At 67.7% G+C, this 56,931-nt stretch carries 43 protein-coding genes and 6 pseudogenes (1 of these 49 only partly in view); 28 read left to right on the forward strand and 21 right to left on the reverse strand.

Translation table 11 applies throughout. The annotated features are described in order from the left end of the window. The 3 genes and pseudogenes from ABEB03_RS33375 to ABEB03_RS33385 all read left to right on the forward strand — a co-directional run. Nucleotides 1–206, forward strand: a pseudogene (locus ABEB03_RS33375) (transposase) (its annotated part extends 67 nt beyond the left edge of the window); the annotation flags it as partial. A gap of 54 nt (nt 207–260) precedes the next feature. Further along, on the forward strand, nt 261–698 hold the full coding sequence (locus ABEB03_RS33380; protein ID WP_345656570.1) for a DUF4259 domain-containing protein: 438 nt from the start codon (nt 261–263) through the stop codon (nt 696–698). 684 nt (nt 699–1,382) lie between these two features. Beyond that, nucleotides 1,383–2,282, forward strand: coding sequence for an NADP-dependent oxidoreductase (locus ABEB03_RS33385; RefSeq protein WP_345656571.1), 900 nt, complete (start codon nt 1,383–1,385; stop codon nt 2,280–2,282). Between the two features lie 113 nt (nt 2,283–2,395). On the opposite strand, the gene ABEB03_RS33390 is transcribed toward ABEB03_RS33385, so the two are convergent. Next, a complete protein-coding gene (locus ABEB03_RS33390) occupies nt 2,396–3,241 on the reverse strand; it encodes an alpha/beta fold hydrolase (RefSeq protein ID WP_345656572.1) in 846 nt (281 codons plus the stop codon). A gap of 379 nt (nt 3,242–3,620) precedes the next feature. On the opposite strand from ABEB03_RS33390, the gene ABEB03_RS45480 reads away from it, so the two are divergent. Then, nucleotides 3,621–3,869 (forward strand): aldehyde dehydrogenase family protein, encoded by a 249-nt coding sequence (locus tag ABEB03_RS45480; protein ID WP_425589341.1) that lies wholly within the window; start codon nt 3,621–3,623, stop codon nt 3,867–3,869. On the opposite strand, the gene ABEB03_RS33395 is transcribed toward ABEB03_RS45480, so the two are convergent. After that, on the reverse strand, nt 3,826–4,230 hold the full coding sequence (locus ABEB03_RS33395) for a type II toxin-antitoxin system PemK/MazF family toxin (protein ID WP_345656573.1): 405 nt from the start codon (nt 4,228–4,230) through the stop codon (nt 3,826–3,828). The genes ABEB03_RS45480 and ABEB03_RS33395 overlap by 44 nt on opposite strands. Before the next feature lie 166 nt (nt 4,231–4,396). On the opposite strand from ABEB03_RS33395, the pseudogene ABEB03_RS33400 reads away from it, so the two are divergent. Then, nucleotides 4,397–5,635, forward strand: a pseudogene (locus ABEB03_RS33400) (IS701 family transposase). A 202-nt stretch (nt 5,636–5,837) separates the two neighbouring features. On the opposite strand, the pseudogene ABEB03_RS33405 reads toward ABEB03_RS33400, so the two are convergent. Continuing rightward, nucleotides 5,838–7,066 (reverse strand): annotated as a pseudogene (locus tag ABEB03_RS33405) (IS701 family transposase). Between the two features lie 598 nt (nt 7,067–7,664). Here ABEB03_RS33405 and ABEB03_RS33410 point away from each other — a divergent pair. Both ABEB03_RS33410 and ABEB03_RS33415 read left to right on the forward strand, forming a co-directional pair. Further along, entirely contained in the window at nt 7,665–11,057 is a 3,393-nt protein-coding gene (locus ABEB03_RS33410; protein ID WP_345656574.1) for a tetratricopeptide repeat protein, read from the forward strand. Nucleotides 11,058–11,275: 218 nt separating this feature from the next. Next, nucleotides 11,276–11,431: a hypothetical protein gene (locus ABEB03_RS33415; RefSeq protein ID WP_345656575.1), complete on the forward strand. Its 156-nt coding sequence runs from the start codon at nt 11,276–11,278 to the stop codon at nt 11,429–11,431. A gap of 678 nt (nt 11,432–12,109) precedes the next feature. Here ABEB03_RS33415 and ABEB03_RS33420 read toward each other — a convergent pair. Both ABEB03_RS33420 and ABEB03_RS33425 read right to left on the reverse strand, forming a co-directional pair. Continuing rightward, nucleotides 12,110–12,778 carry a Rossmann-fold NAD(P)-binding domain-containing protein gene (locus ABEB03_RS33420; protein WP_345656576.1) on the reverse strand — a complete coding sequence of 223 codons (669 nt, stop codon included), beginning with the start codon at nt 12,776–12,778 and terminating at the stop codon, nt 12,110–12,112. Between the two features lie 319 nt (nt 12,779–13,097). Continuing rightward, complete coding sequence (locus tag ABEB03_RS33425) at nt 13,098–14,126, reverse strand: NAD-dependent epimerase/dehydratase family protein (protein ID WP_345656577.1); 1,029 nt, start codon at nt 14,124–14,126, stop codon at nt 13,098–13,100. A 189-nt stretch (nt 14,127–14,315) separates the two neighbouring features. On the opposite strand from ABEB03_RS33425, the gene ABEB03_RS33430 reads away from it, so the two are divergent. Further along, nucleotides 14,316–14,885 (forward strand): TetR/AcrR family transcriptional regulator, encoded by a 570-nt coding sequence (locus ABEB03_RS33430; protein WP_345656578.1) that lies wholly within the window; start codon nt 14,316–14,318, stop codon nt 14,883–14,885. Between the two features lie 555 nt (nt 14,886–15,440). Further along, nucleotides 15,441–15,929, forward strand: a complete 489-nt coding sequence (locus ABEB03_RS33435; protein ID WP_345656579.1) for a GNAT family N-acetyltransferase — start codon at nt 15,441–15,443, stop codon at nt 15,927–15,929. A 213-nt stretch (nt 15,930–16,142) separates the two neighbouring features. On the opposite strand, the gene ABEB03_RS33440 is transcribed toward ABEB03_RS33435, so the two are convergent. Both ABEB03_RS33440 and ABEB03_RS33445 read right to left on the reverse strand, forming a co-directional pair. Next, a complete protein-coding gene (locus tag ABEB03_RS33440) occupies nt 16,143–17,828 on the reverse strand; it encodes a ribonuclease J (RefSeq protein WP_345656580.1) in 1,686 nt (561 codons plus the stop codon). 1,281 nt (nt 17,829–19,109) lie between these two features. Further along, nucleotides 19,110–19,532 (reverse strand): hypothetical protein, encoded by a 423-nt coding sequence (locus ABEB03_RS33445; protein ID WP_345656581.1) that lies wholly within the window; start codon nt 19,530–19,532, stop codon nt 19,110–19,112. 727 nt (nt 19,533–20,259) lie between these two features. Here ABEB03_RS33445 and ABEB03_RS33450 point away from each other — a divergent pair. Together ABEB03_RS33450 and ABEB03_RS33455 are read left to right on the forward strand one after the other, a co-directional pair. Continuing rightward, a complete protein-coding gene (locus tag ABEB03_RS33450) occupies nt 20,260–20,742 on the forward strand; it encodes a MarR family winged helix-turn-helix transcriptional regulator (RefSeq protein ID WP_345656582.1) in 483 nt (160 codons plus the stop codon). A gap of 389 nt (nt 20,743–21,131) precedes the next feature. Beyond that, the gene (locus ABEB03_RS33455; RefSeq protein ID WP_345656583.1) at nt 21,132–21,839 is read left to right on the forward strand and encodes a histidine phosphatase family protein; all 708 of its coding nucleotides are present in this window, start codon (nt 21,132–21,134) and stop codon (nt 21,837–21,839) included. 920 nt (nt 21,840–22,759) lie between these two features. Here the strand turns inward: ABEB03_RS33455 and ABEB03_RS33460 are convergent. Further along, the gene (locus ABEB03_RS33460; RefSeq protein ID WP_345656616.1) at nt 22,760–23,326 is read right to left on the reverse strand and encodes a CGNR zinc finger domain-containing protein; all 567 of its coding nucleotides are present in this window, start codon (nt 23,324–23,326) and stop codon (nt 22,760–22,762) included. Between the two features lie 89 nt (nt 23,327–23,415). Here ABEB03_RS33460 and ABEB03_RS33465 point away from each other — a divergent pair, with 89 nt between their 5' ends. After that, nucleotides 23,416–24,630, forward strand: a complete 1,215-nt coding sequence (locus ABEB03_RS33465; protein ID WP_345656584.1) for an MFS transporter — start codon at nt 23,416–23,418, stop codon at nt 24,628–24,630. Further along, a pseudogene (locus ABEB03_RS33470) lies at nt 24,609–24,833 on the forward strand (ATP-binding protein); the annotation flags it as partial. The gene ABEB03_RS33465 and the pseudogene ABEB03_RS33470, both read left to right, overlap by 22 nt. Nucleotides 24,834–25,858: 1,025 nt before the next feature. Here ABEB03_RS33470 and ABEB03_RS33475 read toward each other — a convergent pair. Further along, on the reverse strand, nt 25,859–26,290 hold the full coding sequence (locus tag ABEB03_RS33475; protein WP_345656585.1) for a GNAT family N-acetyltransferase: 432 nt from the start codon (nt 26,288–26,290) through the stop codon (nt 25,859–25,861). A 461-nt stretch (nt 26,291–26,751) separates the two neighbouring features. Further along, nucleotides 26,752–27,345, reverse strand: a complete 594-nt coding sequence (locus ABEB03_RS33480; protein ID WP_345656586.1) for a GrpB family protein — start codon at nt 27,343–27,345, stop codon at nt 26,752–26,754. A 151-nt stretch (nt 27,346–27,496) separates the two neighbouring features. On the opposite strand from ABEB03_RS33480, the gene ABEB03_RS33485 reads away from it, so the two are divergent. The 4 genes from ABEB03_RS33485 (at nt 27,497) to ABEB03_RS33500 (ending at nt 31,360) form a co-directional block, all read left to right on the forward strand. Further along, nucleotides 27,497–27,700, forward strand: a complete 204-nt coding sequence (locus ABEB03_RS33485) for a hypothetical protein (protein ID WP_345656587.1) — start codon at nt 27,497–27,499, stop codon at nt 27,698–27,700. 466 nt (nt 27,701–28,166) lie between these two features. Continuing rightward, nucleotides 28,167–29,315: a pentapeptide repeat-containing protein gene (locus ABEB03_RS33490; protein WP_345656588.1), complete on the forward strand. Its 1,149-nt coding sequence runs from the start codon at nt 28,167–28,169 to the stop codon at nt 29,313–29,315. A gap of 251 nt (nt 29,316–29,566) precedes the next feature. Beyond that, nucleotides 29,567–30,271 carry an HAD family hydrolase gene (locus ABEB03_RS33495; RefSeq protein ID WP_345656589.1) on the forward strand — a complete coding sequence of 235 codons (705 nt, stop codon included), beginning with the start codon at nt 29,567–29,569 and terminating at the stop codon, nt 30,269–30,271. Nucleotides 30,272–30,694: 423 nt separating this feature from the next. Further along, complete coding sequence (locus ABEB03_RS33500; protein ID WP_345656590.1) at nt 30,695–31,360, forward strand: DUF4097 family beta strand repeat-containing protein; 666 nt, start codon at nt 30,695–30,697, stop codon at nt 31,358–31,360. A gap of 276 nt (nt 31,361–31,636) precedes the next feature. On the opposite strand, the gene ABEB03_RS33505 is transcribed toward ABEB03_RS33500, so the two are convergent. Together ABEB03_RS33505 and ABEB03_RS33510 are read right to left on the reverse strand one after the other, a co-directional pair. Continuing rightward, complete coding sequence (locus ABEB03_RS33505; protein ID WP_345656591.1) at nt 31,637–32,440, reverse strand: SAM-dependent methyltransferase; 804 nt, start codon at nt 32,438–32,440, stop codon at nt 31,637–31,639. Between the two features lie 193 nt (nt 32,441–32,633). Continuing rightward, nucleotides 32,634–33,065 (reverse strand): DUF6188 family protein, encoded by a 432-nt coding sequence (locus tag ABEB03_RS33510; protein WP_345656592.1) that lies wholly within the window; start codon nt 33,063–33,065, stop codon nt 32,634–32,636. Nucleotides 33,066–35,180: 2,115 nt separating this feature from the next. On the opposite strand from ABEB03_RS33510, the gene ABEB03_RS33515 reads away from it, so the two are divergent. Further along, on the forward strand, nt 35,181–35,654 hold the full coding sequence (locus ABEB03_RS33515; protein ID WP_345656593.1) for a hypothetical protein: 474 nt from the start codon (nt 35,181–35,183) through the stop codon (nt 35,652–35,654). A 324-nt stretch (nt 35,655–35,978) separates the two neighbouring features. Here the strand turns inward: ABEB03_RS33515 and ABEB03_RS33520 are convergent, their stop codons facing one another. Further along, nucleotides 35,979–36,212, reverse strand: a complete 234-nt coding sequence (locus ABEB03_RS33520) for a hypothetical protein (protein WP_345656594.1) — start codon at nt 36,210–36,212, stop codon at nt 35,979–35,981. Nucleotides 36,213–36,243: 31 nt separating this feature from the next. Here ABEB03_RS33520 and ABEB03_RS33525 point away from each other — a divergent pair, with 31 nt between their 5' ends. Continuing rightward, on the forward strand, nt 36,244–36,564 hold the full coding sequence (locus ABEB03_RS33525; RefSeq protein ID WP_345656595.1) for a hypothetical protein: 321 nt from the start codon (nt 36,244–36,246) through the stop codon (nt 36,562–36,564). Beyond that, complete coding sequence (locus ABEB03_RS33530; protein ID WP_345656596.1) at nt 36,561–36,980, forward strand: Scr1 family TA system antitoxin-like transcriptional regulator; 420 nt, start codon at nt 36,561–36,563, stop codon at nt 36,978–36,980. Before ABEB03_RS33525 ends, ABEB03_RS33530 begins: the two co-directional genes overlap by 4 nt. A gap of 1,092 nt (nt 36,981–38,072) precedes the next feature. On the opposite strand, the gene ABEB03_RS33535 is transcribed toward ABEB03_RS33530, so the two are convergent. Next, a complete protein-coding gene (locus tag ABEB03_RS33535; RefSeq protein ID WP_345656597.1) occupies nt 38,073–41,063 on the reverse strand; it encodes a tetratricopeptide repeat protein in 2,991 nt (996 codons plus the stop codon). Nucleotides 41,064–41,807: 744 nt separating this feature from the next. Here ABEB03_RS33535 and ABEB03_RS33540 point away from each other — a divergent pair. From ABEB03_RS33540 to ABEB03_RS33550, 3 genes are all read left to right on the forward strand, one after another. Beyond that, entirely contained in the window at nt 41,808–42,119 is a 312-nt protein-coding gene (locus ABEB03_RS33540; protein WP_345656598.1) for a hypothetical protein, read from the forward strand. A 403-nt stretch (nt 42,120–42,522) separates the two neighbouring features. Beyond that, complete coding sequence (locus ABEB03_RS33545) at nt 42,523–42,915, forward strand: effector-associated constant component EACC1 (protein ID WP_345656599.1); 393 nt, start codon at nt 42,523–42,525, stop codon at nt 42,913–42,915. Continuing rightward, entirely contained in the window at nt 42,912–44,063 is a 1,152-nt protein-coding gene (locus ABEB03_RS33550) for a caspase family protein (RefSeq protein ID WP_345656600.1), read from the forward strand. Before ABEB03_RS33545 ends, ABEB03_RS33550 begins: the two co-directional genes overlap by 4 nt. Before the next feature lie 46 nt (nt 44,064–44,109). On the opposite strand, the gene ABEB03_RS33555 is transcribed toward ABEB03_RS33550, so the two are convergent. The 6 genes and pseudogenes from ABEB03_RS33555 to ABEB03_RS33580 all read right to left on the reverse strand — a co-directional run bounded on the left by ABEB03_RS33555 (nt 44,110) and on the right by ABEB03_RS33580 (nt 49,765). Then, nucleotides 44,110–44,319, reverse strand: coding sequence for a hypothetical protein (locus ABEB03_RS33555; RefSeq protein ID WP_345656601.1), 210 nt, complete (start codon nt 44,317–44,319; stop codon nt 44,110–44,112). A 212-nt stretch (nt 44,320–44,531) separates the two neighbouring features. Further along, nucleotides 44,532–44,714, reverse strand: a complete 183-nt coding sequence (locus ABEB03_RS33560) for a hypothetical protein (RefSeq protein WP_345656602.1) — start codon at nt 44,712–44,714, stop codon at nt 44,532–44,534. A 418-nt stretch (nt 44,715–45,132) separates the two neighbouring features. Beyond that, the gene (locus tag ABEB03_RS33565) at nt 45,133–46,302 is read right to left on the reverse strand and encodes an alpha/beta hydrolase family protein (RefSeq protein ID WP_345656603.1); all 1,170 of its coding nucleotides are present in this window, start codon (nt 46,300–46,302) and stop codon (nt 45,133–45,135) included. Nucleotides 46,303–46,336: 34 nt separating this feature from the next. After that, nucleotides 46,337–47,629 (reverse strand): CHAT domain-containing protein, encoded by a 1,293-nt coding sequence (locus ABEB03_RS33570; RefSeq protein ID WP_345656618.1) that lies wholly within the window; start codon nt 47,627–47,629, stop codon nt 46,337–46,339. 150 nt (nt 47,630–47,779) lie between these two features. After that, nucleotides 47,780–48,820 (reverse strand): annotated as a pseudogene (locus ABEB03_RS33575) (serine/threonine-protein kinase); the annotation flags it as partial. Between the two features lie 177 nt (nt 48,821–48,997). Next, nucleotides 48,998–49,765 carry a hypothetical protein gene (locus ABEB03_RS33580; protein WP_345656604.1) on the reverse strand — a complete coding sequence of 256 codons (768 nt, stop codon included), beginning with the start codon at nt 49,763–49,765 and terminating at the stop codon, nt 48,998–49,000. Between the two features lie 408 nt (nt 49,766–50,173). Between ABEB03_RS33580 and ABEB03_RS33585 the strand changes: the two genes are divergently transcribed. The 3 genes from ABEB03_RS33585 (at nt 50,174) to ABEB03_RS33595 (ending at nt 52,798) form a co-directional block, all read left to right on the forward strand. Continuing rightward, entirely contained in the window at nt 50,174–50,392 is a 219-nt protein-coding gene (locus tag ABEB03_RS33585; protein WP_345656605.1) for a hypothetical protein, read from the forward strand. A 767-nt stretch (nt 50,393–51,159) separates the two neighbouring features. Beyond that, a complete protein-coding gene (locus tag ABEB03_RS33590) occupies nt 51,160–51,894 on the forward strand; it encodes a hypothetical protein (protein ID WP_345656606.1) in 735 nt (244 codons plus the stop codon). 640 nt (nt 51,895–52,534) lie between these two features. Then, on the forward strand, nt 52,535–52,798 hold the full coding sequence (locus ABEB03_RS33595; RefSeq protein ID WP_345656607.1) for a hypothetical protein: 264 nt from the start codon (nt 52,535–52,537) through the stop codon (nt 52,796–52,798). Between the two features lie 299 nt (nt 52,799–53,097). Here ABEB03_RS33595 and ABEB03_RS33600 read toward each other — a convergent pair whose 3' ends face one another. Then, a complete protein-coding gene (locus ABEB03_RS33600) occupies nt 53,098–54,396 on the reverse strand; it encodes an MFS transporter (protein WP_345656608.1) in 1,299 nt (432 codons plus the stop codon). Nucleotides 54,397–54,576: 180 nt separating this feature from the next. Here ABEB03_RS33600 and ABEB03_RS33605 point away from each other — a divergent pair, with 180 nt between their 5' ends. Then, a complete protein-coding gene (locus ABEB03_RS33605; RefSeq protein ID WP_345656609.1) occupies nt 54,577–55,869 on the forward strand; it encodes an IS256 family transposase in 1,293 nt (430 codons plus the stop codon). A 95-nt stretch (nt 55,870–55,964) separates the two neighbouring features. Beyond that, nucleotides 55,965–56,302, forward strand: a pseudogene (locus ABEB03_RS33610) (transposase family protein); the annotation flags it as partial. Nucleotides 56,303–56,931: the final 629 nt, after the last annotated feature.

A 56,931-nucleotide genomic window follows, 5' to 3' on the forward strand; every position in this document is an offset into this window, starting at 1 on the left:
CGGTCCGAGCCGACGACCTACCCAGCCGGCACACCTTCATCAACGGCCTCGAACGCGACCTCGCAGCCGTCACCGCCGGCCTGACCCTGCCTTGTAGCTCAGGCATCGTGGAAGGCCACGTCAACCGCACCAAAACGATCAAGCGGCAGATGTACGGACGCGCTGGCTTCAAGCTCCTGCGCAAACGGGTACTGCTTGCCTCCTGACCTCGCTGTCGGTGGGGAGTGCGACGATCCCCAGACGGCCACGCAAGGAGAGATATGGGCACCTGGGACATCGGCCCCTTCGACAACGACACCGCCGCCGACTTGGCCGGTGACCTGGACGAGGCAGCACTGGAAGAACGCGAAGCCATGATCCGGGGCGTGCTCAAGCGTGCCGCCGGGTCTGCGGACTTCCTGGGTATCTACGACGGCGAGCGGGCAGTGGCCGCGGCGGCCCTGGTCGTCGACCAGCATCCTGACGGCGAGCCAGCGTGTTTGAACGATGGCCCATCAGCGCCGCTACCGGAGTTGCCTGCAGACCTTCGAATGCTCGCCGTCGACGCCCTGGACCAAGTGGTCTCCGACCGGTCTGAACTCGCCGAGCTGTGGGCTGAAGCTGCGAACTGGTCGAAGTGGCGCCAGGACATCACCCGCCTCCGCGACGTCCTTGACCCTCCGATCCCGCCACAAGAGGAAGCCCTCTTCGAGATCTAATCGGTGACCTATAGTCACGGATCACAGAACTTGAGTCAGAACCAAAACTCGTGAGTATTACCCGACCGTGGATCTGGGTGCCTCCCAAACCCGTGAACAACTGACGACGCAACTCGTGAACAAAGCCAGTGTGCCTGTCTGTCTCGTTGACCTGAGCGACCTCTTGCAACGGCTGACACATTGAAGTGGATGGGCGCTGGTCGCCGTGTCTGAGGCGGCAGTTGAGTGCTCGGATCGATGTGGGGATGCCGTCGTGGATCGTGTCGGACGGGCTGTGGGACCGCGGGCTTTCGCCCTCGTCGCAGCCGCGGCGGACCGGACCCGGTCGGCCTCGGCGGGCCGCGCGGCCGTGGCCAAGGCCCGCCTCCTCGTCCAGCAGAGCCGCTGCTGTCGGAGCGCGAGCGGCTCTTTTGCTACTCAAGGACGATGTCGTAAGCCTCTTCCCGTCCCAGGGTCCAGGTGCAGATCTGTTCCACGATTGGCCCAGTCGGTCACTCTTCAAGTGGACCACTTGCCAGGGTTGTTGGCTGCACAGGGTCGACACCAATAGCGGCTGAGACCGTGAGCGACCACTGTAGGGGATCTTGAGGTCGACACTGGTGGCTGCTGTGGGTGTCCGGCCCCTGCCTCCCGGTCGGGCCGGATGGAGTGAGAGGACAAGGATCTGCTGTGAAGGCGTGCGGAGTGTCCGGGGCCGACAAGGAAGTCGCCCTGCTGGAGTTGCCCGAACCGTCGTCTCCGGGGCCCGGTCAGATCCTGGTGGGGGTTGAGGCGGCCGGGGTCGGCCCGTGGGACGGACTGCCCATCGATGCCAGTTGGGACGTGGGGCTGCGCCCCCCGGCGGCGCTGGGAGTGGAGGGCGCGGGCAAGGTGCTGGCCGTCGGTGCGGGTGTCACCGGGTTTGCCGTGGGCGACCGGGTGCTCGCGCACGAGGCCCCGCTGCCCGGGGGAAGCGGCTTCTGGGCCGAACGCGTTCTGATCAACGCGGATCACACGGCAGCCTGCCCACCCGGGCTGGACGCCGTGCACGCGGCGGCGCTGCCGGTCAACGGACTCACCGCGCTGCAGGCCTTGGAGAAGCTGGGTCTCAGCCCAGGACAGCGGCTCCTGATCACCAACGGAGCCGGAGCCACCGGAGCCCTGGCCATCCAACTCGCCGCGGCCCAGGGCATCGAGGTGACCGCGACCGCGTCTGCTGCCGCCGCGGAGCGCCTGCTCGGTCTGGGGGCGACGGAGGTCGTCGACTACCACGACCCGAACTGGCCGGCCAAGGTACGCGGCGGGTTCGACGCCGCCCTCATCATCGCCGCCGGCACGGCGGCCCCGGCGCTGCCCTTGGTGCGGGACGGCGGCCGACTGTGCTCCCTGACCTCGGACGCGCCTGAGGAGGAACGAGGCATCACGAGTGGGGACCTCTACATCGAGCCCAACGCCGCGCAGCTTGCCCAGTTGGCGGAGCAGGCCGCGGCTGGAACCTTGAAACTCGCACCGGAACCCCTGCCGCTGAGCGAAGGCCCGGCTGCGTTCGCCCGGGTGGTCACCGGAGGGGCCGGCGGGAAGAAGATCGTGCTCACCCCAGCGTGACCCGAGCGGGCACTGCCCGATCCCGTGTTTGGGGCGCGGTGCCCGCCAGGCGCGACCGAGAAATCGTCAGGCTGAGGGGGCGACCGAGGAGGTGCTGGCCAGGAGCGCGAGGTCTAGTGATGCCCGGAGTCGCGGGCGGCGGTCACGATGAGGTCGGTGACCGCCTGGGGGTGAGAGACCAAGGAGACGTGCGAGGAATTGATCTCCACTGTCTTGCGTGCGTGGGCGCGCTTTGCCTCGTATCGCTCCAGGCTCGGATCGATACCCCGATCTTGTCTGCCGACGAGTACGTAGACGGGCTTGTCGTGCCAGGCCGCCTGATTCACCTTGTCGGTGAACGCCGACTGTGCGATGGGGCGTTGTGTCGATGCCATGACGGATGCCTGCTGCTGAGACAGGTCTTGCGCGAAGGTGGCGTGGAGCGTGTTGGGCTGGATGTACACGTCCGTGCCGGTGGTACCGTCCCCGTTGCGGAACGGCACGGTCAAGAAGGCCTTGGACAGCGGGGCGGGCGGGAACTTGCTGGACAGGCTCGCGAACGACTCGCCCTTGTCCGGCATGATCGCGTCGATGTAGACAAGTGACTTGACGTTGTCGACGCCAGCCGCCGCCTGGGAGATCACCTCGCCGCCGTAGGAGTGCCCGACCAGGACGATCGGACCTTTGACCGACTTGAGGAAGCTGTTCAGATAGGTCGAGTCCTGAGGTATTCCACGCAGTGTGTTGGGTGGGGCGTAGACCTTGTAGCCGTCCTGTTGCAGGCGCTGGACCACTCCGTTCCAGCTCGAAGCGTCGGCAAATGCCCCGTGTACGAGCACAATGCTCGGTTTCTCGTTCTGCGGGGCCGCCTTTCCGAGGCCGTGTGAGGCGGGGGCAGCGGAAACTCCCACAGCGGTGAGCACCACCACCACGAGAACCGTCATTCCTTTGCCCGATTTCAAGATTCCGTGAGCTGGCATGTGCTTCACCTTCTCGGCGTGCAGGTGAACCCGGTCCTTCTCGGCGACGGACGACGCTGACAGCCGAGCACGTGCGAGGCACCGGTGAGAACTGCCGCGGTCGCCGTGTCCGCCGGGGCGGAGCAAATCAGGCCGTGTCCGCCGCAAGGGAGGCACGGAGCGACGTGCGGCGCCATATCAGCCTAGCCCCGTCCGAGCGGGGGGCAATCGGATCGCGAGGCGGGCTGCCGGGGCACGTGGCAGGCGTCGCGCGAGCGGGTTTCGGAGGAATGGAACAAGGTGCCACCCCAGTGCAAGGTCGCGTACCGGTTCCCGACTGCCACTGTTGCCAAACACTCATAGAAAAATCAAAAAAGACTATCTCGGTGGTGTCGGACACGTGCACAGGGCGGGCCGGCTGAAGGCCGCGGCCGTCCGTCTGGAGGCGGATACGGACAAGGCCACCGCAATGATCGTCGCGGAGATGGGCAAGACGTACCGGGCGGCCCAGGAGGAAGTGGGAAAGTGTGTGCGGGGGCTACGCTTCTACGCCGACCACGGGCCCGGCTTCATGCCTGACGTCGCGGGCTCGGCTCCTTCTCCCTCTACCCGAGTTCGCCGAGACAGAGGGCGTCCCTTATCTCGCTGAGCTTCGCGGTCGTCGCCGGGGTCTGCTCCTGCGCTTGTTTTGCGAGTCGGAGGGCGTCGTCAATCTCGCTGAGCTTCGCGGAGGACAGGACGGCCGCCCGCTCTATCAGGTCGTCCCGTGACACAGTGGTCAGCCACGTGCAAGGAGTGAAGCCTGGACGCGGGAACGCGAGTCGTAGCACGCCTTCGAACGGCACTCCTTCACCGGCGCCCACCATCACTTCGATGCCCAGACCGCTGATGTCGACGCCCGACGGAGCGACGACCTGCATCACCCGGATCCCGGACGCGTCGTCTCCCGACAGCAGTACGACCAACCTCCGCTCGTCGAACTGGACCCACCAGACTTCGCCACGTTGCACAAGTCCTCCAGACATAGGACGGCAAACAGACGCTGCGCGCCTCTGACGCACTGTGGAGACGGGTGCGACCACCGTTGATCATCGGTGTGTGAAGACTGAAGATCATGCGGCGGCCGCAGGTCACAGCCTAAACCCTGCCCGCTGGCAGGAGGCGTTCGAGGGCCTGATGAGCCGGATAGAGGGACGGTTCACGCGGGTCGAATCCCGGTGCCCGGCACGGAAGTTGGTACTCGGCCTGCTGTCGGACCTGCCGCGCAAGAACTGCTGGACCATTGCCGAGTGGGCCGGGGACAGGACCCCGGACGGTATGCAGCACCTGCTCGGGCGGGCCAAGTGGGATGCCGACCAGGTCCGCGACGACGTGCAGGCCTACGTGTTGGAGCACCTGCACGACGACGAGGCGGTGCTGGTGGTCGACGAGACCGGCGACGGGAAGAAGGGCACCGACACCGTCGGTGCCCAGCGCCAGTACACAGACACCGCAGGCAGGATCGAGAACGCCCAGGTCGCCGTCTACCTGGTCTACGCCGGCCAACGCGGGCCCGCCGCGGTAGACCGGGAACTCTATGTTCCGCGTTCCTGGACCTTTGACCCCGGCCGCTGCCGGGCCGCCGGAATCGGTGACAACACGGAGTTCGCGACCAAGCCAGAGCTCGCCGCTCGCATGGTCACCCGATTCCTGGACGTCGGCCATCGGGCCGCCTGGGTCGCGGGAGACGAGGTCTACGGCGGCGACCCGAGGCTGCGCACCGCGCTGGAGGAACGCGGCACCGGCTACGTCCTCGCGGTGGCCTGCTCGCACGAAGTCACCACAAGCGCCGGGAAGTTCCGTGCGCACGTGCTGGCCAGGAAGGTGGTGCCCAAGAAAGCCTCGCAGAAGCTGTCCGCAAGGGTCGGAGCCAAGGGCCACCGCTTCTACGACTGGGCCGTCATCGACCTCACCGACCCCCAGCCCGGGAGCTGACAGTTGCTGATCCGCCGCAACCGCAGCACCGGCGAACTCGCGTACTACCGCCGCTACTCGCCGACCGCAGTGCCGCTGACCACCCTGGTGCGCGTCGCTGGATCAAGATGGCGGGTCGAGGAGTCTTTCCAGTCCGGCAAAGGTTTGGCGGCCTTGGACCAGCACCAGGTCCGCCGCTACCCGTCCTGGTCCCGCTGGGTCACCCTGGCCATGCTGGCGCACGCCTTCCTCGCCGTCGTCCGCGCCAACGAAGACGACCGTCATCCCTCACCCGACGAGCTGGTACCGCTCACCTGCAACGCGATCCAACGACTGTTCATCACGCTTGTCATCCAACGCGCCTTCGGCCTTGTCAACCGGCTTGGCTGGTCCGTTTGGCGACGCCGCCACCAGGCCCGCTCCCAGACCAGCCACTACTGGCGACAAGCCGCTCAAGCATGAAGATCACGATCTACGGCTGGAGTACTAGTACTCCAGCCGTACTTCTCCATTACTGCTGGTCAACGGCCTGGGTCTGGGGAGTGTAGCGGGGTGGGGTTGGGTGCGGGGCGGTCCTGGCGGACCGTCCCGCGAACGTGTGACCGCGCCGCATGTAGTGACAGTGCCGGGCGCGCTTGGTGGCGGCGTCTCCAGCGCGACCAGCTCACTGCGTTCTCGCGCCGTGGAGGGCGACGGTGGGGTTCAACTGCCAGCAGACGGCGGATTTCTGCCGGGGTGAGATCCACGAGCTCGGGTGTGTCGGCCGTGTCACCCCTTTTTCGCGCTCCTGGACGGTCATCGCGGCGAGGAAGACGTGCGCGAGCGTGACGAGTGTGATGTGCCGGTACCAACCGACGTAGCGGCGGACCTCGTACTGGTCCAGGCCGCATTCGTTCTTCGCGCTCTGGAAGCACTCCTCGATCTTCCAGCGGCAGCCCGCGATGCGGGCCAGGTCGGCAACGGTGATGTCCAGCGGCGCACTGGCCAGGTAGTAGGCGATCTCGTCGGGTCTGGTGGTGCTGCGGCGGGCGAGCATCCGGCGTTGCCGGGTGGGTTCGTCGCCGTCGAACTCCCAGACGGCGGGCAGCCGGGCGGCAGCCCAGTCGTAGAGCCGCGGCCCTGTGGCGCCATCGCCGCAGGACAGGCGTTGCCATGCCTCGGGTGGGGCCTGGTCGATGAGGTGGTCGATGCGTGGGCCGTGGACCTGCTGTGACTTGGGGACCGCGACGACGTAGGACAGGCCGGCGTCTTCCAGGAAGCGGCGCGCGAGCCGGAGGGAGACACTGCGGCCGTAGCCGGCATCGGCCACGACCACTGGCACCGTCAGCCCCTGCGCGGCCAGCCGGTCCAGCAAGCCCAGAGCCAGGTGCGCCTTGGACACATGACCGGCCTGCTCGGGTATGCCGGCCCGCTGGTGCCGCCTGTCGTCATGGGCCCATTCCTCGGGCGGGAACAACTCCCACTCCAATGGGCAGGACGCGGCGTCGGTGGCCGCGTGCACGCTGACCGCGACCTGGCAGTTCGCCCGCTTGCCCAACGCCCCGCAGTACTGCCGGGCCACCCCCAAGGACGTGGTGCCGCACTTGGGAAACGACACGTCGTCGACCACCCACACCTCGGGCTGGACCACCTCGCACAAACGCTGGGCGATCCGCCGCCTCAGCGGCAGCGGATCCCACACGACTGGTTCACGAACTGCTGCAGAGCCTGCATGTTGCCGTCCGGCAGCCGCTCCGCCATCGGCTGGATCGACTTGCGGCGGCCATCGAGCATCAGACCCCGCAGACAACACTCGCCCCACTGCCGCAGATCTCGCCGCGGCACCGACCCGAACACATCCGCAACGAACTCTGCCAACTCACCCCGGAGCCGTTCCACCTCCCCCAACCTCACACAACGAAGAGGCCCGCCACCAGGCGAGATCACCCGATGTAACGAAGCACTACGAGCGGGGGACCGGCTGACGGCCAGGTGTAGCCCGTCCTTCGAACGGTCGGCCTGAGAGGGGCCTGAGGCGACACGTGAGCAGAAGCGCACTGGCCGACAGTTCACGTCCCATCGGTCCTGCGCCTTTCCCGGCCCTTGGGAGGCGACGATCGCGGCCGTCCGTTGGGCGGCGCTCGAGCGCAGATGCCCGCCCGGCCGGCCATGGAGGGAGCGAAGGGCCGTAGGTTGGCGAAGCAGGGGTTCTCGGGGTCGGCTGCTATCGGTCATACGTGATGCCAGCGAAACCGAGATGTCTGACACCAGCTGAATTGCTCCCCAAAAGTTTCAGGCGCAGGCTGGAATGAGGAGGGGCGCAGGCGAAGAGCAGACGCCGGAAGAGGGGCACGTGGCCATGCCCTCGCTTAAGCATCTCGTGATGGAGACCGAGCGCATCGCGGACTCCAGGCCTTCGAGGGGCACGCATCGGGTGCGGCGGATCCTGAGACTTTGGTGGACTGCGTGGCGCAGCATCAACCCCGTCTTGTGGTGGACCCCCGTAGCCATCGTGGGGTTCATCGTGCTGACGGTGATGCGAGGGGGCGCCCCCTTCCGGGGGATGCCCTATGCCGTCTGGATCATCATCGGCCTCGTTGCAATTCTGCTGGTCGCTGCGCGGCGAGGCTCCCGGCCAGTCCGGATCTTGCCCTTCAAATGCCTGGCCGGCGGAGACAACCCCGGTGAGGCGGACGGCCTCGCAGGGGGCTTCACCGAGCTCTTGGGCGGCGAGATCGAACGGATCGCGGAACTGGTACGGCAGGAGCCGTTCATGACGTCCGCCGACGTACTCAACCCGGCTGCGCAGCGGGGTGAGATGGTGCGGCGGTCGTCAGCTCGGGTGCCGTTCAAGTCGGGGGTGGCGACCAGTGGGCTGTCAGGCGACATCAAGCCGACCGAGGTCGGCACGGTCACGCTGGGTCCCCTGAAACTTCAGGTCGGAACCGTGCTCACATGGTTGGAGCGGGCCTTCAGTGGAACACTGGAGGGGGTGTTGGTGCAGGCGGACGGGGTATGGCGGGTCGTCGCCACCCAGTCCGGGATGCGTGGCCGTACCTGGTCAGCTGAGGTGGGCACCCACGACCAAACCGGACAGGCCGAGGGTCTCCTGGCTCGGGAGTTGGCTCACCGCATCGAACTTGAACGGCCCGGGGCCTCAGAGTCGGGTGCCGATGTCGAAAGCTTCCAGCGGCTGGTCGATGGCCTGGACAGATACCGGCGCTTTCAGCAAGAAGGCATTCTCCAGTATCTCGATGAGGCCGAGGATCACTTCCGCGCGGCCCTTGCCCACAGTCCGGGATATTCCGCGGCTTACCACAACCTCGGTCTGGTCTACCGCGAGCAGCGGCGCGTCCGTCAGGACATCGGTCTACGGGTGTCGAGGGCAGTGGGGGACGGCCCGACCCTCATGTGGCAGAAGGCGCTGACCCTTGACCCGGCGATGGCTCCCGCGCGCATCCAATTGGCGAGGGCTTTCCTGGAGCAGGCCGACCATCCTGCCGTCGATGTGAAACGGCGGTCCGACCTCCTGGAGCAGGCGGTCCAGCAGGCTCGTAGCGCGCTCATGCAGCCTGCCCGCACGCATCCCATGGAGGGTGCGCTTGCCTCGTACTGGCTGGGCGTGGCGCTGCTGAAGCAAGGTGAGCACCAGCAGCAGTACACGGAACAGGGTCCGTCCCCGATCGGCAAGGTGGGGGAGGCACTCGACTGCTTTTGCAACACAGAACAGGCGCTGGTCGACGAACGGGCCGTACGGCTGGTCCGTGATGGGGACACGGTTGCGGTGCGGCCCCTCACCGCGCGGATCGCCCACGTCGTCAGTCTGGAGTCGGAGTGCTGGTCCCAAATGGCGCGATGTATGCCTGACGCCCCGGTCCGGTCACGTCTCGTAGAAGCGGCGGACAGCCGCATCTGCCACGCGATCCGCTGGGCACCTGATGTCACGGAACTGCATGCGCTCAGGGGACGCATGCTTGAGGAGCACGGCGTTGAGGGCGGCGCACTGATCGCGTACTTGGAGGCCCTCCAACGAGACCCCCAGAACCATCACGTAACTGCCAAGGACATCGGCGCCTTCGCAGCCGGCACGGCGATCAACAGCGAGACCGTTGAACTGGCCACCGACCTGTTCACCCTGGCGGTGCACCGGGACCCCGACGACGCCGTGGCCTGGCTCCTGCTGGCGTTGGTCATACCCGACGAACGCGCCGCCCGGTCGCTCGCAGGCAAGGCCCTGGCCCTGGAACCGGGCAGGGAAGAAGCTCGACGCATTGTCGACGAGCAGTGGCCACCAACGGATGGCTGTGTCCCTGATACCCCCGGCTGGGAGAATCGCTTTACCCTGCGCTGGGCGCGAGCGTGGTCCGACGCCCGTGAGGCGCAGCAGACAGCCGACGAGGCACGTTTGCGCAGTTCACTGGGCAGAATCGAGAAGTTGCGCCTCGAGCTCGGCGGGTCTCGGCCAGAAGTTTCCTTCGCTCACCGGGAGATTGGCCTGCTCCACGCATCGCTGGCGTCGATGATCCAGCGTTCCGACGAACAACGGCGCCAGTGGCAGGCAGCGGTTCGTCATCTCAAGAAAGCCGTCAGGCGAAGGCCGCTGTCGAAGCTGGAAAAGCCGCCGATGTGGTACGTGGAACTGGCCGACGCCTACGCTGCTCTCGCTGACTCCCAGCTCGATGCGGGGCACCGGCACGAGGCCTCAGACAACTACCAACGGGCTGTCAGACACTACGACGAGGCCATCAACAGATCACCAAAGACCGTCCGTCCTCGTTACCGCACCGGACGTCAGGGGCAGGAGCGGCTGGCGGAGCTGTCTGCAGAACAGCCGGACCTGTCTCCGCGTGCGCGTGCGATGGCAGGGCGGGCGGCGGTGTACGCATGTCAGGGCAGCGTCGGCGATGCCGCACGTGACTGCCGCGACGCCCTGAAACTGGCCCCCCTGTACGCCTACCCACGTTTCACACTGGCCCGTCTGTATCGTGACCAGCGGGCCCAGTACGACCTCGCCGAGCAGACGCTGGTCAGGCTGGTCGAGCTCCTGCCGGCGGGAGAGCAACGTGACAGAGCCCGGCTCGAACTGGCGGTCACCTACCGCAAGCAGGCGGAGACCTCGCACAATGCTCAGCGCGAAAGACTCCTTGAACACGCCCGAGAGGAGTTGTGCAAAGCCACACGGGAGGCTTCGCTGAGCACGGATCTGGACGCACGGATGCACGAGGAACTGGCCACCGTGCTGGATCTTTTGGGCCGTTCTGACGACGCCATCGTCGCCCTGCGCGCTATCAGCGGCACCACCGAGCAGCCACACGCAGCACAGCACCACGAGCGCATCGCGCATCTTATGGCCCAAAGTGAACAGCCCTCGGAGGTGGAACGGGAGCTGCTCGAGGCTCAGAAGGCCTGCTACGCCCGAATGGCCAGGTCGCGCGGCAAGGACGAGGAGAAGGAGCTGTGCGTCGTACAGGTCACTCTCACAGCACGCCTTGCGATGTTCTACGCCGAGCAGGGCATCAAGCTCGATGAGGCACGCCTGATGGCGGATGGTGCTCTGCAGAGTGCTTCACACATCCTGGACCCTGGCGGGCTTGCCAAGTGCGAGGACGCCCGCGGGTGGGTCGCCTACCGCGAGGGCCGGCCCCGTGAGGCCGTCCGCTTCTTGGAGAGCGCCGTAGAGCATTCCGGCGGCAACGCTCAAGAATGGGCCCACCTCGCGTCCGCCCTCGAGGCACGGTCGATGTCCCGGCGCGGGCACCAGGACCTCGACCGAGCCAGGGACGTCTGGCAGCAGATCCTCGAGCGCTTCCCTCACAGCCCGGCCGCCGAGCAAGCCAGACATCACCTCGACCTGTTGCCCGAGCGCCTGCACCCGCCGCGTCCGCTGGCGTCACACGGTCTTTGACTGCTCCCCTCTTTGAAGGTTCGCAAGCGGCCGTGCGACGCGTCGTCCTGTGCGACCCGTCGGTCGGCTGTGTCATGGGGCCGAGGTCGCCTGCAAGGACGAATCAGGAACGGGAGTGGAGGGCTGCCCTGGCGACCGATCCGCAGTGGCGTGCCGGGCGGGCCAGCCGTCGTGTTGCTGCCGATCTCCGGGCTGCGTGGCGTCAGAAGCCGGCTGTCATGCGGGCTGACGGCGGCGGCTATCCCGAGAAGCCGGCTTTCCGGCTGCCGGCCCGTCCGGAACGCCAGGTTCGTGCGGCGTGCTGGCACACCTCAGCAGTTGCGATGTCCGAACTTCAGGACTGGCAGGACCTCGTGCTCGCCACCACGCACTGAACGTGCAGTCATCACGAACTGCCCCGGGTGGCCGCGCGGCGATGCCGGAGGCGGACCACTGCCCGGACGCCTGTAGAGCCGAGGACCACGAGGAGGATGGCCGGCCCGACTGCGGCAAGGAAGTTGATCCATCCCTCGGCAGCCCCCCCCAGGATCCACACCGCGATGATCGTGGCAGCGGCCCACACGGTGGCGCCGACGGCGGTCACGGCGAGGAAGGGAAGCCGTCATGTCCCGACGGTGCCGCATATGGGGGCGATGGTGCTGCGCAGCGCGGCGGAGAAGGGGGCCGCGGCCACCACCCACAGGCCGGCCCGTGCGGCGGCGTCCTCCAACGAGTCGATCCGGTTCTGTGTGAGCGGGCCGCGTTGCCGCTCGGCCGGTCCACGCAGGAAGGTACGCCCGTGCGGTTGCCGATCCGGTGACCTGCCGCCCCGCCCGCGGCGGCGCCGACTGCCGCCGCCAGGACGGCGCCTGCGGGGTGCACCTGGCCGTCGACCGTCAAGAGCGCTGCGGTGGTCATGGCGATGCCCCTGGGAGCAGGAAGGCACACATACTGGAGCGCGACGGTCAGAGCGAGACTCACACAGACGAGAGTCTGGGGAAGGCTCCGCAGCCATTGATCCATCGAGACATCCTGAAGTGTCCGGCGGCCGTGCGCACGCGCGGGGGAGGGGGTCACATGCCGGCGAGCCTGTTGATGTCGCGGCTGGTGAGAGTGCTGGGGGAGGGGATGCCGGGTCGGCTGAGGGCGATGGCCGCGCGGCCGACAGCCTCGGTCGACGTGGTCCAGTCGGGACACATCCGGCGCAGCACCGGGTAGAGCGGGCCGGTCGCCGTGTAGAACGCCCGGGCGGCAAAGGAAGACGGGCGGGCGCCATGGAGGGGCCGGATGTAGCCCGGGCGCAGGATGTGTGTGCGCAGCGGGAGCGCCCGGAGCGCGTTCTCCGCCGAACCTTTGACCCGGGCCCACATCACGGGGCCGTTCTCGCTGCCGTCGGCGCTGCGGCCGGAGACGTAGATGAAGGCGGGCCGATTGCCCAGTTCCACCAGAATGCTCGCCGCACCGAGCGCGTAGTCGCGTGTCACGCGGGTGTAGTCCGCTTCGGTGACGCCCGTGGACGAGGTGCCGATCGCGTAATGGCATGCGTCGATCGCCGCGAGTTCACTGCGCAGCGGAGTGAGATCGGTGAAGTCCTGATGAGTCAGCACGCGCACCTTGGGGTGGGTCAGGGCCGGCGTGCGGCGGGTGACGACGGTGACGGAGCGGACGGACACGTCGGTGATGCATGCGTGGAGAATGCCGTGGCCGACCATGCCGGTGGCGCCGAGGAGGAGAACGTTCACTGGGTGCTTTCCAAGTCCGTTGGTGAGGCTGACGCCGAGCAATTGCGGTCCGGGACGCCCTGCACGGAGTGCAAGTCGCGGATTTCGTATGCCGGTTCGCCGTGGAGTGCCGGGGGATCGGATCGCCGAGTCCGGGGCGGGCCTTGCGGGGCGCGGGCCGAGGCGATGGCTCGAACCATGGGCACACTCCGACCGCCGGGGCCCGCGGCGCCGCTCACGCCTGGGCAGGGTCGCCCTCGGTGCGCACGGCCACGGTGCAACGGGCGGGGCCGGTCCGCCCGTTGCACGGGGCCGGGGCCTGCGTTTCCGCCGGCCGGGGTCACACGGTGACAGCTCCGTGGGCGAGAAGGCTCTCGGCGCAGTCGAGGACGGTCTCGCGGGGTGAGCGGGGCTGCCAGCCGAGCAGGGTCCTCGCCTTTTCGGTGCTGTGCCGGTTGCGGCGGCCCAGAGCGGGAGTGATCTCTCGCAGCGTGGGGTCCCGGAACCGGGCGAGGAGGCGAACGACGGTGTCGGGGATCTGCCGGGTCGACACGTGCCGGCCCTCGTTCCCGAGGTCGTCACGCAGGATCTGGGTCATCTCCCGCATCCACATGAACTCGCCCGTGGCGAGGAACCGCTGCCCGGCCGCGGCCGGCGACTGCATCGCGCGCAGATGGACATCGACGAGATCCCGTACGTCGACGACCTCCAGGCCGATACGGGGCACGCCGGGCATCTTCCCGCAGAGCATGCGGGCGATGATGCCGACGGAGCCGATGTTGTCCTTGGTGAGGATCGGCCCGAACACCGCGCCGGGGAGCACGGTGGTGAGTTCGGTGCCACTGGCCTGCTCCGCCATGAAGTCCCAGGCGGCGCGCTCGGCGAGGGTCTTGGATCGGCGGTAGGGGATCAGCGTGGGGTCCTCGGGGTCGGTCCACAGCGTCTCGTCGGTGATGCCCTCGCTGGCATACGAGGACGGGCTCGCGGCGTTGGCTGCTGAGGTCATGACGATCCGCTTGACGCCGGCGGACGTTGCGGCACGAAGGACGCGCAGGGTGCCGTCGCGGGCCGCGCGGATCATGGTGTCCGGGTCTTTGCCGGAGTTGACGCCGAGCGGAGAAGCGACGTGCAGAACGTGGTCGACGCCCTTGAGGGCGCAATCCCAGCCGGCGTCGGAGGTGAGATCTGCGACTGCGAAGTCCAGCCTGCCCGCGGGGTCTTCCTCACCGGACAGGGCATCGAGGACGGACTTCTCGCGGTCGGCGGACCGTACGGTGGTCCGCACGTGGTAGCCGCGGTGGAGCAGTTCGGCGATGCACCAGCCGCCGATGTAGCCGGTTCCGCCAGTGACCAGGACGAGCTCGGACATGATGACCCTCCGGGGTTGCGCGGGGTGTGGAAGAATGAAACGGAGTCCCCTCCGGAACTCTTCCAACGTAACGGAGGGGCCTCCGTTTAGCAATTGCGGACCCGTCCGCCGACCGGTCCCAGAGCCGCAGCAGGTCCCGTATCGACAAAAACAGGTCCCGTATCGACAAAAAGAGGAGGTCGCACACCCGTGGAACCCGCATCGCCCGCGAAGCCGACGCGGAAGGACGCGCGCACCAACCGGGAGCGCATCCTGACCGTCGCCCGCGAAGCACTCGCCGCGTCCAGAACGGCCTCGCTCACCGGGATCGCCAAGCAGGCCGGCGTCGGCATCGGCACCCTGTACCGGCACTTCCCGACCCGCGAGGCGCTCATCCTGGAGCTGTACCGCAACGACCTGCAGCGGATCATCGACCGCGCGCCGGTCCTGCTCGACGCCCACCCTCCGGTCGACGCGCTCCGCCTCTGGTTCACGGAGATCGCGCACTACGGGCGGCTGAAGTTCGAGTTCGCCGAGATCATCCACGCGGCAACGAACAACGGCCAGGACGACGAGAGCTACGGGCCTTTCCTGCTCTCCCTCGCCCTGCTGCTCGAAGCCGGCGCCGCCGACGGTTCCCTGAAGGCGGGCCTGGACCCCGAGGACGTCCTGCTCCAGCTGAGCGTGCTCTGGCGCATCGACCCGGCTCGCGGCGGCGAAAAACAGGCGACCCGGATTCTCGACCTGATCATCGACGGCCTGCGTCAGCCGGCGCCCTGATTGCTCAGAGACGGGGCAGCGTCGCCAGCCGCACTGCGGCAGGCCTGTCGTCCCCTTCTCCCGCCAGGGCCGCCACGTGCGGTCGGCTTCGGCGACGTTGACCGCCGCGTTGATGTCCTCCCGTGGGAGGTCGCCCCGGAGGGGGACCTCCCGGATGAAAGGGCACTCGGCCACGCGTACAGCCGTACGCTGCGCTGCAGCAGACGTTCGAAGTCATGGTGAGTGCGGTCACCGGTGTCCTCGAAGGGGGCCAGCGGTCTCACGGGTAAGGTCCCAGGCGAGAAGACGCGGGTAGAAGCTGAGGGCTTCCAGATCGCGCTCTGCCTCCAGGAGGTCGGCCGGACGGGAGCAGTCGGCGAGGGCACGGACGGACTGGCGCCGCTCGCGCAACGCCTTGATGAGCGCTCCGGCTCCCTGTCCGAGCGCGCTGCCGCGGTACCGGACAGGAGCAGGGCGGGCCTGGACGAGTGGTTCCCGGGAGCGGTGCAGGAACGCCTGCCCGAGCAGCCGACCCCTCCGAACGAAGGCACACTCCGGGTGCGAAATACTCTCCCGATGAGTTCACTCACTTCCCCGATCAGTCAGCCGATCACCATACGCAGGGCCGTCGCGCGGGATGCCAAAAGACTCACACGGCTCGTGCGTGGCTCAGGCGCCTACAAGGGGAAGTACGCGTCCGCAGTCGCGGGCTACCGGGTCGGTCCTGATTACATCGAGGCCCACCGCGCCTACGTAGCCGTCGGCTCCGACGAGTACGGAGGCCGGGTCCTCGGGTTCTACTCGCTCGTCCTCGCACCACCGGAGCTCGACCTGCTGTTCGTCGCCGACGAAGCGCAAGGACGGGGTATAGGACGACTGCTCGTCGCGCACATGCACTCCGAGGCCCGTGCCGCCGGGCTCGAGCGTGTCATGGTCGTGTCGCACCTTCCCGCTGCGGACTTCTACCATCGCGTCGGTGCCGTACGGATCGGGACCGCCCTCGCGAACCCGCCCGCGGTCCCGTGGGACCGTCCCGAATTCGAGTTTCGCATTCCTCCGGAATGACGCGGTAGGCCGGTTCGCAGGGCACCGGCTTCGCCTGCATGACGCGCTCCGTTTCTGCTGTCGCCTCTGCCCTGGCGAGAGGATCGCCTGCGTCGGCGGCCTCTCCTTCACCCGAGGCCGACGATCTGGAAGAGGCGTGCGGCGGCACCGCCCGAAGAGTCCGTCGCGGGCGGCGCCGCAGCCGGAAGGGGGACCGTACTGCCGGGCTATGGCTCAGGCGTCGATGATGACGGGGATGATGAGGGGCTTGCGGCGATAGGTGCGGAACGCCCAGTTCGCCACGGCGCGGGCCAGGAGCTGTTCGAGTTGACGCGCGTCCCCGACGCCTTCCTCGGCTGCGGTGGCCAGGGTCTTCTCGATGACGGGGATGACCGGCTCGAAGGTGGCGTCGTCGTGGACGAAGCCCCGGGCCAGGAAGTCGGGGGCCTCGGCGAGAGCACCGGTGTCCGCGTCGACGATCGCCACCACCGTGACCACGCCTTCGGCGGCGAGGGTGAGGCGGTCCTTGAGGGACGCTTCGGTGGCGCCGCCGACTTCCATGCCGTCCACGTAGACGTTGCCGGCCGCGACCTTGCCGGTGATGGATGCGCGTCCGTCGACCAGGTCGACGACGACGCCGTCCTCGGCGATGACGACCCGGTCGCGGTCGACACCGGTACGGATGGCGAGGTCGGCGTTGGCCCGCAGGTGGCGCCATTCGCCGTGCACGGGCATGACGTTGAGGGGTTTGACGATGTTGTAGCAGTAGACGAGTTCGCCGGCGCTGGCATGCCCGGAGACGTGCACCTTGGAGTTGCCCTTGTGGACCACGTGGGCGCCCCACCGGGTGAGCCCGTTGATCACCCGGTAGATGGCGTTCTCGTTGCCAGGGATGAGAGAGCTGGCGAGCAGGACGGTGTCGCCCTTGCCGATGCGGATCACGTGGTCGCGGTTGGCCATCCGCGACAGCGCGGCCATCGGCTCGCCCTGGGAGCCGGTGCACACCAGCGTGATCTTGTGGTCCGGGAGCTTCTCCAGCTCCTTCGTGCTCACGACCAGACCGGAAGGCACCTTCAGATAGCCCAGGTCACGGGCGATGCCCATGTTGCGGACCATCGATCGGCCGACGAAGGCGACCTTGCGGCCGTGCTGGTGGGCGGCGTCCAGGACCTGCTGGATGCGGTGCACATGGCTGGCGAAGCTGGAGACGATGACCCGGCGCGGCGCGGTGCGCATCACCTGTTCGATCGCCGGGTTCAGCTCCCGCTCGGAGGTGGTGAAGCCGGGCACTTCGGCGTTGGTGGAGTCGGTGAGGAACAGGTCCACGCCCTCCTCGCCGAGGCGGGCGAAGGCGCGCAGATCGGTGATGCGGTCGTCGAGAGGGAACTGGTCCATCTTGAAGTCGCCGGTGTGCAGCACCATCCCGGCCCGGGTGCGGATCGCGACCGCGAGGCTGTCGGGGATGGAGTGGTTGACCGCCACGAACTCGCAGTCGAAGGGCCCGAAGCCACGCCGGTCGCCCTCCCGCACCCGTACCGTGCGCGGCCGGATGCCGTGTTCCTTGAGCTTGGCCTCCAGGAACGCCAGCGTCAGCTTGGAGCCGACGACGGGAAGGTCGGACCGCTCCCGCAGCAGGTACGGCACGCCGCCGATGTGGTCCTCGTGGCCGTGGGTGAGTACCACGGCCACGATGTCGTCCAGCCGGTCGCGGATCGAGGTGAAGTCCGGCAGGATCACGTCCACGCCGGGCTGGGTCTCCTCGGGGAACAGTACGCCGCAGTCGACGATGAGCAGCTTGCCCGCGTGCTCGAAGACGGTCATGTTGCGGCCGATCTCACCCAGGCCGCCCAGGGCGATGACCCGCAGCCCCCCTTCGGGAAGAGGCGGTGCGGCCTTCAGCTCGGGGTGCGGATGACTCATACCCTGACGGTACCCGGAGAGCGGGACAGGGTGATCCACTGCCCGTGTGATCCAACGAGCGCTCGATACGACCCCACGCCGGAGACGTACTGGCGCTCAGGTCGGCAAGCGTCTCCGCTGCCCGCTGCCCGCTGCCCGCTGCCCGCTGCCCCGGCCCCGGACAGGAGGGCATCCGCAGCCTCAGCGACCGCCGAGGGTGCCGGGGTGGCTTCGCGGGTCCCGCGGGCGGTGAGCACCCCGCCCGCGATCACGCAGAAGGAACAGGACGAACCGACGACCTGGGCATGCGCTCACGGCCGCTGAAGTATCGAGGTCGAACCTGCCTTGACGGTCCCTCGTGCGTGACCGGGCAGTTGCTGCCGGGTATGGCAGGCGCGCCGTTCGCTACGTGGCGTCCGTGCGGTTCGCCGTCCTCAAGGAGTGGCTGTGGCCTGCGCTTTCCATGGGGAGTTGCGCTGGTGGTGCAGAGCCGGTGCTTGTCACTGTTGGATGTGGGTGGGCGGAAGAGCGATGACGATGCGAGGACCAGGGTTCGGCTGACTGTCTGGGGCTGTGTTGCCGGGCTGGTCGTGGCCTTGGTCATTCCGGTGACCGTGCTGGTGACGGTCCTGCTGTTCGGCATGCCGGTCGCGTAGAGCTGTCGGTTGCCCGGCGGCCCACCTTGTCGTTGTGCGGGCGGCGGGCGGCGGGCGGCGGGCGGCGGGCGGCGGGCGGAGTGGCCGGTCGACAGCCGTCGCCTCGATTAGTGGCCCTTTGCCGCCTGCGTCCACTGTGGCCTGCTGCGCGCCGGCTTCGAAGTGCCGCTCTGCCTCTTCGGCGCTGCGTTGCCGCTGGTGCTCACGGCTCTCATCGGCGTGGGCCGGTGACGTCATGACGCCTGCCTGCTGCGAGATGCCGGCCGTGGTCGGCGGCGGCACGGCGCGGTTCGTGGGCGGGGTCGGCGGAGTGGCTGCTGCCCGGGGCCGCTCCCGCTGTGGAGGGGGAGGTGTGTGCCCTCGGAGGGTGCGTGATGCGCGGCGGGGGTTTGTCGGGTGGTCTGCCTCGCGGGGTCAGGTCAGACGAGGGCGGTCAGGCGTGCGCTGGGAGGGCGGGGGCCGGGGTGCGGCAGTGGCGTCCGTTCCCGGGCGCGTCCAGGGCGGAGGGGCGTTCGGCGGCAGGTTGCCCACGGTGCCGGCCGGCACCGAAGTCCGTCACCGGACGACGGCGGCGAAGGGTCCTGAGGGCGCGGATCTGCTGTTTCATCATGTTCTCTGTTCGGGTGTTCTTCGGGGCGTGTCCCGATCAGATGCTGTAGGGGTCTTCGAGGACGTAGAGGGTCCAGAGCTGGTCGAAGTGCCAGCGGTCGAAGGCGTAGGCGCGTTCGTCGGTCTGGGTGAGGGCGGTCCACTGTCCGTGGTGGCGGTGGTACACGTGGTGGCCGTCGTAGCGGAGCTGGGGGCCGTGGTCGTCGGTGCGCCAGTAGGTGTAGCCGGAGGCGTCCCGCTCGCCGTGCCACTGGCGCTGTCCGTCGGAGAGGGACCATCCCTGGCTGATCCGGGAGAGGCCGCTGTGCTGGGTCACGCTGACGACGGCGGTGGTGTGAGCGCCATGCTGGTCCGCGGGCAGGGTGGCTGCGGAGGCGGTGCCGGTGACGGCGAGGAGGGCGCTGCCGGTCATGGTGACGGTGGCGGCGGCGAGGGCGAGGCGGGTCGTCAGCTTGTTCATGGTGGTGTCTCCTTGCTTCGCCCGGTGTGTGGTGCGGGCGGTGAACGATCGACGCGTCAGGCTGAGGGGCTCGTGCCCGGTACGGCTGAGCGACGTCATGCGTTGACGCTAGCAGATCGTTGAGGCGCATCAATGAATGAGTGGGTGTGACCGTCGACTCACCGAAACGAAGCTGCCCGGAGGGTCGCGGATCCGCGGAGGCTCTCGGCTCGCCGACACGAAGCTGTCCGGGGATGCCGCGGTTCCGCGGACGCTGTCGGCTCGCCGACAGGAAGCTGCCGGGATGTCGAGGATTCGCGGGGGCTGTCGGCTCGCGTCCGCTCCGGCCGCCCCTCCCCGGTGGTCGGGGTTATAGGGCGTGGCGGCAGAGGGGTGCGGGCCCGAGGGGACTGTCAGGATCGCTGCGGCGGGCCTGGCGGGGAGCGCGCCCTGGCCGGGCGGTTCGTGGGGGCTGGTTCCGGTCGCTGGGCGGGGGGCAAGGCTGTTCGGGGTGGTCCGGTCCGGGGTGGCGGTCCTGGGTGGCGTGGCGAGACCGCCGCTCGCACCCTTTGTCGTCCGCCGCGGTCCCGGTCGCGCCGGCCGTGCCCCTCGTCGCGGTCCCGGTCCTGGTGGCCGTGTCCTTCGTCGCGGTCCAGATTCGCACCGTTGAGTGCCTGCTACCATCGATGTCGATAGATGGTTTTGGTCGGCTAATGGTTTGCCGACTGGCAAGGTGAGTGGGGTGACAATGACTGCGGATCTGACCGGCATCGTCGAGGCCGAGCCCCTGGACCGGCTGGGGTTTCTGCTTGCCCGGCACGGTGCTATCGCCTGTGCCCGTACGGAGCAGGCGTTCAAGCTGTGCGGGCTGACGCCCCGCCAGGGCGCGACGCTGGTGTTGCTGGGTGAGTCGGGCAATATGAGCCAGAAGGGTATGGCTGAGGTTCTGGAGGTGGATCCCAGCATCCTGTGCGGGATCCTCAACGACCTGGAGAACACGCACCTGGTCGAGCGGCGGCGTGATCCGGCCGACCGGCGCCGTCACATCGTTGCGCTCACCGATGAGGGCAGCAGTGCTCTGGCCAGGGCTCAGGACGCCATCACTGCCGTGGAGAAGGAGCTCTTCGCCGACTTCACCCCCGAAGAGCTCTCCACCCTGCGCGGCCTCCTCGCTCGGGTCAGGACCTCCAGGAGTGTCAGGACGTCGGGGAGTGAGTCCTTCTGCACCTGACCGACCCCGCCACCATCAGGCAGTAAGGGGCCACGGGCATTCCTGTGGCCCCTTCGCCATGCCACCCTTCCCCCCTTACGCGCTTCCACCCTTCCGCGAATCGGCAGCGTTCTGGCAGTTTCGTTGCGGTGGCGGGTGCGCGGCGGGGTGGCCCTTCACGGTCTTTGGTGGTGTGTTCGGGTGTGTGCCGCGCCGTCGGTCACTGCTACTCGGGGTAACGCTTTGTGCCGCAACGGGTGGCCTGTGCCGGGTCCGGCCGGGTGGTGGGGTGCGCTGGCCGGTCGGCGGGTGTGTTCCGGCCGTCTGACGGATGTTGTGGCCGGGGGCTGTCGCTGATCATGGAGCGCACGGGTCACGGCGCTCGGCCGGGCCGGGAGGAGGTTGGTCTGATGACGATCCGCCTGACGTTGGTGAGTGTGCCCGGTAGTGACGCCGCCGCGGACCCCTTCCTCGGTGACGCTCCCCTCAGTGAGCGCAGTGTGCGCGGTGTGCGCAGGGCCGGCGGCGGGGGAGCGGTGCTCCCTCGGCACAGCATGGCTGTGCGGGCACCTTCGCTCCGGTGCGCGCAGACCGCGGACGCTCTGGGCCTGGTGGCAGCGGTCGAACCCGCACTGCGCGGTCTTGATGTGGGCGCATGGTGCGGTCGCACCGTCGACGAGGTTGCCGCGGCCGACCCTGACGCCTTCAGTGCCTGGCTCACCGACCCGGATGCCGCGCCGCACGACGGCGAGTCGGTGCGCGGGCTGTGCCGCCGGACGGCGCGCTGGCTGGACCACGTGGCGCCCGAGGCGGGCCACGTGGTGGCCATCACGGAAGCGGCCGTGGTGCGGGCCGCGCTCGTTCACGCTTTGGCCCTGCCGGCACGGGCCTTCTGGCACCTGGCGGTGCCGCCGCTGTCCCCGGTCCTTCTCACCTGGCGTGCCGGCCACTGGGAGGTCCGGCCCGGCCCCGTCACCGCCCGGGGGAGCGGGCGGCGGTTCCTGTCGCCGTCGGCGACGCCGGCACGCGGCGACAGGGATCGGTCTGTGGCGGCCCGCCCGGGCGGCGGGAGGCGATCGGGTTCGTTGCGGGAGACGGTCTGTGCCGGCTGCGGGTAGGCACTCACCGGCACCCTCCGTCGTTACCCGGGCGGTCCACCCGGTCACGGTCGTCTGATCGACGGCCGGCGGGCGCAGCGCCCATGCAGCGGTGGGCCGCCGGGCCGCGAGGACGGAATGGGAGCCCGGCCCGGCGGCCCGTGGGGCCGCATCGGGAGGCGCCTCAGCGCCGGCGGTACCGGGCAGGTCCATGGGCGGCAGTCACCCCCGGTGCCCCGGCGCGCACTTCAGCGCGCAGGTGGGCTCCCGCCCGCACCTGCTGAGCCTGAGCGGTCGTGAGGGCCTGAGCGCAAGGCCGTAGGCTTGCGGGGGAGTGGAGGGGTAGCTGCTCCCGCTGCCAGCGACCGGCGTCCGCACTGGCCGAATGTGGAGTTCAGCCGGGTGCGGTGCGACTTCCCGGGACGGGACGACTGCTCGGACCGCCCCCTGAACAAGGATCGGACCGCTCCCTGGACACGGAGTAGGTGAAGGCCACCGGCAACACCCGCCGGGCGAATCGGGGCGGCTGCGCCGTGTCGGACCAGGGCAGCCACACCGCACCTGCCTCTTCGGCCGCTGCTGCCGGACGGGTGTGCGACCGCGTGTGTCCACACCGGCATCGGCCGCGACCTTCGCACCGACCTCCACCAGGACCGCTGTGCCTACGTGTGGGACGACCGTTCGGACAACGCCACCCTGCGCAATGACCACCACCGCTTCATCGACGCCACCTCCTGGGGCCGCCGCTGCTGCTGAACAGGCCTGCACCGCGGTGGCCGGCGGGCCGAGGCCGGTGCCGCGGTAGGGGAGTGTGGAGTGGGCGGCCCGGTATTGCGGGCGCCCTGCCTGTGTTCTCGCCCCCGCTCGCGTTGAGGCGGGCCGTGGGCGTGTGACGACCGAGGCCGCCGGGGAGGGCTGTGGCTGGCCGGGGAACTGGAGGATCACGCCTCGCCGCTCGCGCGCCGGGCGCGAAATGCCGCCGTTTTGACCCTGTTCTGACAGGCCGTCGAGCAGAATTGGCGGCCTGCGTTGCGGGATGTGTCGACATATACCCGGTCGCAGTGGGGGGCTGCGCAGACTCCGAGGCGTCCGGCGTGGTCTCCGCCGAGAGTCATGGCGAGGCCGGTGGCGCAGCCGGCACTCCAGCCGACGGCATAGGAGTCATCGGCGCCGTGGAAGTGGACCTGCCACGGTTCGCCGGGAGTCCGGTCGAGCTGGGGGCGGGCGCCGGTCTCACGCAGCAGCGCGTTGAGGGCGGGGGCTGCATCATCGAGGCGGTCGGCCGCCGCGGCCTCGAACACGGTTCGCAGAGCGCGGGCGGTGGCCGCCAGCCGGTCCGCCTCGACACGTTCCAGGTCCGCCCCGGCGGCAAGGGCCTCACGGACCGCCTCAACCCGCTCAGCGCCTACGGGGGCGAGGTAGCGCCGACCACGCGCCTCACCGTCCGTCAGCGCGTTGACCAGCGCCACCGAGGCATCCAGCAAAGAACGCATGTGACTGTCGAACATCACTTGACCGGTTACTCCCTCGGGATCTAGCGTGCGTGACTGTCATTATGCGATTCAACGGTGACGGGCGGGGTGGCAGGGTGGGCTTGTTGTCGACTGGAGTGCCGCTGCCACGTGCAGTGCGGTGGCTGATCGCGGCGCGCGCGGTCAACCGGCTCGGGGCGTTCTCGCTGTCCTTTCTCACCGTGCTGATGGTCAGTCAGTACGGCGTGAGCGAAGCGACCGCCGGGTTGGTCACGGCCGCCTTCGGCCTGGCGACGGTTCCCTCGCGGCTGGTCGGAGGGCGCGTGTCCGACCGGCTGGGGCGGCGTCGCACCATCGTCATCGGGCTGGCCGGCTGCGCCGTGGCCCAGTTGGGGATCGCTGCCGCCGACAGCCTGGTCACGACCGTCACGTTCGTGGTGTTCCTCGGTCTCGTCTTCGAGCTGTATGAGCCGCCGAGCCAGGCGATGATCGCCGATGCCGTCGGGGCCCCGGAACGGGTGCGCGCCTACGGTCTGCTCAACGCCGCCCTGGCCGCGGCCGGCATGGGCGCCGGACTGATCGCGGCCGGACTGGGGCGGTGGGACTTGCGGTGGCTGTTCGTCGCCGACGCCGTCACCTGCCTGGTCTGCGCGCTGGTGGTGCAGCGCGTGCTGCCCGGCGACCCGCCGCGAGTCGCGCCCTTTTCGGACCGGGCCGACCACGTCGCCCCGTGGCGCGACGGCCTTCTGATGGCCCTGCTCGCCTCCGGCACGCTCTTCGCGCTGGTCTACCTCCAGATCATGATCACCCTGCCCCTGTCGATGGCCCACCGCGGCCTGCAACCCGCCGACGCCGGAATCCTGTTCACCACCTCAGCTCTCACCATCGTCCTCGGACAGCCTCTGCTGCGATTCAGGCCGCTTGCCGTACTGCCCACACCTGCCGCCTTCGCCACGGGCTACACCTTGCTCGCCGTGGGCCTGGCCGGCTACGGCGCGACGCACTCGCTGGGCGCCCATGTTGCGCCGACCATCGTGTGGAGCCTGGGTGATCTCATCCTCATGGGCCGCGTGTACGCCCTGGTCGCCGATCTCGCCCCGGCAGATGGCACCGGCCGCTACATGGCCGTCTACGGCATCAGCTGGGGAATCGCCGGGGTCTTCGCTCCCGTGGCGGGCACTCAACTGCTGCAGGACATGGGAGCAACCACACTGTGGCTGACCATGTCCGGGGCCTGTCTCGCCCTGGCGCTCACCCAGCCGTTCCTCGCCCGTACCGTCTCCGCCCGCACGTCTCCGCACTCGCTGGAAAGGTCCCCGAGCTCCTCTTCCAGGTCTTGACGGAGCGGGAAGAGAAGAACAGCGTGGCGATCGCCTCGAACGAGTCGTTCTCTGGCTGGGCCAAGACCTTCACCGACCCCCGACTCTGCGCGGCCATCGTCGAACGCCTCACCTTCGGCGGCAACATCATCGAGACCGGCACCGACTCCTACCGCCTCGCCACCACCCGCGCCCGCGCCGAACAGAAGCAAGCGGTCGGCTGAGTGGCGAGCAACCACCCGGACTCTCAGTTCTCCAGAAGGCGCCGACGCCACCACCCGCACGCACCCCACGAACCTGTCAGCATGAGGTGAGGACTGAGGGGAACAGTTCGGCGGTCGAATTGGGAATCGAGCCTGGAGACGAGCCTGCCAAGGTCTTCCCGAGCACCACGGGGAAGCCACAGCAGCACGTCCTCCAGGAGGTCTCGCGCCACGAGAGGATCACAGCACTCGCAGCCCATCACCGGATCCAGCAGCACACGCCCTGGCTGTTTCAGATACCGCTGGCACTCGGCCAGGGCAGCAGCCACAGCCCCTGGCCATAGTCGGTCCTCTTCCAACTTCCGGATCGCTACGCGAGTTGCCGCAGACACACCGCGGACCCGGCGAACCGGAATCCCTCTTCTGGGCCGCCAACGCTTCGCGCGCAGCCCGTTCGGACGCCTACGTGGCATCGGCCTTTCGGATCAACATGCCGTCATCCTGCCACGCACCGGGCTGTCTGCGCACGTGGTCACAGAGAGCCCGCACCACGGCAGGTGCTCCTACTTCTCACCTATATTCCTGCGCTCTCCGGACGAAGAGTGCTGCCGCAACCCATCGACAATCGGTCTCGGTTGAGACCTATGCATCCGCCTGGGGATGCTCGAGGCCGATGACCGGCCCCGGGCCGGGCCGCCCCTGCACCTGTCACCGAGAGGATGCGGTCGCTCTTGCCGGAATCCCGGAGGAACGAGTTGCTGGGCCGCAGGTCTCGCCGTCGGAAGGACCCGGTGGCGAGCTGACGGGCACCGCCCCGCGACCGTCACGTGGCCGGCGGCAGCACACCGTCTGGCTGCAACGGCTGCGGCGTGCCCACGCAAGCGCAGGTCCCGGTGTCGATGCTGCGGCAGGAGCGGCAGGAGCGGCAGGAGCGGCAGGAGCGGCAGGAGCGGCTGGACTGCCGGCTCCACTGCGCGACCCAACTTCCCGCTCCTGTAGGGGGATTGGTCGTGCATTCCGGCTACGGCGCTGGCACGGGTGGTGGCTCACTGCAGGTGCAGGCTGATGGGGAGCCGGTCCCCGCCGGGGCCGAAGTAGTTTGGGCGCAGTGCGTCGGGGTCGATGGTGAAGCCGAGGGATCTGTAGAGGTGCAGGGCCGAGGTGTTGTCCGGAGCGACCACGGACAGAGCCGTGTGTACGCCCTCTTCGCGCAGGGTGCGCAGTAGTTCGCTGATGAGGAGCCGTCCCAGGCCGTGTCCGCGTTTGTGCGGGGTGACGCCCAGGCTCAGTAGCCAGCACGAGCCGTCGCGTTTTGTGGCAGCGGCCATGATGTAGCCGGTGAGTGTGCCGTTGTCGTCGGCGACCAGCATGTGGTCATCGCATGCGTCGAAGAACTGGCGCAGGGCGAAGTAGGGGTAGGCGTCGGCGGCGAACGCTTCCCGGTCGAGCCGGTGCACGTCCGGCAGATCGGTTTCCACGGCCCGTCTGATCATGTGTCCTGGACGGCCGTGAGCTGAAGCGAACAGGCCGGCGGAGGGCGGGAAACGATCACCATCGTGTGCGCTCATGCCAGTCCTCGGTAGCTTCCAATGGCCAGTCGTACAGGCAACTGTGACGTATTGTTCCGTATCCGACCATTGGCCGGCTCGCGCCGGCTTGGTCTTTGACGCGGACGCCATGGTGGCCGTACGCCGCATCGTGGTCGTCGGCGATGCGGGTGCGCTGTCCGCCTCCACGTACCGTGACCGGACCAGATGGCGCGTCCTACGGGCGCACTTCGTGCGCTGCGCCCAAACCAATGGCCGTGGCCGGCAGGTCACGGTGTACGAGCGCCGCCGCGTTCAGCACGAACCGATGCCGTGCCCGCATGCGCGACGGGCGGCCGGCTGACACCCTGTCCCGACTGCACCCGCCAGGACGGTGTCGCGGGCCGCAGCGCTCAGTCCAGCCTGCGGTGCGGGGCCCATCCGGTCTGCTCAGCCCAGGAGTTGGCGATGGTGATGACCAGGTCGACGACCGGGTCCTTGATGTCGGCGTACGTGCTGATGTCGCTGACCGCACCGGCGAGGAGGGTCTTGAAGCGTGCGTAGGCGGGCACCGCCTCGGGATGGGTACAAAACCAGTCACGGAAAAGAAGAGCGAGGCGCTCGTTGGGGGAGCCGAGCAGGCGGACATGGAGGTTGCAGTCGGCGTCGGTGTGGGCGCGGCGTGACCAAAAGCGCTTGGCCCACTGTTCAGGGTCGGTGTCGAGCCCGGCCGGGACGTGGTCGTGCCGGTAGGGGGAGCGCGAAAACCCCATGGCGGCCAGGGGCTGGTCGAAGGCACGCTCGGCCTCGTCCAGGTCGGTGACGCTGATCTGGATGTCGAAGACCGGTTTCGCAGCCATGCCGGGGATCGCGGTGCTGCCGATGTGCTCGATGTGCACGGCCGGCGGCGCCAGCTGAGAGCGCAACTCGGCTGCGAGGGCGAGTCCGCGTGCGTGCCAGGCGGGGTCGTGAGCGACAACGACGATGGGCTGAGTGCCGGCGGCCATTCGCGCAAGTCTAGGCCGGAAACGGCTCCCCGGAGCCCTGCCCGGGGGCCGGACGGGCCGCAGGCCAACGGCACAGCAAGCCGGTGCGGGCGGCTGTCCCGCGCAGCGCATTGCCAGGACCTTGCACACCCTGGCCGGGCAGGATGCCCTCATGAGCGAAGCATGGGCAGCGATCATCGCTGCCGTAGCCGCAGGAGTGTTCGGCATCGCTGGCATCCTCACCGGCATCGTCGCCGGCCGCAGGCAAACCGTCGACCAAGCCACCGTCGAGCACGGCCAATGGCTCCGCGGACAAGGCAACAGGCCGCCTGCACCGAACTCCTCGACACCCGGGACGACGTCGTTGCCTTCCTGAAGACATTCCAGAACGACTGGGAGACGCTGCAACCTGGGCCTGATGCGCCGATGGCTGCCAGGGAGGCTGAAGAAGTGACCTTGGAACGGGCCGCGCTGCTGCGACGTCGCCTGGAAGCAGCTCAACTCCTCGGTCCAGCCCGAATGAACAATGCTGTCTCCTGCTTACGGGAGTCCTGTCAGACAGTGCACGACATTTTTTGCTCCCAGGCTTGGAGAGCAGACGAAGGCCAGGTGTCTGTGGACTGGGTCGTCTGGCAAGAAGCCATGCGGGCCACTGAAAGTGCCCGCCTGAACTTCCACATGGCGGCTATGTGGGTGCTGCGGACCCCGCCCGCCATCGAATCCGAAGGCGGTCTCCGGTAAGGCGACATCGTCGACTTACCGGCCGGTGTGCAACCTCAACTCCAGCTCTGAAAACGGTCATTCGCCGCATGCCGTCCTTGTGGCACGGACATCATGCCGCCATGAGTGACGAGCAGCCCGCCAAGAAGCCGCGCCCATGGTGGCACTGGGCTCTGGCAGCAGCAGGCACCAGCGCCTTCGTGATCGCCCTTGTCTGGGGCCCCTGGTGGATCGAAGGCCACCACCTCCGCGATGACAAGGGGCAGCTCGTCTCCAGTGCGGGGATCATCGTCACCGGCTTCCGCACCATGGTCATCGCCATCGCAGCCGGAGTACTCACCGCAGCAGGGCTCTACTACACACGCCAGAAACATCAGCTAGAGCGGGAGCAGTTCCAGCACGCGCAAGAGCAGTTCGCCGAAAATCAGAAGCAGTTCGAAACCACAGTGCGCGATGCGCAGGCTCGGGATGAGCGGCAAACTGAACTCACCCGAGAAGGCCAAGTCACCGGACGCTACGTCGAAGCAATCAAACTGCTCAGTTCAGACAACATCACCCAACGCCTCGGCGGCATCTACTCACTCGAACGAATCATGAGGGACTCCGAGAAGGATCACGACACCATCGTTGAGGTCCTCGCCGCATTCATCCGCCACCGCGCGCCAGTGCAGGCAGGCAACCACACTGCACAGTCCAGCGAGAGTGGGCAGCCTCCGAAGCCGGCAGACGACGTACAAGCGGCCCTCACTGTGCTCTACCGCCGGCCGACGCGCCCGGAACTCCCGAGCATCGACCTCAGTCATACCTGCCTTGCCGGGGCGAAACTGACGGGACATGGCCTGCGGCGAGCTCACTGGAGTGGCGCCCAGTTCGAGGGATCTGACCTGACTCAAGCACGTCTTAGAGGGGCCATTCTCCGCAAGGCTCAGTTCAAGGACGCCACCCTGCATGGAACTGACCTGTCCAGCGCCAAGATGGCCGACGCGGAGCTGTGCGGCGCCGACCTCCGCGGAGCGGATTTCGGAGGGGTCGATCTGACCGGGGTCGATCTGACCGGTGCCAAGCTGATCGGCGCCCAACTAGGAGAAACTCACGAGATACACGTCTGGCGGCTGCTCCAAGCACGTCTCCACAGCTCGACCGAGCTCCCAGCGGACATCGCACAAGATCCCGCAGTCATTGCGCACATCGCCAAGTGCGAAGAGGGTTGGCCACTGCGCCCTTCACTCCCCACACAGCCAGCCCCGACGACGAACGCCACCGCCCAGTAGTGGGGACCAGACCTCCAGTCGTCGACCTGCACAGCCAACAACTCCGGCTCCTCCAAGGCTTCCCGCACCGCCGCCCCTCCAGCCAGGCAGCCAGGGTGTTGATGACCGTCACGAGGCCATGCGGGTCCAGCCCGTCGCAGTAGTGATGCGAGGTCAGCGGCCGGGACACAGCAACGCCTCAACTGAGTCAGGATGCAGACGAAGCGCAACAGTGCCTGGATTGAGAGGCAGAGCGCCGCCACACTTGTCCGGTGGAAGCAGAAGCAGAACACCTCCGCAGGCTCCTCGACTGCACCCGCTTCGTGATTCTCGACTTCGACGGACCCATCTGCAGGCTGCTCGCGGGATACACGGCAGAGGCCATGACTGGGCACCTCACGGACTGGTTGGACAGCCGTGGGTACGGCGACCTGGCAAGACGAGGACAACATCCGCAAGCCGTCGCTGATCCTCAAGTCATCGTGCGGGCCGTCACTAAGCACCGGCCAGGCAGCGACCTCGCCATCGAGGCAGAAAGACGCCTCACCGATCTGGAACGCGCAGCCGTCCCGAGCGCGGTACCGACCCCTTACGCCGACCCACTGATCCACACTTTGCACGCAAGAGGCGTGCCCATTGCCATAGCCTCCAACAACTCGGCCACAGCCATCAGCGACTACCTCGCTGCCCGCAGCCTCCAGAGCATCATCAGCCACGTCCAAGGCCGCAGGTCAGACTTTGAGCACCTCAAGCCACACCCATATTCACTGACCAAAGCCATGGAAGCCATCAACGCCGACCCGGCAGCAACCACCCACCTGGGCGACAGCCCAACCGACTTACACGCTGCACAGGCAGCCGGGATCGCCTTCCTCGGCTACAGCAGCTACGGCCCCTGGCAGCAGGGTCTTCGCGACGCCGGCGCCGACTGCACCGTCTCCAGCCTGCGGCCCATCCTCGAACTGCTCCATGGATAGGGCGCCAAACCCATGCTTTGCGGGCGCATGGCTGGCTCCGGCAAGTCGGGCGGCGGCCTGCCCAACCGAACTCCGTGCCGCAAGTCCCACCCCGGCGGTACGACTGTGCTCCAGGCGCCGGGCAGACCGGCAGACCGGCCTGACTGGGATCACGGCCCTCGTGGTTTGCTTCGTCGCCGCACCGCACTGGGCCGCACGGCGCTTCTTCCGCTGGAGCATTCACTCGCGTTTCATTGCAACGATCAGGGGCAGGTGTGTTGCATTCCTATCGGATTCGTTGCAACGATTTTCCTCCATCCACCTGCAGAGACGATGCTATTGCGCAACGGGCATGTTGTTGGATCAGTGAATGCAACGTAGCTTTTCCTTTGTCGGAAACGGCGGGCCGTGGGGGTCCGCGCCGGCAGACGAAGGAGTCGTGCCATGCAGAAGTTCGCCACTCCCGCCCCCGTCCAGGCCGTCATCGCCGTCCCCGCCGGGCGTATTCAGCTGATCGCGGCCGACCGCGCCGACACCACCGTCGAGGTCCTGCCCGTGAACGCCTCGAAGTCCCGTGATGTGAAGGCCGCGGAACAGATCCAGGTCACCTGTGACGACGGTGTCCTGCGCATCGAGGCCCCGCAAGCACCGAACCGGATCCTCGGTCCTGCCGGGTCCGTCGAGATCACCGTCCAGCTGCCCACCGGTTCCCGGGTGGAGGCGACGGCGGCCGGCGCGGAATTGCGGGGCGTGGGACGCCTGGGTGACGTCGTCTTCGACGGCGGCTACCTCAAGGTGAAGATCGACGAGGCCGACAGCGCTCGCCTCGCGGGCACGGACGCCGACATCACCGTCGGCCGTCTGAACGGTCCCGGTGAGATCAGCACTCAGAAGGGCGACGTGACCGTGACCGAAGCCGTGCGCGGCACCCTCGCCCTGAGCACGCAGATGGGCGATGTCACCGCCTGTGCCGCTCGCGGGGTCTCCGCTTCCCTGGACGCCCGGACCGGTTACGGGCGTATCGACAACACGCTGAAGAACGACGGCACCCCGGCCCTGACGATCAAGGCGACCACCACCCACGGCGACATCACCGCCCGCAGCCTGTGACCTGGCATCACTGCCCGCGCCCAGGGACTCTGCCCAGGCCGGCCGGGAGGTGTTTGCCGATCGTCCTCCGGCCGGACCCGGTGCTCGCCCCGCGGTCTGTGTATGAGGCCACGGCGGCGCGGTGGCAGGAGGGGTGGCCCGGGCTGACCGTGCTGGACTGGCCGTCCACCGAGATCGCGGTGACTTCACTGCCGTTCCTGATCCGGGCATGCCGAACAACACGTCTGTGCGCCCGCGCCGCACGCCGTAATGGCTGCGGCGCGGGCGCTGCGCTGATTAGAGGCGACGCCCCACTATCCGCGCGAAGCCCAGCGCGCGGCCCTCATCGACGCGCAGCAATGTGACGGATTCGCGGGCCATGCGCGCCATCCATTCGTACGGGCTCTCCTCAGCGCACACCTCGCTCCACAGCAGCCAGTCGCGCCAGCCGTCGGGCTGCCAGTCGGCGGCCTCTACCTCCACGGCTTTGCTGCGTGTCCAGTTGCGCCGCCACCAGGCGGGGGAGTGGAACGCCCAGAAGTCCGGCTTCCAGTAGGGCTTCAGGTGCTCGGGAGGCTCGGTGCCTTCCGGTTCCTCCCGGAGGGCGGGTGCGACGACGCCGATCCGCCCGCCGGGCTTCAGCAGTGGGGTGAGCGTGGGCAGGTAGAGGTCGTTCGTGCCGAAGTACTGGTAGGCGTCGATGCTCACGATCGCGTCGAAGTGGCCCTGTGCGAACGGCAGGTCGTGGGCTTCGGCGAAAACGGGCAGGACGCGGTCGGCGACGCCCGCCTCAGTGATGCGCGCCGCATTCTCGTCGGGCTTGACCCACAGATCGGCGGCGACGACTTGGAAGCCGTACTCCCTGGCGAGGAAGACGGACGTCATGGCGCGGCCGCAGCCGAGGTCGAGGACGCGGGCGCCGGGGCGCAGTTCCTCGAGGCCGAGCGCGGGGGACAGCCATTCCAGCAGCCACAGGGCGTGCGGGCCCATCTGGTTCTCGATGGTCCAGCGGGCGTCGTAGCGGTTGCTGCGTGGGTGGCGAGGGTGGTTCAGGCGGTCAGTGAGGTCGTCGTTCGAAGTCGTCGATGTGTTGTCGGACATCGGTGAACGGGCTCCTTGAGTCCTTGAGGAAGGGACGGGATGCGTAGGAGCTCGGTCGGACCTTCAAACAATGCACCTGCTCGAGTCGGGGGCGATATGCCCGGCTACAGACGGCGGGACGCTACCAGCCGGCCCGTCCGCCGTGCACCCGTATTCTCAGCCTGCGAGGCGCTCGTATGCGGCCCGGACCCCCTCAGCCCAGGGACGGCTGTTCGGCTCGGGCGAGGGTGGATTGGTCAGGGGCCCTCACGCCACCACCCGGTTTCGACCTGATGAAGTACTGACCCCGGACAGCAACGATCCAGCCGAGGCCATCGGCAGGAGGCGGCACAGTCAGCTTCCATCCATTGGCGAACCGCACCTTCAGTACACCTGAATCAGCGGCATGGACTTCAGCGACCACCTGATCGAGGAGCTGGATTGCCTTGCCTGGATTGGTCCGGGAAGCGGCATGCACCGTGTCGGTCTGCCCACGTGTCATCAGCTCGGCCGCGCTGTGTACCTCAATCTGGTCCGAACCGATGTGCAGCCGCATCACGTTGCCGACAGCCACCTCGCTGACACCCGCTCCCCGCATCGAGTGGACATCCCAGCCACCGTCCACTCGGTCGATCCCACTCGCCATAGCGCAAGGCTAAGCACCCGGGGCAACCGATCAAACCCGTCACACCTGGCCACAAGATCGTGTGACGAGCTCCCGGTGCCCATGAGGATGATCGTCCGGCTGAGGCCTCATGGAGCCGTGCGCCGCGTACGCGACCGCCTTTTCCCGGCCGTGCTGTTCGTCCTGTGAGGGGATGGGCCTGCGTCATCTCGTTCACGGGGAGGGTGCCCCTGTCTCGTTGGTCAAGTGGACGGGTGCTGGATCGGGCGTCTGGAACGATGTGCCGGTGCATGCTGGTGATCGAGTTGGCGAGGGTGTCTCTGTGGACCTCGCGGTATTTCTCCGGACCGCTGGCGACGGCCTTCCTGTGAAGATCGTTCCTTCTGTCTGCGGCGGGTGCGGGCGGGCGCGTGTTCTTCGTGCTCGTTGACGATGTCGAGGCCGGAGCCGAGCGGGTGTGCACTGGTTGCGGCGGCCGCGCGTTCATCGCGTCTAGCGAGGAGTTCTGACAGGACGCGGATCCTGGCGGAGCCGGCTGCCCGTGCTGGAGCGAGGAGTTCGAGACTGCGGTTGCGTTCTCGCTCGCGGGCGACGGGTCGGTCCGTTGGGTGAGCGTTGGGCTGCGGTGCCAGAAAAACGGTGCTGTGGGGGTCTATGCCGACTGGAATACGGCAGTGGCGGGCTTGACCGGGGGGCGAGGGCCGGCTGGTGGCCTGTTGATGGAGGGGAGGGCCGAGCGGCCAGCCACTGCTGCAGTTCGCGATGCCGGAACTGGTAAACGGGCCCGCTGTATCGCATCAGCGCCGTTGGCGCAGGCCCAGTCCAGGAAGCGTGCCTGCCGGAACGGCAGGTAGGCGCGCGCACATGAGGGACGCCAGACACTGGCGCGCGTCGCTCCCTATGAGTCCGACGGCGATTCCGGCCGAAAGTCTGAGCACGCACCCGGTCATGCGGCCGAACCCGAGGCCCACGCCGGTCCCGGTCCCGAGTGCGAATGCCAGCCCGCCCAGGACGCAGAAGGTGCTGTCTTCCCGCAGGTCAGCGCGGGGCAAGGCAGCATGCAAAGGGACTTCCTCGATCACGCCGGGCATCAGCTGTCTCGAGCACAGCCGTGAGCACAGCGGCCCCACAGCTCCTGCTGCGGCCGCCAGGCGCGGGGATGGTCCCAACTACGGCGGCGCGAGCGAAACAGGGGGGCGCTGCTCCCCACTCTCGCGAGGATGGTCCCACGGGTGCTGGAGCAGTCTGCCGAGTTCGCGGCTCGTGTGCAGTAGAGATAGGGATGGCTCATTGCCTCGACGGAACGCCGACAGGGCGCAGGGGGCCGGACGAGCCGCGAGCAGCTTCGCCGTCCGAATCCGCCAGTACCCTCACCAGCGCCCAGCCCAGCGACCACGCCACAGTCCGACCCAGATCCACGACCGGACACGCCTGTGTGAACGGTGACGGTACCCAGGCGACCTGCGGACGGCTGGCGCGGGGCAGCGCCCTCGACTGGAACTGCTGGCGACATCCCCACCGAGTAGCGTCCTCAGCCTGGTGGTTTACCTGCGCGGAGCCTGAGAGGATGCCACCATGTGGCGCATGCCATCGGGGGTCAATGCAACGCTACGATTCCGACATCACGTGGGAGCCAACTCCGCCCTGCGCAAATTGGACCGCTCATTAAAGCAACTGAGCTTACCCAGGGCTCGACTACCGATGCGTCGGGCTATACGGGCCGCCTGTTTTTTTGAGAGCAGTCGATGGCGACTCACCGCCGGATACGTTGCACTAATTTGGACTTACGAATGGACGCTGCATATAGTCCTGATTGGCATTCCAGACTGGGTTCTGTACGTCCCTAAGGCCACCTACGATACGTGGACTGTGGTATCCGCCGGCGCCGATTTCCTTGTCGGCTTCATGGTCGTGTCTGCTTTCGGCTCCGTCCTCACGGCGGGCATATTCCTGGCAGTTTTGCTCGGCCCTCAGGTCCTGGCATATGGGGTGATCAAGGGGCGCTCATGGACACTGTTTCGTCGCATCATCATGCGGGGTCGCTTCTTGCCCGTTCTTGCGCTCAGCGATTCCATCGCGCGCTGTGCAGGGGTTCGAGGCAGCAATTGGCGAAACAGGCCACAGAAGATGCGGGCCTTGTCCAGGAGTTTAAGAGCAGCTGAGAGGCAGATATACGCTCTCCACAAGTCGAGCGGCTATCTCACCCTCCGGTCTCACCGCCGCAAGCAACTCAAGCACCACGCGGGGCTCGTCGTTGCCGCCCTGAGGCAAGCTGAAGCACGTCTGGACAGCGACGGCGACGCGGCGCTGACGACTCTTGCCGCGGCTCTCCTCAAGGTCGCAGAGCGGGCGGCGGTGGGCCGAATCGGAGCGCTCCTCGACGACGAGGTGAGCCCAGAGCTAACGCCGGCGAGGGACTGGGAGCCGTTCCGTCTCGCAGTGGCGGCAGTCCTGATTGCTGCATGTGCTGTCGCACTTGCCTTCTTGCATGTCCCCGACGCTGCACAGGCGTACGCCGTCGGCGCATGCGGCGTCTTGGTCCTCACCTTGATTTACGGTCGTCGCGTTCAGCAGTTCTTGGATTTGCTCGGGTCGCTCGGCGGGAAATGAGCGCCCCGTCACAGCACCCGGTTCGCGGCGAGCAAGTAGAGGCGGGTCTCCTCGTACCAGGCTGGCACGCCGGAGTCGCCGTCTGCGCAAGCATCGTTGATGCACCATGCGCGCGGCCGGTCATCGTCCGCGCAGCCGTACACGGTCGCAGGCCAGGCACAGGGCGTGCCGGAAGTGCACCGATGGCCCGCGCAGGCCGAGGACGGTGCCGTGCCAGCGGCCAACGGTCCGCAGTATCTCCGGGACGCGCCCAGCGGCCACGGCGCCCTGCGGGATGGCCTTGAGCGCCCGGTACCAGGACTGCGTACGCGCTGACCGCCTCAACTACATGTCCAGACCGATGGCTTCGGTCTTGACGTGCTGCGACCAGGTGACGGCTTCGAGGGATGTCGGCGGCCGTGACCCGGGCGGGGTGTGGCCACCGTCCGCCGGATGCCGGGTGCGAAGGCCGAGGGTGTCGAGCCGGTGGATGAGGCCCAGGCCGCCGTCGCCCGGGTGCTGCTCGTCGCCGGTGCACCGGTCAACTAGGTCGGCGACCAGACCGTCAAGCGACAGCATCAGAGGCCCCCAGGCATGCATGATGTGCGGCATGGATCAGGGGGATGCTGCCGTCTGGGCAGCCGGGTTGGGCATTGCGGGCACCCTGGCTGGCGTCCTCGGCGGGGCCTATGTGCAGGCGGGAGCTGGCCGCAAACAGGTGCTCGACCAGGAGACCGTCGACGTACGCCATCGACTCCGAGAGGAACGACGACTCGCCTTCGCCGCGGTACTCGACCGCTGTGACGAAGTGGTCTCCGCACTCGGCACGATCATCGCCGCCCGCGTACAGCCCGATTGGTGCGACGAAGACAATCACCGGGAGTTGTGGGCGCTGGCCAACGAAGCTCTTAAGCCTTTCAACGTGCCGTGACTTCTGTGAAGATCACCGGTCCTGACGAGATGATGGCACTTGCAGAGTCCGTGCACGACACCGTTCTCGACAAGGCAATCGCGATGCGCGTACCTGGTCTGTTCGCCACGCTCATCGAGGAGAACGTCCTTCACCACCGCATCGGGGACACGGAAGTGATGGCCGGCCAGCTGGGCCAGCTGCTCTCCTCCATGACGCTGCCGTCCATGTCACTGGGGATCATCCCTGCCCAGGTGCCGCGGGAGCAGATCATGTGGCCGCTGGAACAATTCACAGTCTTCGACGACGTCCGAGTCAACGTCGATCTGCTCGCCGCAAAAGCGACCGTCACGGACCGGGCGAACTGGACGTCTACCTGCGCGCGTTCACCAGACTCACCGAGCTCGCCGTCTACGGCGCCGACGCCTGCGCCCTGATCGTGAAGGCCATCGAGGCGCTGGGCTGACCCCGGCCACGACGAAACGCCCGCCCCCCTCGCATGGCTTTTCTGTCCAGGGTTTGTGTGCCTGCGTCAGGTGAGGCTGTTGTCTTGGCGGGCGTCGGGCGTCGGGCGTCGGGCGTCGGGCGGTGGGCGTCGGGCGGTGGGGGAGGGGGCCGGATATGAGGTGTGGACGTCCGCGAGGGCCTGCTGCCAGGGGCGGCCGGGCCTGGGTCCGTATCGGGCGGGTGCCGGTAGTGCGGGTGCGGCGCGTTGTCGATGGTGATCAGAGCGGTCAGTGGTCCGGCGGAACGGGAGCGGGCGGACGCGAGCTTCAGAGCTCGGCGCTGCTGCTCCTCGTTCAGCTCGTGCAGTCCTTCGACCTGGGCATACAGCCGGTCCCAGGGGATGGTCGTGCCGAGCGAGGCGGTGTGTTCGAGGACGTCGCGCGCAGTATCCGCCACGGCGTCAGTCCCCGTGGGGATGGGTGCGGAGGTGCGGAGGTGCGGCGTGGGCTGGGACCGGATCACCCCCGCGTCGGCGGGGAGCACACGATGATGATCCCGGCCCACGGATCACCCCCGCGTCGGCGGGGAGCACACGATGATGATCCCGGCCCACGGATCACCCCCGCGTCGGCGGGGAGGACCCCCGATACCCACGGCCTGAACAGTGGGGTCTGGTTCACCCCGGCGTCTGCGGGGTGATCCGTCGTCGTCGCGTATCAGCGTGATGGCGGCCGAGTTCTCCGCTGCGGGGGTGGTCCGCGGTCCGGGTGGAGGTTGCGCGGCTGAGGATCGCGCTCCCCGCCGGTCCAGGGATGGTCGAGGGCGCTGGCGCTGGCAATCAGTCGCCTCCGTAACGGGTGACGGCGCCTGCTCATCGGTGCTGGCATGGTGATGCCGGCGGATCATCCAGCTATTCCAACAGCGCCGCCGCGGAGACCGCGCTCATCAGGACGTGACCTTGTCGGGCACCGTCTTGACGGTTGGTGTCACCACCTCTGCGCCTGTGTCCGGACCGCTCTTCTGAGGGAACCGTCGTGCTGAGCACCATCTGGTGAGGTGATGGCGGCGATCAGCCGGTCCCCCTATGAGTTCGGTAAGTTATGCCATTTTGCTGGAGGGATCCGGGTGGCTGCGGCGGCGAGGTTGGCGCGAACCTTCCGGGACAGCCAGTGGTCTTCGCCGAGGACCCGGTGGGTGTCAGCGACTGTCTGCTTGAGGAGCGTGACCGCCCCTTCTGCGCTGCCAGCTGCTAGGTAAAAGCATGCGAATGAGTTGCGGAGTTTGAGGGTCTCCGCGTGGTCCTCGCCCAGAAGTTGGACGCTGACGCTGAGGTTTCGGCGCCACAGGAGGATCGCCAGAGCCCAATCCCCGGCTTCCTGGAAGGCCCGCGCCAGGATTGCACGGGTGATGAGAGTGTCGGCATGCCCTAGGCCGAGCACTCGTTCCCGCTCCGCGAGCGTGCGCTTCAACAGGGGGAGTGCCTGATCCGAATTTCCCGCAATCTGGTATGCGGCTCCGAGGTTGTTGCGGGAGCTCAGGGTGTCGGGATGCTCGTCGCCGAGGGCCCGCTCCCGGTCCACAAGGGTCCGTTCGTACAGCTCAATGGCCAGTCTCAGATTCCCGTCGACACGATGCGTGTAGGCGAGGTTGGTGCGGGTGGTCAGGGTGTCGGGGTGGTCCACTCCGAGCACCCGCTCCCGGTCGGCGAGGGCCTGCTCATAGAGCGGGATGGCCCGCTCCCGATCTCCCACGGACTCGTAGACACCGGCCAGCCGGTCGCGGAGTTCCATGGTCTCGACGTGGTCGACACCGAGTTGCTGCTCCCAGTCGGTGAGGGCTTGTTCATAGAGCGGGATGGCCCGGATCAGGTACCCCGCTGACTGGTAGGCGTGGGCTAGTTGGTACCGGGTGGTTCGTGTCCGGCGGTCGTTCTGGCCAAGGACTCTGAGGTGATCGGTGAGTGCACGCTGATACAAGGGAATGGCTTGGCCTGCATTGCCGGCCAACTGGTACGCGGCGGCGAGGTTGTTGCGGGTGATCAGGGTCTGGGGGTGGTCCGCGCCGAGGACGCGATCGTGATCGGTGAGAGTGCGTTCCAACCTGGGGATGGCCTCCTCAAGATCTCTGGCTCCCAGGTACGCGGCGGCGAGGTTGTTGTGGGCGATCAGGGTCTGGAGGTGGTCCGCGCCCAGAATCCGGGTGAAGTCGGCGACATTCCGCTGCCCCAGGAGAATGGCCTGCTGCGAGTCCCCGCCCGCCTGGTACGCGAAGGCCAGATTGTTGCGGGACGCAATGGTGTCGGGGTGATCCTCGCCGAGTGCCTGGACACAGGCGGCGAGAGTCTCCTCGTAGAGTGTGATGGCCGGCTCGAGTTCTCCGGCCTCCTGGTACGCGACGGCAAGGTTATTGCAGGAGGCGAGCGTGTCCTGGTGGTCCTCACCCAGCAATTGCCGCCGCTTCGCGAGAGTCGCCTTGAAAATGGGGATGGCCCGTGCGGGGTCTCCGTTGGACTGGTAGGCGGCAGCCAGGTTGTTCCAGGCAGTTAGCGTGTCGGTGTGCTCCTCGCCCAAATCACGTCGCCTGGCAGCGAGGTTCTGCTCGAACAGAGGGATCGCCCGCCCCGGATCCCCGGCTGCCTGATAGGCCCGGCCGAGGTTGCTGCGGATGGCTTGGGTGGCCGGATTGTCCTCACCCATGACGAGCACAGCGTGAGAGAAGGCGCGTTGGAGGTAGACGATCGCGCGGGCCACGGAACCCTGGTCTTCCAGGAGCACCGCGGTCTGGTTGAGCAGTAGGGTCGTGAACTGGTTGTCGGCCTCCGGCAACGAGTGGCCGATCAGCGCGTCGATGTGGGGCAACAGGGTCCGCAAGTTCTGCGTGCCGCCGGCGGTATTCCTCCATGAGGGAAGGGTTGCGACGAGCTGCAACGCGGCTCGCACCCGAGAGTATTCAATGTCCTGCGGCTGGCGGTGGTCGTCGTCAGGGTCAGCGGTGCGGCTTACGGCCTGCACCAATCGGTGCACCGACAGGGTGTCGGCGTCTGCGTCGATGGTGATCATGCTGTACGCGGCCAGACGTCCTATGGCGTGCAGGAGCGTTGGGGGGTCGGCCGTTAGATCGAGGAGGTCACGGGGGATGGCGTCAGGGGCGTACCAGGCCAGGGTCCGCAGGAGATGCCCAGCCGCGGGGTAGTCCCGCAGCCGGTCCAGGGTGACGTGCCAGATCCGGGCGACGGCCCGCTCTGTGTCGCCGCCCTCGGCAGTCTCCTTGAACATGATGGCGGGGTAGTCGGCCAGCAGAGCTAGATACCTGCGCGGGGTGGTGCCGCTCTCGGCGCAGTACGCGGCGGCCTGTTCGACGGCCAGCGGCAGGCACCCCAGTTCGGTGCACAACTCCTCCGCTCCGTCCAGGTCGCGGGTGCGATCGTGGGCGACGATGCGGGTGAAGAGCTGCATGGCCGCGGAACGGTCGAATACGTCCAGGGGTATCGGTGTCGCGAGGCCGTGCCAGCCGGTGGAACGTCTGGTGGTGATCAAATACCGTCCCGCTGTGGCGCGAGCGAGTAGTGGTTTGATGTCAGCAGGGTCGTTGACGTTGTCGAGGACGAGCAGCCAACGGTCGTGCGTAGCGAGCCATTGCAGCGCGCGTTCCCGCTGTGCTTCGAGTGGCAGGGCGTCAGCCAATGACGGTTGAAGGGCGGCAGCCAGGGCGGCCAGGCCTGCGTCGATCGTGGCTGGGGTGTCGGCGGTGATCCACCAGACCGGATAGTGATCGGTGGCATGAGCGGCCGCCCAATGCGCGGCCAGAACGCTCTTGCCGACGCCGCCTAGCCCGTGCACGGCTTGGATCACGGTCTCACCGGGTCCGGTGAACTGTGTGTCCAGCTGGCTCAGTGCTTCGTCGCGGCCCACAAGCAGGCCCCGCGCTGGGAGATTCGTTAGCCCTGGCGGAGCGGATATCTCTGCGACCGGCAGAAATGCCTCGGCTGGAAGCACCGTTGCCTGCTCCGCATGGTGCTGCACGATCGTTGCGTAGTCGCCGGTGTTGGCGATGCCAGAAAGGTCCCCGGTCACGCTGATGGAGGGCGTGCGGGAGGCGGAGTCGCTGGATTGTCCGGTGGTGCGCCTCCGGGAGCGTCCCCTCATGGTTGCTGGGTGTTGGATACGTCATCGCCTGTGGAAGCGATGCCGCTGATTGATCCACCGGTACTGATCGACCGCTCCCCTGCAGCCGGAGCCGGAGCCGGAGCCGGAGCCGGAGCCGGAGCGGGATCGGTGTGCGTCGGCGGCACCGGGTCCTGCGGTGGGGAGACCGGGGGGATCGCTGGGCTTTGAATGTTCCTTGTGTGGTCACCGGTGGAGGCGATCCCGTGGAGCTCTCCGCCCACCGAGATGGATCGCGGGCCGAGGCTGCCCCTCGGTGCCTCTGCTCCGGGAGAGTTTGTTCCCTGCCATGAAGGGTCGCGGGTGGCCCACGACTTGCCCCAGAGGGCGACGAAGGCTGCCACCGCCACGCCGAGAGCGGTGGCCACTACCCAGCGCTCGGCTGAGGATTCCATTAGGTGCGGTAGCACGAATGCCCCAGAGATCCAGGCCGGCAGGCTGAATGCCCCTGCTGTCGCCAGACCCGCCACCCACCATCTGACCGTCTGATTCATGGCCACCCCCCACGCGCCGAAGCTCCCGCACATCGACCACCACGATGACAGGAATTTTCCAGATCCGCGCCTTCCGATGGGGAAAACTACGAAGGGGTAACTCGTGGCTCGTGTAATCGCTTCATCCGCTTGCGGCGTCCCCGGACCCTCACGCTCGAGGATGCCCTGGCCATCCCGGGTGGCCGCACTGCTGGACTGCCTCGCTGGCGTGGACGCCATGGTGCGGCCCAAGACCGTGGAGAACGAGAACCGGCAGCTCGTCGCGAAACCCATGCGCTCCCCGATCGTCGAGCGTCCGACCCAGCACGACCTCGCCGAAGCGCTCCATCTCGGCCACGCGACCGTGGAACGGGCCGTGGCGGAACTGCGCAGGGAAGGCGCCCTGGTCCGCTTCCGCAAGGGAGAACGCACGAACCGGGTCTACGAGATCGCCGACCGCGACATACTGCAGCAGATCGCGCGCGGCGGCTGACCCCCTTCCCGGCGTGCGGGCCCCGCAACGTTAGGTCCGGCCGCCGTGATGCGCCGAGCCTCAGCCGGTGCCCGGCACCACCATCAGGCCCTGCTCACGCCGGTCCCGCCGGCTGCCCTGTGTTCCGAGGCGCCTGCAACTGCCGCAGCCTGCGACGCCCTTCGGCCGGTGCCGCCCCGAATCCGCAGGCGCCGGCGGTGCCGTTCCCGTGTTCATGAGCGTCAGGGGCTTGCCAGGCCCGCTCCGGCGACCGGCCGTGGGGCGAAGCAGGGGTGTGCGTATGCCAGGCCGCCGGATGTCCGTGGGAGTGGCTGGTTGGGAAGGGGTGGCGGGTCGCGGGTGGGGCAGGATGGCCGGGTGCGGGCCCTTTCGTGGGGCGTGGGCGCTGTTGGAGGATGATGCGGTGCGTGTTGATGTGTACATCGACGAGGAGCGCTCGGAGAGCGAACTGCGTTCGCTGCAGGGCTGGCTGGGCCAGGAACCCGCGGTGCGCAGGACGGCCGCGCTCACACTGCGGGAGAAGTCGGCCGAGCCCGGATCGATGGGCGGCGTGCTCGATGTCCTGCAGCTGGTGACCGGAAACGGATGGAGCGCTGCTTCGTTCGTGCTCTCGGTGGCCGCGTGGCGTCAGACCAGGCCGCGTGCGCCGCAGGTCACGATCCGGCGCGGCAGTACCGAGATCAGCATCAGCAACGGCACGGACGCCGAACTGCGCCGTGTCCTTGCGGTGCTGGAGAGCGTGGGCGGTGAGGGGGAGCCGGACGGACCGGATGCCGGGCAGGGGTCGCGGCCGTGAGAGCACTGCCTGACCCGGCCGCCTCGCGGGCGGTGCTGGTCGGGGTCAGCCGTTACACGGTGCTGGAGCCGTTGCCGGCCGTGGCGAACAACCTGCCGGCGCTTGCCCGGGCGCTGACCGGCCCCACGTCGTGGCATCTGCCGGCCGGGCACTGCACCGTGGTCGCCGAGCCGGACACGCCCCGCGACATGCTGGACCCGGTCAAGGAGGCCGCCGAGGCCACGAGTGACACGCTGCTGGTGTACTTCGCGGGCCACGGCCTTCTGGACGGCCGGGGTGAGCTCTTTTTCGGCCTGCCTCGCTCCGTCCAGGGCAGCAGCTACACCGGCGTCACCTACCAGGCGCTGCGCGAGATCATCACGGACTGCACGGCCCGGCGCTTCGTCATCATCCTCGACTGCTGCATGAGTGGGCGGGCGCTGGGGCTGATGGGCGGCGAGGACCTGCTGGCCGACCAGGCTCAGATCGACGGCAGCTACCTGCTGGCCGCTGCCCCCGAGAACGGGCGGGCCCTGGCCCCGCCGGGGGAGACCCACACCGCTTTCACCGGTGAGCTCCTCGACGTCCTGCAGCACGGCATCCCCGGTCAGCCGCGCGAGTTGGACCTGAACGCCGTCTACCACCACCTTCGCGGCGAACTCGCCGCGAAGGGACGGCCCGCACCGCAAAAACGCGACCGCAACACCGCCGGACGGCTCGTCCTGGCCTACAACCAGGCCTACCGCCCCGCGTCCATCCCTGCACGCGCGGCCGCGGACGAGAGTGCCTGGCCCGACCCGGACGACTGCCACACCCCGCTCGCCTTCCTCGAGGCACTCGCGGAGGTGAGAGCGCTCACCGGTCTGACCATCCCGGCCCTCGCCCAGCGCGCCGACCCGCCGCTGGCAGCGACCACGGTCAGCCGGCTCCTCAATACACCGACGCTGCCCGCGACCTGGAAGACCACTGGCCGCTACCTCGCCGCCTGTGGACTCACCGCCGACCGGATCAGTGCATGGCGGGCTGCCTGGCAACGCTTGCGCACCCAGGAAAGGGAACCGGCACGGTCCGAACCGCCCGCACCGGCTGCCGCGCCGCCAAAGGCGCGCTCCTGGCGGGATCGTCTGACAGGACGCCAAGACCGCCAGCCGCGGCAGCGTGGGGCGTGAAGCGACAAGGCATCCCGCCCCGATGCGGGGCAGGATGCCAAAAGGGTCAGCGCCCGGAAGGCGACGAGACCGACGACGGCTCGGGCGCCGGCTTGTCGCTGCCGGAGTCGGGAGAGAAGAGCCCCATCCAGGCCCCCACGACCAGCAGGCCCACGACCACGACTCCCGTTCCGGACTTCTTCGTCCGCGTGCTCTTGCCTTCCGACCGGTTCACCCAGTGACCCGCCCGGTAGTACTGGCCAGAACGACCCGCCACGCAACACCCCCGAGGTCCATTCTCAGCGGCGGCCCGCCCGCCGCAGTCACAGAGTGTGGCAGCGGCCGACCAGTTGATATACAGGATGAACCGAATTTGGCTGATACAAGACGTGACACAAAGTGACCCTGTGGATACGGGCCCGACGCAAACGAGTCGGCTGGGCACAGTGAGGCCAGTGGGACGTCACGCCGCGCCCCTCCGCCCTCGCGTCAGGCCGTCGCGTGGATGGGGCGGGAGAGAGCGGCGGCGTCGATCCAGGAGGGGCTGGTGTAGTCGACGCCGAGGAACGGGCCGAGACAGGGTCGGTTCAGGCGGTGGCCGAGATGGTGGACGAAGCGCCCTCTTGCGCCCCATCCGGCCGGGCGGCCCCTGCCGCGGTTGGCCTGCGCCATCCGGATGCAGGTGGGGCCTCGAAGTTGCGGAAGTTCTTGACCCGGACGCGGCTGAGCTGCATGACACTCCTGGTGGTTCACAACGTGCTGCCCCCCCCACCGCACCACCAGGCACCTGTGCCACGAGGAGATCGTCATATTCAGGGCCTCATAGGCAATTCCCGCCCCAATCCGCCGCATTGAACCTCCCGCGCTGACGCCACTACTCGCCCACGCAGGCGGGATCACGCGGGTGAGGAGACAGGTCGGGCCCTCACGCAGGCGCGCATCCACGGGGGCGTCGGACGTCTCTGCGCGCGCTGCTCTCCGTGACGGCACGCGCTACGTGCGGCCGAGTACGGTTCCTGGCAGCCACAGATGGTGGTGCAACAAGTTCGGTGTCCTGGGGCACGTACCTCTGCTGACAGGTTCGCGGTGTTCAAGGGGTTGGCCGCAGGGCATCTGCGATGGTGGCGGCGACCTGTGGCATGTCCCAGTACGCGGAGTGGGTCCACATGCCCGCGCTGGCGGTATGCGGCAGGGCAATGTCGATCGGGGGTGTTCCGTCTTCGTGGTGGAACACGCGGGAGGCGGCGAAGGCCAGGACATCCAGCGGCTGCCAAAGATTCGTCCAGCGGCCCAGCGAGGGTGGCAGGGATACGAGGGTGTTCAGGCTGTAGGGGGCGAGTTGGCCGCCGCGTGGATCACACAGGTGGAAGTAGGCGGACTGGGAGCCGAAGGTGACCAGCGAGGAGATCCATAGCGGCTGCTGGGCAGTGGCCATGTCGACGGCGATCACACCGCCGAGGCTGTGCGCAGCTACCCGGACTCGATGCTCAGGGCCGGTTCCCAGGAGGGGGTCCACGGCGGCGATTTGGTCCCACACACGTGCTTGGATGGCCTCGCGGTGGCGTTGGTAGACCAGTACGTCCCCCAGGAAGCGGGTGGTGGCTGGGCCGAGCCGGGTACGCAGAGCGTGGTTGGCCCGGCCGGCAACCGCCTGCATGGCGGCCCCGGCGATTCGGTCCAGATCCGCCAGTCGGCGCCGGATGACTCCGCGCTGCTTGTTCTGGTCCTGTCCCGGTCCGCGTAGCCCTGCGTATGGGTCGTCTGGTTCGGGTGCCAAGGCGTCTGTGATGGCTCTGCCCGTCTCACGTAGGAGTACTGGGTCATCGGTGCGCGAGAGCCAGTCGGTGGTGGGCCAGAGTTCGGCCAGGGTATCCAGCACAAGTTGTTCGAGCTCCGGATCCCCCGTGCTAGTGCGAAGCCCTTGGTCAGCATCCTCGCCCAGGACGTCATGTACTCCTTCGCGTACGGCCGGGGGCAGGTCGACGCCCCATCCTGCGGGCTGTGTGCAGTGCATGAGACCCGTCAGGACTGCGGCAGTGCCGGCGGCGTCCTCGAGGACGCCGCCGTCGCGTAGTTCTGCCTGCGCTCCGCCGCGCAGGGGCAGTGAGAGATCGACGAAGGTGTCATCGGCTCCCAGATCTCCCCAATAGACCGGCCGCAGGGTCAGCCCGGTGGTGACCTCCAACGCGGTCACGGTGGCGGTGAAGCCGACGCGGTCGCGGTTTCCGACACCGTGAATCACGAAGGCGGGCTCGTCCATGTCTCTCCTTCAACTCCAGTCGGCAATGGGCAGCTCACGTGGCCGCGGCGCGGGCGTCCGGACTTCCGTACACGGCATACGCCAGCCATGTCGGATCCCCGCTCCGGTCACGAATGGCCCGGCGGGCGTTGAGAGATGCCTGTCCCAGACTTTCGCCTCGGGCGACGAGGTGGCGGTAGAAGGTGTCGGCAAAGGTCAAGGCGGAGTCGGAGCGCACTGGCCACAGCGTGCCGACGAACGCACCTGCACCAGCCCTCAAAAACTGCGTGGCCCAACCAAGGTTCGTGGAGAACCAGCCGATCTCACCCGCGCTGCGGCAGGCGTTGAAGAACACCATCGGATGGGTAGGGCGCAGTGTGCCTGCCTGGGTGGCGTAGGCGAGATCGATCGGGTCAAAGGGACCGTCCGCCATGGTGACCCGGGAACCGGCAGTGGTGAAGGCGTTATGGCAGGCGAAGTGCAACAGCCCAGTCAGACCCTCGTCGATCAAGTCACTGACATCCGCGCGGTGGGCCAAAGTTCTTCCCTGGCCGGCGCGTTCGCCTAACGTCGCGCGTAACGCGGCAACCTCACGCTCCGCCTTGGGCGGCGATCCGGGCGGCACGACAAATGAGACCCGCGACAGGGACAGTTCGCGCACACGGTCCTGGCCGAAGGCTCGGCGCACCACCGGCACCCACTCAGCGAGAAACCCGTCACCCTCCTGCCCCCCGTCCAGCGGATACAGCAACTCCCACGGAACGACGTCATGCTCGCCAAGCACCGTGAGCGAGGTGATACGCCCGGCCTCATTCCAAAACTGCCGCCGCACCACATCGGGCACCGCGGCCGCCCACAACTGCACCCCCAAGTTCCTCAACCGCCGCCGCGCCCCAATGCGATCAATCCTTCCGGAAATCCCAGAAGACGCTGCGGAGCGGCGGAGTTCATCGTAAATCTGCTCCGTCACACCACGCGGATCACCAGCCACGAGTCGAAACGACTCCGGAGCGTTGGCCGTCTCACTGAGTAACTGAAAACTGTAAGACCCATCCCCACCCTTGAGGACCTGAAGAGTCACCTCTCCCGGATCGAAGGCGCCGCCGGCGATGGCGACGCTGCGCATGGGACCATCCCTGATGGGAACATCAGCCTGTACCGATATCTGAGTGCGCAACTCACCAAGGAACGCGCCTCCGTGAAACGCCCGCACAGTCACCGCATGCAACCCCGAACCAGTGGTCCGTAGTCCGAAGCGCACCACATCTGAATCACGACCGGGGTAAACAGAAACTTCCTGCTGCAGATCCCCTAACGACTGCAACCCGGGAGCATGCACCGTGACCATCACGTGGGACCCGGAGTCCGTTACGGGGAAGGAACGCAAGCGCACTCCGGCGCTGTTCGTGTCCTGGACGACCTGGACATGTAGCGGCACCTCTCTGCCCGGCGGAGCCTGTTCAGCAAGTTCAACCGTGAGCCGACGTGACCCAAAGGGTTCGGCCGGCGACCGCGCACCTGGGCGTACGTAAGGAGGCTCGATCCCGCTTCCTGGCCCAGTCGTTGGAGACCCTGACCCCAGAGCAGGTGAGGGAGGGGAGGGACCTGCCGCCCGGGCCCGGGGCGGCAGCGAGCCGAGGCCGGTCTGGACGCGGGGGGAGGCGTCGGCCTGTGGTGCCACGATCTGCGACAGCGCCGCCTCTGCCTCGGTTGCGGACGACCGCCGCCACGGTTCCTTCTCGAGCAGGCCGTGCAGCACGGGGCCCAGTGCGCCGGCCCTCACGGCCAAACGTGGCTCCTCCATGACCACCGCGGTGAACTCGGCGAGTGGCGACTCGCGCTCGAAGGGGGCGTAGCCCTCGACGCCGTAGTACAGCGTGCAGCCCAGCGAGAAGAGATCGCTGGCCGGGGTGGGCGGCCCGCCCGTGGCGCGCTCCGGCGCCAGATAACCCGAGGTCCCCACCAGCACGGACCCCATCGTGTAGCGGGTCTCGCCGGCGTCCTGATGCACCGAAATGCCGTAGTCGGTGAGCAGGACGCGGTCGTACGACGCCCTGGTGCGGTCCGGCGTGAGCAGGATATTTGCCGGCTGCACGTCCCGGTGCATCACGCCCCGCTCGTGCCCGGCTGTCAGCGCGTCGAGCACGGCCAGGCCGATGCGGGCGCATTCCGCGGGCGAGAGCGGGCCGCGCTGCTGAACCAGGTCGCGCAGGTCGACGGCACCTGCGACGTACTCCATAACGATCCACGGCAGTCCGTCGTGCTCCAGTACGTCGTACACCGCCACCACGTGGGGATGACCGCGCAGCCCCGCCGCGTGCCGGGCCTCCGAGCGGGCGCGGGCGACCCGGGCCGCGCGCTCGTCGCGGTCCGGTTCCGGGCCACGGAACACGATCTCCCTGAGCGCGACCTCGCAGGCGAGCCTTTGGTCGTGGGCGAGCCACACGCGGCCCCTGCCGCCGCTGCCCAGCCGGTTCAGCAACCGGTAACGGCCGGCGATGACCCGGCCCACTCCCGAGGTCGGTGATCCTGGATGCATCCGGTGACTCCCAGGTTCTGCGAGGCTGCCCGCGTCACGACTCTGCCGCCCACAAGCATTCCGTCCCAGCGCTTGAAATGCCTGGCAAACAGTCGTGTTGATCAGTCCGTGAGGCTGCGTGGCCCACCGGGAGCCGATCCGGATGACATCAGTCGGTGCGGCTGTCGGGGTGCGATGTCATTCGACGGTGTAGGCCATCACCCACGGCGCTTGTTCGGCCATCGCGTCCGGGGTGGAGCTCGCCTGGGGGTGCCAGTCGGGCGCGCTGGAGTCGATGGGTGCGGTGTGTACGCGGTAGTAGAGATGGCTGCTTTCTTCCGTGAGCATTCCCCAGGCGTCGTCGGGCAACGTGTAGTCGAAACCGCCCTTGGCGTCCGTGACGAGTGAACCGAAGAAGTTGTTCGGGAGGCCCTGCCGCATCCGGACAGCGTCGAAGAGGGAGGCTTCGGTCGCGAATTCCGCACGGTAGGAGCGTGCGCCGTCCGGCAGTTCGACATGGAATGTGGGAGCAGGGCCGTCCTTCTCCGCAGAGTCGGGTCCGATGATCAGCGGCTGTGCCGTTTCGTGTTGTTCCACAGTGTCGTCCCGTGTCCAACGCGTGTCCGTCCACCAGTCGTTGTCTGCCGCAGTGCCGGGGATCGTGACGTAGGGTGCGTTCCAGTAGCTGTCGTCGGTGGTGGTCACTGCCTGGTCGACCCACTCGCTGTCCGAGGAGGAGAACCAGGGACGGTAGTAGAGCGTTTCGGCCGCATTCAGTCGCTGCCAGGCCTCGTCCGGCAGTTGGTAGGGATTGCTCGCCAGGAAGCCTGTGTCATCCCGGCTTGCGTAGTGGTTGTCCGTCGTGTGCTCGCTTTCGTGGTTCGCCCAGTCGAACAGCTCGGCGGACGTTGCGACCTCGACCGCGTAGTACGTCGCTGGCCCGGAGCCGGGGTCCGCCTCGAACATGGGTGCAGCACCCGAGCGGTCGGCCTCCCCAGGACCGGCGATCGAGGCGTCGACTGAAACAGGTGTGAGTGCTCATTCTGGTTCCGGTAGCGAGGTCGCTTTGACCTGCGAGGATGCAGATGACTGGGAGGTGCCTCTCTGTGCTTCTTGCTCGTTGATCACGGTCTTGACCTGCAGCACCGCGAGCCTGGTGAGAATCGCGCAGATGTATTGAGAATTCCGATGGTGGCCACTGGTGTCTGCGTGCTGCTCTCTGAGCTGCGTGGTGGTGGAGTCCGTTTGTCTTCGGCTGTCGGACGGGACCCGATTGTTTTCACCCGCGTCAGCGTTCTCGCGGGGCGTGCGAGGTGGGCGCCCGTGCTCCGGCGCCTCCAGGCTCAAGGACAGTGCGCCGTCATTGTGTCTAGTGTGATGCGCCAGGGTGTATTGAACGATGACGGTGAACTTGACCTGTCGTGGCCGTGGGACGCCAGTCTCGAAGGCGACAGCGTCATATTCCAGGCGGCCGTGGTGGTCGTCACGGTCGACGTTGCCGTGGATGGCTGCGGCAAGGATAGAGCACTTGTGGATGTTGTGGCGGTTGGTGAAGTGGTTCCAGCCGAAGTCGGACGTACCGAAATCGGGTGACTATGTGACGGCCGTCAGGGTCGGTTGCGTTGCAGTGCACCCGCTTGTCCCAGGGGTGCGGTATGACCGGGCCGCGCCTGTGCGGAGGGTGTGAGGCCGGACAGCAGAGTCGCAGTGGTCAGGGCAGTGGCCGCCAACGCCGTGATCTTCTTCATGTACTGACCACATCACGGTGCGAGAGGTATCAAAGGAACCCTCGACGAGCCGAACTGGCTTTCTGTATTGGCCAGTTGACCGGAGCTACGGCAAGGCCGTCGTCCCCGACACACTGAGCTACACGCGGTGCCGATGGGCGCTGGAGCGACCCTCGTGAACCCGCAAGTCCACGCCGGGGCGTCTGCCGTGGTCGAGAGTCCTCAGGCGGCAGATCCCGGTGACCGCAGACAACACGAACGTCCCGGCGTGTCGAGCACGGATGAGTAGCTGCCGCCGATGCCACGATGAACCAGGTCAAGCGGGCGGCAACCCCGGTGAGACAAGCAGGATCCAATGACCACGCCATGAACGTATCGGACGTGACCTGGAGTACTCAGCCACACTGCCCGCCGCCTGCTTCTGCCGCCCGCGAAGCCAGCCAATCGGCCACGGTCAGTGCCTGTCGGCATTGCATGTCGCGCGCTGATGGTGGACCTCGACGATGCGCCCCGCCCCTGCCGATTTGGACGGTGGCCAAACGAGGACGCCAAGGCGCCATGGGCTCTGGCGAACCAGGGTGAGTCTTGCCGATCGGCCTGGCGCAGATGGGCCGAGCCGCTGACACTGTCGGGATGCCGATCGTGCCGCACGAGACCGAGAAGCAATGCATCTACTACCGCTGCCGGTTGGGCCGCGGTCGGCTCGATCGCTTGTTCGCGGTTGCTCTGGAGGGGACGGCGGGGGATGCCGTGGTCTCCACGCAGCGTCGATCCACCCGATATCGCGCTGAGACGCTTGATCAGCTGGTCGCGCTCGTCGAAGCGGCGAACGCCCCCGGTGATCCCGGCGTGTGGACGAACCTGACCCTCGACCTTTCGGATCCGCAGCACCGACGGAGTGTCACCCTGACGTTAGACCTGAAGCGGACCGAGCTCTGTATCTCGGGAGCCGACGCGACTTGGGTCTACGGGCAGGACGCCCGGCTGCGAGAGATGCTGGAGTCGTACGACGGCAAGACGAACCCCGAGGCCGACCGCTCCGAGATGATTATCTTCCTTCTCATATCTGTTCTGTTCCTCTTCTGGACTGTCGTCTTTCTGCTGGGAAAGGGGCCACAGAACGAGGAGGCATCTTCGGGGGGCTTCTTCGCCGCGCTCACGGCTGGGAGCGCCGCCACGTGCCTCTTCTACTGGGTCAAGTACCAGTTGACCGCACATAAGTGGCGTGTGGCTGAAGAGGTCACCTCGGGTAGTCCCTGGTCGCGGCTCTCCCTGCAGGCGCGGTTCGCCTGGGCAGTGGGGATCGCTACGGTCGTGGCAGGGATCGGGACCGTGGTTTCGGCCGTTGCGGATGTCGTCGGGAGATAGCACTGGGCGGCGGATCCAGCAGCCGCTGGTAAGCCCGGTGCAGAGCACTCCTTGCAAGGCCTGATCTACGCTGTTGGCGCTGTACACCCTTACTGGCCCGGCAGAGACAAGCATGTCCCGGCCCCTTAGTCCCGGGCACACGCAGGAACCGCTTCCTGTACGCGTGGGGATGGTCCCAGAACCGAGCACCGTGATGAACACTGACACCGCTGCTCCCTGCACGCGCCTGGGTGGCCGCGCATCAAGGCGGTCCTCCGTGACGCTGGTGTTCTGCTCCTCGCACGCGACCTGCCCCCCCCCACCACGGTGCCCGAGGCCTGGGCAGGGCTCACACTGGCGGGGCTACGCGCGTGAGGGCCCGAGACCGGGCGGGATCGGGCCCTCAAGACCGCGCAACTGCCAGGGGGTGCTGTGCGCGCTGCCCTTCTCAACGACGTCTACAGCGGCCGGACACGCATGTCTTGGCGCTCTGCGTCCGTCCGGTCTGACCCGCGGGCGGGGGAGTAGAGGCCATGGTCGGTCGGTGTGAACATCGGGTTGACCATCACCCGCGGGCGCGGGGGAGCAGGCCTTGAAGATATGCGAGTGTGCGAAGACCCGCCGCGTGGGGGACTGGGTGCCACACAAGGACCGACGGCCCGTGCCCGCCATCGCCGCGGTGCTCGCCGATGCCCGCTGCACCTACGCCGCAGACTGGGTGGCGACCAAGCTCCGCTGGCAGCTCACGGTCGACGAGCAGGAACGGCAGGCCCTGGTGGCGATCGGCGGAGGCTGCGGGCGGCGGCCGGTTGAGTATGAGCCGGCGCCGAAGCCGAACGTCTTCCGTGGCGGGGATGCCGTGGTCCACGAGATGCCGGAGGTGAAGAGCGCTGTGAAGGCAGCGGTGAGGAAGCAGTTTGCGTAGACGGCGGCCGCCGGGAAGACGACGGTCTGGAAGCCGGGGAAGACGGCGGTTGCGCGCGGGCGTCGTCGAAGTGCGGCGTGGGGCAGGGACTGGATGATGAGGGTGGTGGGCCTCCGCTCCGTGTTTCCCGCGAGCGGCGACGGAGGCCCGCTCTCGGGACAACCCCTGCGGGATGGCTGGCCCATGGGGCATTGCGTCGTGCGGTGGCTGCGGCGGCAGGTCCCCATCAGGCTGCTCATGCGGTCTCGGTGCGTTCATCGCGTTGGTGGCGGCGACGCTCTCTCCCCGGACCGGTGCCTTTATGCCTTTGCCGGCCCCGCGTCTGTGTCTGCCGTACCTGCGCTGTTCTGGTGGTTCTCGGCCTGGGCTTTCGCTGGTGTCTGAGTGGGGGCGCGCAGGGTGCGTACTTGTGGGGAGAGCAGCGTTGCTGCGGTGGCCAGGACGATGAGGGCTGCGCAGCCTGCCAGGGTCTGGCTGGTACCGACGGCGGTGGCGATCGGGCCGGCGATGAGCAGACCGAGGGGAGCGAAGGCCAGGGAGCCGAACCAGTCGTAGGAGCTGACGCGGGACAGAGCCTCCTCGGGGACCTCGCGCTGGATGGTGGTGGTCCACAGGACACCGAAGACGTCACTGGTGACACCGGCGCAGAACATGGCCACGGCGATCAGCCAGACGGGTGCTGCGGCGCTGAGCAGGGCGATCGGTGCGGCAGCCGGAAGGGTGCAGAGCACAGCCACCAGAAGGGGACGCTCTACCCGCACACGAGCGGCGAGACCGGCACCGGCGATGGTGCCCACCGCTTGCGCAGTCACGATCACCGACCACGCCCGCGCTCCGCCCAGATGCTGCTCGGCCGTCAGCGGGCCCAGGACTCCCACGTTTGCATTGAGCGCGGCCACCACCACCGCATACTGGGCGACCACGGCCCACAGCCATTGTCGGGAGGCGAACTCCCGCCAGCCTTCCCGCAGACCGTCCCAGCCCGACGCCTTCTGACGTGGCCGCCCGACAACCTTCAACCGGGCCGTCAAGGCCGCACTGACAAGGAACGAAGCGGCGTTGAGCGCGAGGGCCCAGCCGGCACCGATCCATGCCACGGTCACGCCGGACAAGGCCAGCCCCAGCAACATGGAACTATTGGTGCCCACCCGCAAAAGGCCGTTGGCCCGCTGCAAACGGTCCCTCGCCACGACGAGCGGCACCAGGCCGTCCATCGCCGGGGCGAACAACGCTGTGGCCGTTCCGGCCGCCATTGCCAGCAGGCACATGGCCACCAGCGGTGCGTGAGCAGTCAGCACCATCGCGGCCAGCCCTGCATACGCGACGGTTCCCAGCGCATCGGCCACGACCATCAGCCGCGCACGTGACAGACGATCCGCGATCACGCCGCCCACCAGGATGAACACCAACTGCGGCAACGCTTGGCACGCCACGACCAGCGACAGTCGACCCGCACTGGCCCCCGGCAGTGCCAGCACCGCGAACGCCAACGCCACCCGCGCGAACCCGTTACCCAGAACCGAGATGATCCGCGCCCCTGCAAGCAACGCGAACTGCTGGTCACGCCACAGCGATGCCCCACCCGAAACAGTTGTCACGGCCAGGCACCTTAGGGCAACCACGTCCGTCCGCAGCCCGAACCAGCCAACCCAAGCGCCATGGCTTTCATACACCGACGGCATCTCCGGCTGGCGTCAACGGTCTGAAGTGGCCCCATTTTTCCGGCCTGCGGGACTGTAAGACGTTCGGTGTAACTCCCGATCATGGAAGATGCATCGATGACCAGTGAGAACGTGTCCGAGCCGACGTCTGTCGAGTCGGCAGAGGCGGTGTCGGCGGATGCCGTGGACGACCAGTTGATCGACGAGCTGGTGCACCGGGCCCAGGCCAAGGGTCTGCAGTTGACCGGCGAGGGCGGGCTGCTGCAGCAGCTGACCAAACGGCTGCTGGAGTCCGCCCTGGAGGGCGAGATCACGGACCATCTCGGCTATGACAAGCACGACCCGGTCGGCAAGAACGGCGGCAACTCGCGTAACGGCAAGCGCTCCAAGACGGTGCTGACCGATGTCGGGCCGGTGGAGATAACCGTGCCCCGCGACCGCGACGGCTCGTTCGAGCCGAAGATAGTCAAGAAGCGGCAGAAGCGTCTGACCGGTGTCGACGAGATGGTCATTTCGTTGGCTGCGAAGGGCCTGACCACCGGCGAGGTCCAGGCTCACCTGGCCGAGGTCTATGGCGCCGAGGTCTCCCGCCAGACGATCTCGACCATCACCGACCAGGTCCTGGAGGGCATGGTCGAGTGGCAGAGCCGTCCCCTCGACGCCGTCTATCCGGTCGTCTTCATCGATGCCATCCACGTGAAGATCCGGGACGGTGCGGTGGCGAACCGGCCCATCTATGTAGCTCTGGCCGTCACTACTGAAGGCCGGCGGGAGATCCTGGGGTTGTGGGCCGGCGACGGGGGCGAGGGCGCCAAGCACTGGCTGCACATCCTCACCGAGATCAAGAACCGCGGCGTCGGCGATGTGCTCATGCTCGTCTGCGACGGGCTCAAGGGTCTGCCCGAGGCGGTGGAGACGGTCTGGCCGCGGACGATCGTGCAGACCTGCGTGGTGCATCTGCTGCGGAACTCCTTCCGCTATGCCGCCCGCCAGGACTGGGACAAGATCGCGCGTCTCCTCAAGCCTGTCTACACCGCCCCGACCGAAGAGGCCGCCCTGGACCGGTTCGCCGAGTTCGCCGATGCATGGGGCAGGAAGTATCCGGCGATCGTGAAACTGTGGGAGAACGCCTGGGAGGAGTTCACCCCGTTCCTGCGGTTCGACACCGAGATCCGCCGGATCGTCTGCACGACCAACGCGATTGAGTCGGTCAACGCCCGCATCAGGCGAGCGGTCAAGGCCCGCGGACACTTCCCCAACGAGCAGGCCGCCCTGAAGTGTGTCTACATGGCGATCATGTCCCTCGATCCCACCGGCAAGGGCCAGGCCCGCTGGACCATGCGCTGGAAAACCGCACTGAACGCCTTCGACATCACCTTCGACGGCCGCCTCTCAGCAGCACGTCACTAACCCTTAACTACCCCAGTTACACCGCTCGTTTGACAGTCCCCGTGCAGGCGTTCCGTACCCGGACCGGATTCATCGTCGGCCTGGCCTACACTGCCGGCCGCCTGATCTGGGCCTCGGACGCGCTACCCGGAGCCGTGCACGATCTGACCGCGGCCGGACCCACGGCATCCCGCCTCTCGCCGCTGACGACGTCAAGTGCTGGGCTGACAGGGCGTATCAGGGCGCAGGCCCTGCTGTCCGCGTCCCGTTCCGGGGCAAGAACCTGCGCGGCTGGCGTCGTCGTCACAACCGCGATCACGCCAAGATTCGCAGCCTCGGCGAACGCGCTGTGGCCACCCTCAAATGCCGGCGCCTCCTGAGGAAGCTCCGCTGCAGCACCACCCGGATCACCGCCGTCGTCCGTGCCGTCGTCGCACTCGAACTCTCCGCCTGATCACGAGGGGAAAGGCTCACTGGCCAGCCCCAGCCACCGCCGGACCGCGCGCCGTTCCCCTGCCGCTTGCCGCGGGTATCGACCTGCTGGCGTCCGTGGCCGAGTTCCGCGGCGGCTGCCGGTGCACGCCGTTCGAGCCGGGTCGATGCCGACAAGGGTGGATGCAGCATCCGCGCCGAGGTGCTGGTCGCCGATGCGCGCATCGAGCCGATGAGCGAGGCGGGCTGCAAGGTGAGGGCGGGAGGTGTTCGTACTACGAGGGGGTCACCGTCACCGGCCCCTTGCGGTTTGGACGTCGACCACTTGGTGCCGTACGCCGATGTCCGGGACTTTGGCGCTCTTGCCCGGACTGTGGCGGGGCGAAAGGCGTGCGCCCACACACGCCACGGCGACCTGTACTGCCCGGAGACGGATGATGTGGGGTGCCGAACCGGCGGCAAATGCCCGAGAGGCGGTCACTTCGCCGCCTGGGAGCATCCGGCCCTGCCACGGCCGCTCGACGGGCATCTTGCCGGCGACCGCCGCGGTTGCCCGTCTCTCGATTAGCTGTTGACGGGCGGTCATGCCAGGCGGCTCATCCCGGCAGCGCACGTGGATGACGTCGTGCCGGACGGCGCGCCCTCGCCTTC

It is taken from the genome of Streptomyces siamensis (assembly GCF_039543605.1).
GTDB classification, from domain to species: domain Bacteria; phylum Actinomycetota; class Actinomycetes; order Streptomycetales; family Streptomycetaceae; genus Streptomyces; species Streptomyces siamensis.

Excerpts from the sequence above, each read along its gene's own strand:
- ABEB03_RS33380 (WP_345656570.1), top strand. The coding sequence starts at position 261 with ATGGGCACCTGGGACATCGGCCCCTTCGACAACGACACCGCCGCCGAC.
- ABEB03_RS33390 (WP_345656572.1), bottom strand. The coding sequence starts at position 3,241 with ATGCCAGCTCACGGAATCTTGAAATCGGGCAAAGGAATGACGGTTCTC.
- ABEB03_RS33415 (WP_345656575.1), top strand. The coding sequence starts at position 11,276 with ATGCGGGCTGACGGCGGCGGCTATCCCGAGAAGCCGGCTTTCCGGCTG.
- ABEB03_RS33425 (WP_345656577.1), bottom strand. The coding sequence starts at position 14,126 with ATGTCCGAGCTCGTCCTGGTCACTGGCGGAACCGGCTACATCGGCGGC.
- ABEB03_RS33435 (WP_345656579.1), top strand. The coding sequence starts at position 15,441 with ATGAGTTCACTCACTTCCCCGATCAGTCAGCCGATCACCATACGCAGG.
- ABEB03_RS33440 (WP_345656580.1), bottom strand. The coding sequence starts at position 17,828 with ATGAGTCATCCGCACCCCGAGCTGAAGGCCGCACCGCCTCTTCCCGAA.
- ABEB03_RS33445 (WP_345656581.1), bottom strand. The coding sequence starts at position 19,532 with ATGAACAAGCTGACGACCCGCCTCGCCCTCGCCGCCGCCACCGTCACC.
- ABEB03_RS33450 (WP_345656582.1), top strand. The coding sequence starts at position 20,260 with ATGACTGCGGATCTGACCGGCATCGTCGAGGCCGAGCCCCTGGACCGG.
- ABEB03_RS33455 (WP_345656583.1), top strand. The coding sequence starts at position 21,132 with ATGACGATCCGCCTGACGTTGGTGAGTGTGCCCGGTAGTGACGCCGCC.
- ABEB03_RS33460 (WP_345656616.1), bottom strand. The coding sequence starts at position 23,326 with ATGTTCGACAGTCACATGCGTTCTTTGCTGGATGCCTCGGTGGCGCTG.
- ABEB03_RS33480 (WP_345656586.1), bottom strand. The coding sequence starts at position 27,345 with ATGGCCGCCGGCACTCAGCCCATCGTCGTTGTCGCTCACGACCCCGCC.
- ABEB03_RS33485 (WP_345656587.1), top strand. The coding sequence starts at position 27,497 with ATGAGCGAAGCATGGGCAGCGATCATCGCTGCCGTAGCCGCAGGAGTG.
- ABEB03_RS33490 (WP_345656588.1), top strand. The coding sequence starts at position 28,167 with ATGAGTGACGAGCAGCCCGCCAAGAAGCCGCGCCCATGGTGGCACTGG.
- ABEB03_RS33500 (WP_345656590.1), top strand. The coding sequence starts at position 30,695 with ATGCAGAAGTTCGCCACTCCCGCCCCCGTCCAGGCCGTCATCGCCGTC.
- ABEB03_RS33505 (WP_345656591.1), bottom strand. The coding sequence starts at position 32,440 with ATGTCCGACAACACATCGACGACTTCGAACGACGACCTCACTGACCGC.
- ABEB03_RS33510 (WP_345656592.1), bottom strand. The coding sequence starts at position 33,065 with ATGGCGAGTGGGATCGACCGAGTGGACGGTGGCTGGGATGTCCACTCG.
- ABEB03_RS33520 (WP_345656594.1), bottom strand. The coding sequence starts at position 36,212 with ATGCTGTCGCTTGACGGTCTGGTCGCCGACCTAGTTGACCGGTGCACC.
- ABEB03_RS33525 (WP_345656595.1), top strand. The coding sequence starts at position 36,244 with ATGGATCAGGGGGATGCTGCCGTCTGGGCAGCCGGGTTGGGCATTGCG.
- ABEB03_RS33540 (WP_345656598.1), top strand. The coding sequence starts at position 41,808 with ATGCCCTGGCCATCCCGGGTGGCCGCACTGCTGGACTGCCTCGCTGGC.
- ABEB03_RS33560 (WP_345656602.1), bottom strand. The coding sequence starts at position 44,714 with ATGGCGCAGGCCAACCGCGGCAGGGGCCGCCCGGCCGGATGGGGCGCA.
- ABEB03_RS33565 (WP_345656603.1), bottom strand. The coding sequence starts at position 46,302 with ATGGACGAGCCCGCCTTCGTGATTCACGGTGTCGGAAACCGCGACCGC.
- ABEB03_RS33570 (WP_345656618.1), bottom strand. The coding sequence starts at position 47,629 with ATGGTCACGGTGCATGCTCCCGGGTTGCAGTCGTTAGGGGATCTGCAG.
- ABEB03_RS33580 (WP_345656604.1), bottom strand. The coding sequence starts at position 49,765 with ATGTTCGAGGCGGACCCCGGCTCCGGGCCAGCGACGTACTACGCGGTC.
- ABEB03_RS33590 (WP_345656606.1), top strand. The coding sequence starts at position 51,160 with ATGCCGATCGTGCCGCACGAGACCGAGAAGCAATGCATCTACTACCGC.
- ABEB03_RS33605 (WP_345656609.1), top strand. The coding sequence starts at position 54,577 with ATGACCAGTGAGAACGTGTCCGAGCCGACGTCTGTCGAGTCGGCAGAG.